At 71.4% G+C, this 57,671-nt stretch carries 46 protein-coding genes and 2 pseudogenes (1 of these 48 cut by a window edge); 10 read left to right on the plus strand and 38 right to left on the minus strand.

Annotation, left to right across the window (positions count from 1 at the left end; genetic code table 11):
* The 3 genes from EES42_RS01165 to EES42_RS01175 form a co-directional block, all read right to left on the minus strand.
* On the minus strand, window positions 1-877 hold an 877-nt coding region (locus EES42_RS01165; RefSeq protein ID WP_277426094.1), incomplete at its 3' end, for a thiamine pyrophosphate-binding protein.
* 217 nt (window positions 878-1,094) lie between these two features.
* Window positions 1,095-3,929 carry a putative bifunctional diguanylate cyclase/phosphodiesterase gene (locus EES42_RS01170; protein ID WP_241196276.1) on the minus strand — a complete coding sequence of 945 codons (2,835 nt, stop codon included), beginning with the start codon at window positions 3,927-3,929 and terminating at the stop codon, window positions 1,095-1,097.
* 275 nt (window positions 3,930-4,204) lie between these two features.
* Window positions 4,205-5,173 (minus strand): 2-hydroxyacid dehydrogenase, encoded by a 969-nt coding sequence (locus EES42_RS01175; RefSeq protein WP_124716226.1) that lies wholly within the window; start codon window positions 5,171-5,173, stop codon window positions 4,205-4,207.
* Between the two features lie 131 nt (window positions 5,174-5,304).
* Here EES42_RS01175 and EES42_RS01180 point away from each other — a divergent pair, with 131 nt between their 5' ends.
* The 3 genes from EES42_RS01180 (at window position 5,305) to EES42_RS01190 (ending at window position 8,001) form a co-directional block, all read left to right on the plus strand.
* Window positions 5,305-6,297 (plus strand): aldo/keto reductase, encoded by a 993-nt coding sequence (locus EES42_RS01180; protein ID WP_124716227.1) that lies wholly within the window; start codon window positions 5,305-5,307, stop codon window positions 6,295-6,297.
* Between the two features lie 215 nt (window positions 6,298-6,512).
* On the plus strand, window positions 6,513-7,685 hold the full coding sequence (locus EES42_RS01185) for a PQQ-dependent sugar dehydrogenase (protein WP_124717335.1): 1,173 nt from the start codon (window positions 6,513-6,515) through the stop codon (window positions 7,683-7,685).
* Window positions 7,686-7,716: 31 nt separating this feature from the next.
* The gene (locus EES42_RS01190) at window positions 7,717-8,001 is read left to right on the plus strand and encodes a DUF6191 domain-containing protein (RefSeq protein WP_124717337.1); all 285 of its coding nucleotides are present in this window, start codon (window positions 7,717-7,719) and stop codon (window positions 7,999-8,001) included.
* 28 nt (window positions 8,002-8,029) lie between these two features.
* On the opposite strand, the gene EES42_RS01195 is transcribed toward EES42_RS01190, so the two are convergent.
* From EES42_RS01195 to EES42_RS01220, 6 genes are all read right to left on the minus strand, one after another.
* Complete coding sequence (locus tag EES42_RS01195; protein ID WP_206433393.1) at window positions 8,030-11,182, minus strand: helix-turn-helix transcriptional regulator; 3,153 nt, start codon at window positions 11,180-11,182, stop codon at window positions 8,030-8,032.
* Window positions 11,183-11,438: 256 nt separating this feature from the next.
* On the minus strand, window positions 11,439-11,612 hold the full coding sequence (locus EES42_RS44530; RefSeq protein WP_164495142.1) for a hypothetical protein: 174 nt from the start codon (window positions 11,610-11,612) through the stop codon (window positions 11,439-11,441).
* A gap of 181 nt (window positions 11,613-11,793) precedes the next feature.
* Window positions 11,794-12,453 carry a hypothetical protein gene (locus EES42_RS01205; RefSeq protein ID WP_124716228.1) on the minus strand — a complete coding sequence of 220 codons (660 nt, stop codon included), beginning with the start codon at window positions 12,451-12,453 and terminating at the stop codon, window positions 11,794-11,796.
* Between the two features lie 135 nt (window positions 12,454-12,588).
* On the minus strand, window positions 12,589-13,680 hold the full coding sequence (locus EES42_RS01210; protein WP_124716229.1) for an alpha/beta hydrolase: 1,092 nt from the start codon (window positions 13,678-13,680) through the stop codon (window positions 12,589-12,591).
* Window positions 13,677-14,939 carry a serine hydrolase domain-containing protein gene (locus EES42_RS01215; RefSeq protein ID WP_241196191.1) on the minus strand — a complete coding sequence of 421 codons (1,263 nt, stop codon included), beginning with the start codon at window positions 14,937-14,939 and terminating at the stop codon, window positions 13,677-13,679. The genes EES42_RS01210 and EES42_RS01215 overlap by 4 nt, the downstream gene beginning before the upstream one ends.
* A 65-nt stretch (window positions 14,940-15,004) precedes the next feature.
* Window positions 15,005-15,232, minus strand: a complete 228-nt coding sequence (locus EES42_RS01220) for a hypothetical protein (protein WP_124716230.1) — start codon at window positions 15,230-15,232, stop codon at window positions 15,005-15,007.
* A 276-nt stretch (window positions 15,233-15,508) separates the two neighbouring features.
* Between EES42_RS01220 and EES42_RS01225 the strand changes: the two genes are divergently transcribed.
* A complete protein-coding gene (locus EES42_RS01225) occupies window positions 15,509-17,992 on the plus strand; it encodes a helix-turn-helix domain-containing protein (protein WP_124716231.1) in 2,484 nt (827 codons plus the stop codon).
* Window positions 17,993-18,001: 9 nt separating this feature from the next.
* On the opposite strand, the gene EES42_RS01230 is transcribed toward EES42_RS01225, so the two are convergent.
* The 10 genes and pseudogenes from EES42_RS01230 to EES42_RS01275 all read right to left on the minus strand — a co-directional run bounded on the left by EES42_RS01230 (window position 18,002) and on the right by EES42_RS01275 (window position 29,394).
* Window positions 18,002-18,556, minus strand: coding sequence for a GNAT family N-acetyltransferase (locus EES42_RS01230; protein ID WP_124717339.1), 555 nt, complete (start codon window positions 18,554-18,556; stop codon window positions 18,002-18,004).
* Window positions 18,556-20,775, minus strand: coding sequence for an MMPL family transporter (locus EES42_RS01235; RefSeq protein WP_124716232.1), 2,220 nt, complete (start codon window positions 20,773-20,775; stop codon window positions 18,556-18,558). Before EES42_RS01235 ends, EES42_RS01230 begins: the two co-directional genes overlap by 1 nt.
* 184 nt (window positions 20,776-20,959) lie before the next feature.
* On the minus strand, window positions 20,960-22,438 hold the full coding sequence (locus EES42_RS01240) for a hypothetical protein (RefSeq protein WP_124716233.1): 1,479 nt from the start codon (window positions 22,436-22,438) through the stop codon (window positions 20,960-20,962).
* A 78-nt stretch (window positions 22,439-22,516) separates the two neighbouring features.
* Entirely contained in the window at window positions 22,517-24,643 is a 2,127-nt protein-coding gene (locus tag EES42_RS01245) for a phosphocholine-specific phospholipase C (RefSeq protein ID WP_124716234.1), read from the minus strand.
* Between the two features lie 176 nt (window positions 24,644-24,819).
* A complete protein-coding gene (gene gatB / locus EES42_RS01250) occupies window positions 24,820-26,328 on the minus strand; it encodes an Asp-tRNA(Asn)/Glu-tRNA(Gln) amidotransferase subunit GatB (protein WP_124716235.1) in 1,509 nt (502 codons plus the stop codon).
* Between the two features lie 15 nt (window positions 26,329-26,343).
* Window positions 26,344-26,583 carry a hypothetical protein gene (locus EES42_RS01255; protein WP_124716236.1) on the minus strand — a complete coding sequence of 80 codons (240 nt, stop codon included), beginning with the start codon at window positions 26,581-26,583 and terminating at the stop codon, window positions 26,344-26,346.
* Window positions 26,580-28,082, minus strand: coding sequence for an Asp-tRNA(Asn)/Glu-tRNA(Gln) amidotransferase subunit GatA (gene gatA / locus EES42_RS01260; protein WP_124716237.1), 1,503 nt, complete (start codon window positions 28,080-28,082; stop codon window positions 26,580-26,582). The genes EES42_RS01255 and gatA overlap by 4 nt, the downstream gene beginning before the upstream one ends.
* Before the next feature lie 5 nt (window positions 28,083-28,087).
* The gene (gatC, locus tag EES42_RS01265) at window positions 28,088-28,384 is read right to left on the minus strand and encodes an Asp-tRNA(Asn)/Glu-tRNA(Gln) amidotransferase subunit GatC (RefSeq protein WP_015036350.1); all 297 of its coding nucleotides are present in this window, start codon (window positions 28,382-28,384) and stop codon (window positions 28,088-28,090) included.
* Between the two features lie 129 nt (window positions 28,385-28,513).
* Window positions 28,514-29,009 (minus strand): annotated as a pseudogene (locus EES42_RS01270) (cupin domain-containing protein).
* Between the two features lie 16 nt (window positions 29,010-29,025).
* The gene (locus EES42_RS01275; RefSeq protein ID WP_124716238.1) at window positions 29,026-29,394 is read right to left on the minus strand and encodes a DUF4267 domain-containing protein; all 369 of its coding nucleotides are present in this window, start codon (window positions 29,392-29,394) and stop codon (window positions 29,026-29,028) included.
* A 144-nt stretch (window positions 29,395-29,538) separates the two neighbouring features.
* On the opposite strand from EES42_RS01275, the pseudogene EES42_RS01280 reads away from it, so the two are divergent.
* Window positions 29,539-30,133: pseudogene (locus EES42_RS01280) on the plus strand (TetR-like C-terminal domain-containing protein).
* Between the two features lie 248 nt (window positions 30,134-30,381).
* Here the strand turns inward: EES42_RS01280 and EES42_RS01285 are convergent.
* The 5 genes from EES42_RS01285 to EES42_RS01305 form a co-directional block, all read right to left on the minus strand.
* Window positions 30,382-32,460: a putative bifunctional diguanylate cyclase/phosphodiesterase gene (locus tag EES42_RS01285; protein WP_241196192.1), complete on the minus strand. Its 2,079-nt coding sequence runs from the start codon at window positions 32,458-32,460 to the stop codon at window positions 30,382-30,384.
* A gap of 444 nt (window positions 32,461-32,904) precedes the next feature.
* On the minus strand, window positions 32,905-35,097 hold the full coding sequence (ligA, locus tag EES42_RS01290) for an NAD-dependent DNA ligase LigA (RefSeq protein ID WP_124716240.1): 2,193 nt from the start codon (window positions 35,095-35,097) through the stop codon (window positions 32,905-32,907).
* A gap of 30 nt (window positions 35,098-35,127) precedes the next feature.
* Window positions 35,128-36,153, minus strand: coding sequence for a methionine synthase (locus tag EES42_RS01295; RefSeq protein WP_124716241.1), 1,026 nt, complete (start codon window positions 36,151-36,153; stop codon window positions 35,128-35,130).
* A gap of 47 nt (window positions 36,154-36,200) precedes the next feature.
* Window positions 36,201-36,890 (minus strand): SDR family oxidoreductase, encoded by a 690-nt coding sequence (locus EES42_RS01300; RefSeq protein ID WP_124716242.1) that lies wholly within the window; start codon window positions 36,888-36,890, stop codon window positions 36,201-36,203.
* Window positions 36,891-36,918: 28 nt separating this feature from the next.
* The gene (locus tag EES42_RS01305) at window positions 36,919-37,458 is read right to left on the minus strand and encodes an LOG family protein (protein WP_124716243.1); all 540 of its coding nucleotides are present in this window, start codon (window positions 37,456-37,458) and stop codon (window positions 36,919-36,921) included.
* A 195-nt stretch (window positions 37,459-37,653) separates the two neighbouring features.
* On the opposite strand from EES42_RS01305, the gene EES42_RS01310 reads away from it, so the two are divergent.
* Window positions 37,654-37,989 (plus strand): DUF427 domain-containing protein, encoded by a 336-nt coding sequence (locus EES42_RS01310; RefSeq protein WP_124716244.1) that lies wholly within the window; start codon window positions 37,654-37,656, stop codon window positions 37,987-37,989.
* Between the two features lie 95 nt (window positions 37,990-38,084).
* The gene (locus EES42_RS01315; RefSeq protein ID WP_124716245.1) at window positions 38,085-38,885 is read left to right on the plus strand and encodes an alpha/beta fold hydrolase; all 801 of its coding nucleotides are present in this window, start codon (window positions 38,085-38,087) and stop codon (window positions 38,883-38,885) included.
* A gap of 111 nt (window positions 38,886-38,996) precedes the next feature.
* Here EES42_RS01315 and mnmA read toward each other — a convergent pair whose 3' ends face one another.
* On the minus strand, window positions 38,997-40,136 hold the full coding sequence (mnmA, locus tag EES42_RS01320; protein ID WP_124716246.1) for a tRNA 2-thiouridine(34) synthase MnmA: 1,140 nt from the start codon (window positions 40,134-40,136) through the stop codon (window positions 38,997-38,999).
* 61 nt (window positions 40,137-40,197) lie between these two features.
* Here mnmA and EES42_RS01325 point away from each other — a divergent pair, with 61 nt between their 5' ends.
* Complete coding sequence (locus tag EES42_RS01325) at window positions 40,198-40,878, plus strand: N-acetylmuramoyl-L-alanine amidase (RefSeq protein WP_124717340.1); 681 nt, start codon at window positions 40,198-40,200, stop codon at window positions 40,876-40,878.
* Between the two features lie 48 nt (window positions 40,879-40,926).
* On the opposite strand, the gene EES42_RS01330 is transcribed toward EES42_RS01325, so the two are convergent.
* Both EES42_RS01330 and EES42_RS01335 read right to left on the minus strand, forming a co-directional pair.
* Window positions 40,927-42,096 (minus strand): cysteine desulfurase family protein, encoded by a 1,170-nt coding sequence (locus EES42_RS01330; protein WP_124716247.1) that lies wholly within the window; start codon window positions 42,094-42,096, stop codon window positions 40,927-40,929.
* 129 nt (window positions 42,097-42,225) lie between these two features.
* Complete coding sequence (locus EES42_RS01335) at window positions 42,226-42,405, minus strand: hypothetical protein (RefSeq protein WP_124716248.1); 180 nt, start codon at window positions 42,403-42,405, stop codon at window positions 42,226-42,228.
* 36 nt (window positions 42,406-42,441) lie between these two features.
* On the opposite strand from EES42_RS01335, the gene EES42_RS01340 reads away from it, so the two are divergent.
* Complete coding sequence (locus EES42_RS01340) at window positions 42,442-46,266, plus strand: S8 family serine peptidase (protein WP_124716249.1); 3,825 nt, start codon at window positions 42,442-42,444, stop codon at window positions 46,264-46,266.
* Window positions 46,267-46,317: 51 nt separating this feature from the next.
* On the opposite strand, the gene EES42_RS01345 is transcribed toward EES42_RS01340, so the two are convergent.
* The 3 genes from EES42_RS01345 to EES42_RS44535 all read right to left on the minus strand — a co-directional run bounded on the left by EES42_RS01345 (window position 46,318) and on the right by EES42_RS44535 (window position 48,127).
* Window positions 46,318-47,328, minus strand: a complete 1,011-nt coding sequence (locus EES42_RS01345; RefSeq protein WP_124716250.1) for a helix-turn-helix transcriptional regulator — start codon at window positions 47,326-47,328, stop codon at window positions 46,318-46,320.
* A gap of 192 nt (window positions 47,329-47,520) precedes the next feature.
* Complete coding sequence (locus tag EES42_RS45925; RefSeq protein WP_241196193.1) at window positions 47,521-47,865, minus strand: DUF4190 domain-containing protein; 345 nt, start codon at window positions 47,863-47,865, stop codon at window positions 47,521-47,523.
* A 100-nt stretch (window positions 47,866-47,965) separates the two neighbouring features.
* On the minus strand, window positions 47,966-48,127 hold the full coding sequence (locus EES42_RS44535) for a hypothetical protein (protein ID WP_164495143.1): 162 nt from the start codon (window positions 48,125-48,127) through the stop codon (window positions 47,966-47,968).
* A gap of 117 nt (window positions 48,128-48,244) precedes the next feature.
* Between EES42_RS44535 and EES42_RS01355 the strand changes: the two genes are divergently transcribed.
* Window positions 48,245-48,886, plus strand: coding sequence for a TetR family transcriptional regulator (locus tag EES42_RS01355; RefSeq protein WP_124716251.1), 642 nt, complete (start codon window positions 48,245-48,247; stop codon window positions 48,884-48,886).
* Window positions 48,887-48,901: 15 nt separating this feature from the next.
* Here the strand turns inward: EES42_RS01355 and EES42_RS01360 are convergent, their stop codons facing one another.
* The 8 genes from EES42_RS01360 to EES42_RS01395 form a co-directional block, all read right to left on the minus strand.
* Window positions 48,902-49,873, minus strand: a complete 972-nt coding sequence (locus tag EES42_RS01360; protein ID WP_124716252.1) for a helix-turn-helix transcriptional regulator — start codon at window positions 49,871-49,873, stop codon at window positions 48,902-48,904.
* Window positions 49,874-49,952: 79 nt separating this feature from the next.
* Window positions 49,953-50,819, minus strand: a complete 867-nt coding sequence (locus EES42_RS01365; protein WP_124716253.1) for a thioesterase family protein — start codon at window positions 50,817-50,819, stop codon at window positions 49,953-49,955.
* 101 nt (window positions 50,820-50,920) lie between these two features.
* Complete coding sequence (locus EES42_RS01370; RefSeq protein ID WP_124716254.1) at window positions 50,921-51,592, minus strand: trimeric intracellular cation channel family protein; 672 nt, start codon at window positions 51,590-51,592, stop codon at window positions 50,921-50,923.
* A gap of 18 nt (window positions 51,593-51,610) precedes the next feature.
* Window positions 51,611-52,813, minus strand: a complete 1,203-nt coding sequence (locus EES42_RS01375; RefSeq protein ID WP_164495144.1) for an ABC transporter ATP-binding protein — start codon at window positions 52,811-52,813, stop codon at window positions 51,611-51,613.
* 14 nt (window positions 52,814-52,827) lie between these two features.
* Window positions 52,828-53,928, minus strand: coding sequence for an ABC transporter ATP-binding protein (locus EES42_RS01380; RefSeq protein ID WP_124716256.1), 1,101 nt, complete (start codon window positions 53,926-53,928; stop codon window positions 52,828-52,830).
* A complete protein-coding gene (locus EES42_RS01385) occupies window positions 53,925-54,926 on the minus strand; it encodes an ABC transporter permease (protein ID WP_124717342.1) in 1,002 nt (333 codons plus the stop codon). The genes EES42_RS01380 and EES42_RS01385 overlap by 4 nt, the downstream gene beginning before the upstream one ends.
* A gap of 144 nt (window positions 54,927-55,070) precedes the next feature.
* Window positions 55,071-56,843: an ABC transporter substrate-binding protein gene (locus tag EES42_RS01390; protein WP_124716257.1), complete on the minus strand. Its 1,773-nt coding sequence runs from the start codon at window positions 56,841-56,843 to the stop codon at window positions 55,071-55,073.
* A gap of 95 nt (window positions 56,844-56,938) precedes the next feature.
* Window positions 56,939-57,671, minus strand: partial view of an ABC transporter permease gene (locus EES42_RS01395; RefSeq protein WP_124716258.1) — the 3' portion only. Its footprint extends 272 nt past the window's final position; 733 of the gene's 1,005 nt are visible here — the last part of the coding sequence; its start codon lies off the right edge, out of view — the gene reads right to left on this strand; its stop codon occupies window positions 56,939-56,941.

Below are 57,671 nucleotides of genomic sequence, written 5' to 3' on the forward strand. Positions count from 1 at the left end.
CGGTGACGGCGGTGACCGCACCGTGCATGCCCGGCATTCCGACGTGCAGCGGGTGGCTGTCGGGGAATGCGCCGAGCGCCATCAGTGTGGTGGTGACGGGCGCTCCGGTGAGCTCTGCGAGGGCCTTCAGTTCGGCGGTGGCCCCCGCCTTGATGACGCCGCCGCCGACGTACAGCACCGGGCGCTTGGCCTGGGTGATCAGCTTGGCGGCCTCGCGGATCTGCTTGGCGTGCGGCTTGGTGACCGGGCGGTAGCCGGGCAGGTCCTGGGTCGGCGGCCAGCTGAACGTGGTCCGCGCCTGGAGTGCGTCCTTGGCGATGTCGACGAGGACGGGGCCCGGACGGCCGGTGGAGGCGATGTGGAAGGCCTCGGCGATCGTGTGCGGGATGTCCTCGGCCTTGGTGACCAGGAAGTTGTGCTTGGTGACCGGCATGGTGATGCCGCAGATGTCGGCTTCCTGGAAGGCGTCCGTACCGATCGCCTTGGAGGCCACCTGGCCGGTGATCGCGACCAGCGGGACGGAGTCCATGTGGGCGTCGGCGATCGGGGTGACCAGATTGGTGGCGCCGGGGCCGGAGGTCGCCATGCAGACGCCGACCTTGCCGGTGGCCTGCGCGTAGCCGGTCGCCGCGTGTCCGGCACCCTGCTCGTGGCGGACCAGGACGTGGCGGACCCGGGTGGAGTCCATCATCGGGTCGTACGCCGGAAGGATGGCGCCGCCGGGAATGCCGAATACCGTGTCGGCCCCCACCTCCTCAAGGGAGCGGATGAGGGACTGCGCGCCCGTGACGTGCTCAACGGTGGCGGGGGACGATCCGCCGTTACGGGCCCGCGGCTGGGGATGGTGGGCCCCGGTGGCCTGCTCGGTCATCGGCATTCTCTTCTCGAAGCTGAGGGTTTCTGCGGGTGTTTTGCAACAGTTTGCGTGGTGCCGGTGCAACAAAAAACCCCTCGTGCCGTGAGGCAAGCGAGGGGAGCGCGTCGGTGCGGTCTGCAGAGTGCCATCGTGGGACTCTGCTTCAGCCGACGCGCTTTCCAAGTACGAGAATTCGGGTGCGCATGGCAATGACCCTCTCTCCGACGCACTCGACGTGTCAAGTGGGTGGGATGGGCGTCTCAGCATGTGAGCCGCTGAGGAGCGGGATCTGGCCGCCTGTCAGGACGGGCTGGGCCATGGCGCTGCCGGGCACCGGGAACTCGCCGCGGGCCAGGGCGCGGCGCAGCCGGTACTCGTCGAGCGGCCCGGAGAAGGCCATCCCCTGGCCGTGCGTACAGCCCATGGCGCGCAGCGCCAGGACCTGCTCGGGTACGTCGACCCCGTCGGCCACGGACTGCATGCCGAGGTCGCACGCGATGCGCAGCAGGCCGCTGGTGATCTTGTGCAGCCGGGCGGACTCCACCACGCCCTCGACGAGACCGCGGTCCAGTTTCAGTACGTCGATGGGGAGGCGGCGCAGGGCGTTGATCGCGGCGTAGCCGCTGCCGAAGCCGTCGAGCGCGATGCGGACACCGATGCGGCGCAGGGCCACGAGACGCTGCTCCAGTTCGTCGAAGGAGATCCGGGGGTCGCTGTCGGCGACCTCGATCATCAGGGCGCCGGAGGGCAGGCCGTGCCGGGTCAGCAGTGCCTCCACGGAGCCGAACGGCATGCCCTTGTCGAGGAGCCGGCGGGCGGGGAGGCGCACGGCGACGGAGACCGGGTGCCCGGCCCTGGCCCGGTCGGCGGCCTGCTCGACGGCCTCTTCGAGGAGCCAGCGGCCCAGCTCGGCGGTGCGGTCGCTGTCCTCGGCGACGCGCAGGAACTCGGCCGGGGTGAACAGGATGCCCTGGGCGGAGCGCCAGCGGGCCTGGGCGGCGACGGCGGCGACCCGGCCGCTGGCGAGGTGCACGACCGGCTGGTGGAGCAGGGCGAACTCGCCGTCGCGCAGGGCGGTGCGCAGCCGGGTGGCCAGCTCGGAGCGGCGCACCACATCGGCCTGCATCTGCGGGGCGTACAGCTCGACGCGGTCCTTGCCGCCCGCCTTGGCGCGGTACATGGCGAGGTCCGCGTTGCGCATGAGGTCGCTGGGGGTGATGCCCGGCTCGGCGAAGGCGACCCCGATGGACGCGGCCACCCGGACGTCGCCGGTGCCGATCCGGTACGGCTGGGAGAGGGTGAGGCGCAGCCGGTCGGCGATCTCGTGGACCTGGCATTCCCGGGCGGGCTGGTCGCGGGGGCCGTCGCCGAGGATGATCGCCGCGAATTCGTCGCCGCCCAGGCGCGCGGCGGTGTCGCCGGCCCGGACGGATTCGTGGAGGCGGCGGGCGGCCTGGATGAGGAGTTCGTCGCCCGCCTGGTGGCCGAGGCGGTCGTTGACCGCCTTGAAGCCGTCGAGGTCGATGAAGAGCACGGCGGTGCCGGAGTCGCCGGAGCGGCGGCCGCCGAGGGCCTGGCGGACCCGTTTGGTGAACAGGGCGCGGTTGGGCAGGTCGGTGAGCGGGTCGTGCTCGGCGTTGTGCTGCAACTGGGCCTGGAGCCGGACCCGTTCGGTCACGTCGCGGCTGTTGAGGATCAGCCCGCCCTGGTGGCGGTTGACCGTGGATTCGACGTTGAGCCAGTCCCCCGTGCCGGATCTGAAGCGGCACTCGATCCGGGTGGTGGGCTCCTCGCCCGGCGGGGCGGCGAGGAACCGGCGCACTTCATGGACCACCCGCCCCAGGTCGTCGGGGTGGATGATCGAGGACAGCTCGGCGCCGACCAGCTCGTCGGCCTCGCGCCCGTACACCCCGGCGGCGGCGGGGCTGACGTAGCGCAGCACACCGTTGGGTGCGGCGATCATGATGACGTCGCTGGAGCCCTGCACCAGGGAGCGGAAGTGGTTCTCCTTCTGCGCCAGTTCCTGGGTGAGGGCGATGTTGTCGACGAGCATGATGCCCTGCCGTACGACCAGGGCGAGCACCACCGTGCAGCCGGTGAGGATCACCACGCGGTCCACCCGGCGGCCCTCGACGGCGTTGTAGAGGATGCCGAGGGTGCAGACGGCGGCGGCGAGATAGGGCGTCAGCGCGGCCAGCGATCCGGCGATGGGTCGGCTGGTGGGCTGTGCGCTCAGGGGCGGGAAAGCGTTGTCCGCGGCCCTGTTGGCGCCCCAGGGGGCGTACGCGAGGAGCAGCGAGCCGGCGAACCAGCCCGCGTCCAGCATCTGGCCGGAGTGGTAGGTCTGGCGCAGCAGCGGCGAGGTGAACAGGGCGTCGGACAGGACCGTCAGGGCGAGTGCGGCGACAGCGGTGTTCACCGCGGAGCGGTTGACGCTGGAACGCCTGAAGTGCAGCGCCAGCACCATGGAGACCAGCACGATGTCGAGCAGCGGATAGGCCAGCGCCAGCGCCGCGCGGGCCACGCTCGTGCCCTCGGCGCCCACCAGATGCGCGGTGTGGGCGAGGGCGAGGCTCCAGGAGAGCGTGAGCAGCGAGCCGCCGATCAGCCAGGAGTCCAGCGCGAGACAGAGCCAGCCGGCCCGGGTGACCGGGCGCTTGGCGAGGACCAGCAGCCCGACGATGGCGGGCGGCGCGAAGCAGAGGAAGAAGACGTCGGCGAGCGAGGGCGTGGGCACCGGGAGCCCGAGCACCACCTCGTACCAGCCCCAGACGGCGTTGCCGGCGGAGGCCATGAACGAGGAGAGCGCGAACAGCAGCCAGGCGGGCCGGAACCCGCCGGAGCCGGCCCGTGCGTACCGGAAGCAGGAGACGGCCGCGATCAGTGCCGCCGCACTGAGCCCGAAGTCCCCCATGAAGAGGGCCAGTTGCGGAGAACCCCAGCCGAGGGCCGCTCCCACGGCGTATCCGGCCCAGACGACGCCGAGAAGGATCTGCCAGACCAGCGCGGACGCGCCGCCCACGGCCGGCCTCCGGGAGAGGAGGGCCCCGAGGGCGTCGGCCGGCGCGCTCACCGGGGCGCCCCCGGTGTCGTCGGGTGCGCGCGCACCCGGCGTCCCGCCGGTCCCCGTCGGCTGCCCGGCGGTGTCGGATCGTGCACCCATCGGCCGTACATCGCCCGTCGCCCCCTCGCGTGTCGCGTCCTCCCCGGCGCCGTCCCTTCCACGGCGCAGCGCCCCTTTCGGGACGATACACCAGACTCGTCACGCAGGGACATAGGTCCTCTACTCTCCGTGACGACCTGCGGAGTTGTCGGAACGGTGCGCGACCGGAGGCCTCCGCAGCGTGGTCAGCCGATGGTGCGTACCACGTTCTCCACCGGCTCCCCCGCGGCGAACCGGCTCAGCTGCCCGGCCAGCAGGCGCTTGGCGCGCGGCAGGAAGGCCGATGTGCTGCCGCCCACATGAGGAGTGATCAGGACGTTCGGAGCATGCCAGAGAGGGTGGCCGGCGGGCAGCGGTTCCGGGTCGGTCACGTCGAGGGCGGCCCGCAGCCGTCCGGACTGGAGTTCGATCAGCAGCGCCTCGGTGTCGACGACGCCGCCCCGGGCGACGTTCACGAGCAGCGCCCCGTCCGCCATCGCGGCCAGGAACTTCGCGTCGACCAGCCCCTGCGTGGACGGGTTCAGCGGGGTGGACAGCACCACGACATCGGCCTCGGGCAGCAGTGCGGACAGGTCTTCGAGCGGGTGCACGCGGCCGCGTGCGGTTGCCCGTGCGGAGCGCGCGACGCGCACCACCCGCGCGCACTCGAAGGGTGCGAGCCGGTCCTCGATGGCGGACCCGATCGAGCCGTACCCCAAGATCAGCACGGACTTGTCGGCGAGCGCGGGGTAGAAGCCGGACCGCCACTCCTCCTTGTCCTGGCCGTGGACGAAGCCGGGAACACCGCGCAGGGAGGCGAGGATCAGAGTCAGGGTGAGCTCCGCGGTGGACGCCTCATGGACCCCCTTGGCGTTGCAGACCAGCGCCCCGGCCGGCAACAGGCCGAGTGCGGGCTCGACGTGGTCGATGCCCGCGGAGAGTGTCTGCACGACCCGGACGGCCGGCATGCCTGCCAGCGGACGGACCGCGACCTCGGCGCCCTTCATGTACGGCACGACGTAGTAGGCGCAGTCGGCGGGGTCGGCGGGGTAGTCCGGTTCGCCGTCCCAGAGCCGGTAGTTGAGCCCCTCGGGGAGCCCCGGCACCTCGTCGGCCGGGAACGGCAGCCATACGTCGGGCGTCTTCGTCACGTCGGGAGTGTTCGTCGAAGTCATGGTCAGGAGGCTAATCGCCGGAGGCCGTGCGAGGACGGGCGGGCGGCAGAGGTTACTTTGGGGTGCGGTGCGGTCCCGCGACGGCGGGGCATGGGCCCGGTTCGGCGGCGGGCCTGGGGAGGGTCGGGGAGTTGGAGCGCAGGAGTCTCGGTGCGGCGGCGCTCGCCGTGGGGGCGGTCGGTCTCGGCTGCATGCCGATGAGCTGGGCGTACAGCGCCTCGCAGCAGCGCGGTGACCGTGCGTTGCGTACGGTGCACGCCGCGCTCGACGCGGGTGTCCAACTGCTCGACACGGCCGACATGTACGGCCCGTTCACCAATGAACTGCTGGTGGGGCGGGCGTTGAAGGGCCGCAGGTCGGACGCGTTCGTCTCCACCAAGTGCGGACTGCTGGTGGGCGACCAGCACATCGTGGCCAACGGCCGTCCCGGCTATGTGCGGCGGGCCTGCGACGCCTCGCTGCGCCGGCTCCAGACCGATGTGATCGATCTGTACCAGCTGCACCGGGCCGATCCCGAGGTGCCGGTCGAGGAGACCTGGGGCGCGATGGCGGAGCTGGTGACCGCCGGGAAGGTGCGGGCGCTCGGGCTCTGCGCGATCGGGGCACGGGCCTCACGCCGGCCGGGGTCGCGGATGTACGACGAAACGATCCGTCAGCTGGACCGGGTGCAGCAGGTCTTCCCGGTGAGCGCGGTGCAGGCGGAGCTCTCGGTCTGGTCGCCGCAGGCGCTGGAGTCGTTGCTTCCGTGGTGTTCGGCGCGGGGTGTGGGGCTGCTGGCGGCGATGCCGCTGGGGAGCGGCTATCTGACCGGCACGCTGACGCCGGGGCAGGGCTTCGAGCCGGAGGATCTGCGGGCCCGGCATCCCCGGTTCACCGCGGAGATGATGGCGGCGAACCAGCCGGTGGTGGTCGGTCTGCGGCGGATCGCCGAGCGGCACGGGGCGAGTACCGCGCAGGTGGCGCTGGCCTGGGTGCTGCGGCAGGGGCCGCACGTGGTGCCGGTGCCGGGGACCAAGCGGGAGCGGTGGGCGGTGGAGAACGCGGGGGCGGCCGGGCTGACCCTGACCGCGCGGGACCTGGCGGAGATCGCCGCCCTGCCCGGTGCGCAGGGGTCGTGGGACTGAGATCCGCCCTCGTACATGCGCGCCGGACGGCAGAATCGACGGGCATCGGGAACCCCGGGGCGGGGCCGCGGTGTAAGAACAGTAGTCAGGTGGCCGTCGAAGGGATCGGTGCTGTGCGCGGTGTTCTGTTCGGATCTGTGCTGAGTCGTGCGCGCGGACACGACTCGGGCCCCGCCGGGCCGCGGGACCCGGGCCGGGGCCTGCGCCGCGGGACGGTGGCCGCGCTGGCGGCCGGCTCGCTGGTGCTGACCGCGGGGTGTTCCCCGGGCGGCGGCTCCGGCAGCGCCGCGGGCGTCGGGGGCACGCCGTCGGCCCCCGGCTCCTCCTCCGCCGCCGCACGACCGTCGGCCTCCCCGTCCGCCTCGCCCTCCCTGCCGCCCGCCAAGGGCTCGGTGAAGGTGGTGTCGACGCTCACCGAGGGCCTGGAGTCGCCCTGGGGACTGGCGGAGCTGCCGGGCGGCGATCTGCTGGTCTCCTCCCGTGACAAGGGCACGATCACCCGGATCGACGCGAAGACCGGCAGGAAGACCCTGCTGGGGGCGGTGCCCGGGGTGTCGCCCGCCGGTGAGGGCGGGCTGCTGGGGATCGCGGTCTCCCCCACGTACGGCGCGGACCACATGGTGTACGCGTATTTCACGACCGAGTCCGACAACCGCATCGCCCGTATGCAGTACGACGAGAACGGCACGACGCCCGGCCGGCTGCTGGGCGCGCCCGACACGATCCTGCGCGGCATCCCCAAGGGGTCGATCCACAACGGCGGGCGGATCGCCTTCGGCCCGGACCACATGCTGTACGCGGGCACCGGGGAGACGGGCGACGACGACCTTGCGCAGGACAGGAAGTCGCTGGCCGGCAAGATCCTGCGGATGACCCCGGACGGGCAGCCGCTGCACGGCAACCCGGAGGCCGACTCCGTGGTGTATTCGTACGGGCACCGCAATGTGCAGGGGCTGGCCTGGGACGGGCAGAAGCAGCTGTGGGCGTCCGAGTTCGGCCAGGACACCCGGGACGAGCTGAACCGGATCGTGCCGGGTGGGAACTACGGCTGGCCGGAGGCCGAGGGCAAGGCGGGGAAGAAGGGGTTCATCGACCCCGTGGCACAGTGGAAGACGTCCGAGGCGTCCCCGAGCGGGATCGCCTTCGTCAGGGGTTCGATCTGGATGGCGGGCCTGCGCGGTGAGCGGCTCTGGCGGATCCCGCTGTCCGGCAAGGCCGACGGGGAACCTCTGGCGGCCCCCCAGCCGTTCCTGGAAGGGAAGTACGGCCGTCTGCGCACCGTGCTCGCCGCGGGCGGCGACAAGCTCTGGCTCGTCACGAGCAATACGGACACCCGTGGCACCCCGAAGCCGGGAGACGACAGGATCCTGGTGCTGGCGGTGCGGTAGCGGCTACAGCAGGTGAAAGGGCGTGCGGCCGGTGTTCAACTTCTTCGAGGAACTCTTCGCACCCGGCCGCAAGCACGCCTCCGACGAACAGAAGCGGCTGGAGCTGACCCGGGTGGATCTCGGTGTCGGTGACCCGGGGCGCGGGCCGATAGACCTGGCCTCCGGGAAGGTGGTCGTCCGGGCCTCCGGCGCAGGTGGCAGCGCGAGCCCGAATGCCGCTGCCGCTGCCGCTGCCGATCAGGCGGACCAGGGGGCCGCTCAGGACGCGGAAGCGGACGGGGACGGGGACGGGGAAGCGGACGGCGCGCGGTCCTGAGCGAGAGGCCCTGGCGGCCCGGTCCCCGTCAGGCGTCGCTGCGGGCGGGGTACAGGCGGAGCCGGTGGGCGAGGGCGGCCGCCTCGCCGCGGCTGGAGACGCCGAGCTTGGCGAGGATGCTGGAGACGTGCACGCTCGCCGTCTTGGGCGAGATGTAGAGCTGCTCGGCGATCCTGCGGTTGGTGTGGCCCTCGGCGACCAGCCGGTGCACGTCCTGTTCGCGCCGGGTCAGTCCGAAGGACTCCACCGCGGCGGCGGCCGCCTCGCGCAGCCGGTCCTCGACGCGCTCCGGGTCCGCCGCGTCGTCGCCGGCGCCGTCGTGGTCCGGGACGGTGACGGCGGGCGGGAGTTCGGGGGTGGCACCGCGGTCCGGGGCGGCAAGGGGGATGCGGGCGCGGCCGGCCAGCAGCTCGATGGCCGTGGTCAGCGGGCGGGCGCCGAGCTGCCCGGCGGTGCGGTGGGCCTCGCGCAGCAGCGTGGCGGCGGCCGTCCGGTCGCCCGAGGCGACGAGGAGGGCCTCGGCCCAGCGGTGCCGGATCCGGGCCAGCTCGTACGGGCGGTGCAGCGGCGCGAAGGCGGCGGCCGCGCTGGACCAGTGGGCGGGGGTGTCGATGCCCTCCGCCCTGGCCAGCTCGGCGTCGACGAGGAGACCGTGGGCGGCCCAGACCGGGACCAGCATCGGCAGCCGCTTCAGGTGGGCGCGGACGGCGGCCAGGATCGCCGGCCGGCCGGGGTCGGCGGCGGGCAGGCCCCTGGCGTCGGCCTCGGCCGCGGCGACGACGTGGAGCAGCGGCAGCGCGTACCGCTGGGTGCCGGGCGGGAAGCCCTGCTCGGACCGGGCCTCGAACTCGGCCCGTGCCTCGGCGAGCCTGCCCTGCTGCGCGGCGAGGGCGATGGCGTGGCGTGCGGGGTCGATGACGTGCTGGGGCTGCGGGTCCCGGGAGCCGAAGCAGCGCCGGGTCAGGGCGAGTTGGATCTCGGCCTCGGCCAGGTCGCCCTGTGCGAGGGCGAGTTCGGTGCGGCGGGAGGCCACCAGCCCCTGGGCCTTGCCGTACCGGGCGGCGCGGGCCGCCGCGTCGGTGGTGGCCCGGCTCTCGTCCCAGTGACCCAGGGAGAACAGCGAGGTCGCCCGGTTGCAGCGGACCCATGCCTCCATGTCGGCGATGCCGTGGCTGAGGCTGATCGCGATGCCGTGGTCCGCGGCGGTCACGGCCTCCAGGGAGCGGCCCATGGATTCGAGGGTGGAGGGGAGGTTGATCCCGGCCCGGCTCATGATGCCGACCAGGTGCAGTTCGCCGGCGCGGTCGCGGACGGCGTACATCTCCGCGATGCCCTCGTCGACTCCGCCCGCCTCGGCGGTGAGCCAGCCGCGGGTGAGCCGGGCGTGCAGCTCGATGTACTCGTCGCCGACGAGCCTGGCATACTCCACCGCCCGGTCGGTGGCGAGCAGGGTCTCGGCGCCCGGGCGGTGCAGGGCGCCCCAGCCCGCCACGCTCATCAGGACGTCGGCGTGCACGGCGGACGGTGGCAGGCCGCGGACGAGTTCCTGGGCGGTGGCCAGTTCCTCGCGGCCGTCGCCCCGGGTGAGGTCCTGGACCAGCCGGGAGCGCTGAACCCAGAACCAGGCGGCGCGCAACGGGTCGTCCTCGCCCTCCAGTACCCGCATGGCCTTCTTGGCGACGGCCAGGGCGCGTTCGCGTTCCCCGCCGAACCGGGCGGCGACGGTGGCCTCGGCCATCAGGTCGAGATAGCGCAGCGGGGTGGTGTCGGGGTCGCAGCCGCAGGCCGGGTAGCTCTCGGCGTAGTCGATGGGCCGCAGGGTGCGGCGTACGTCGTCGGGGGCGTCGTCCCACAGCTCCATCGCCCGTTCCAGCAGGCGGAGCTGTTCGGCGAACGCGTAACGGCGGCGGGCCTCGACGGAGGCCCTGAGCACGGCGGGCAGGGCCTTGGCGGCGTCGTGTGCGCCGTACCAGTAGCTGGCGAGGCGGGTGGCGCGTTCCCCGGCGCGGACGAGGGTGGGGTCGGCCTCCAGGGCCTGGGCGTAGCGCCGGTTGAGCCGGGAGCGTTCGCCGGGCAGCAGGTCGTCGCTGACGGCCTCACGGACCAGGGAGTGCCGGAAACGGTAGCCGTTGCCCTCCGGGGTGGCGAGCAGCAGGTTGGCGCCGACGGCCGCCCGCAGTGCCTCGATGAGTTCGTCCTCGGTCAGCCGGGCGACCGCGGCCAGCAGTTCGTACTCGACGGTGGAACCGCCCTCGGCGACGATCCGGGCGATCTTCTGCGCGTCGTCGGGGAGCGCTTCGACGCGTACGAGGAGGAGGTCGCGCAGCGAGTCGGAGAGCCGGGAGCGGTCGCCGCTCTCCAGGCTGCGGGCGAGCTCCTCGACGAAGAAGGCGTTGCCGTCGGAGCGTTCGAAGATCTCGTCGACGAGGGCGGCCTCGGGGGCGGCGGCGAGGATGCCGGTGAGCTGGCGGCGGACCTCGGCACGGTTGAAGCGGGCGAGCTCGATCCGGTGGACGGTGCGCAGCCGGTCCAGTTCGGCGAGCAGGGGGCGCAGCGGGTGGCGGCGGTGGATGTCGTCGGAGCGGTAGGTACCGATCACGACGAGGCGGCCGTCGCGCACGGTGCGGAAGAGGTAGGAGAGGAGGTGGCGGGTGGAGGCGTCGGCCCAGTGCAGGTCTTCGAGTACGAGGACGACGGGGCGCCCGGCGGAGATGCGTTCCAGGAGTCTGGCGGTGAGCTCGAAGAGCCGGGCGGTGCTGTGCTCGTCGGTCGCGTCCCGGTCGGCCTCGCCGAGTTCGGGGAGCAGCCGGGCCAGCTCGCCCTCCTGCCCGGCGCAGGCGGCGGCGACCTCGGCGGGCAGGGTGCGGCGAAGGGCTCTCAGCGCGGTGGAGAACGGGGCGTAGGGCAGGCCGTCGGCGCCGATCTCGACGCAGCCGCCGACCGCGACGACCGCGTCGCGGCGTACCGCCGCCGCGAGGAACTCCTCGACCAGCCGGGTCTTGCCGACCCCCGCCTCGCCGCCGATGAGCAGCGCCTGCGGTTCGCCCGGGGCGCCCGCCCCGTCCGGGCCGCCGCTGGCCTGCGCGCAGGCGCGGCCGAGCGCATCGACGAGCGAGGCGAACTCGCCCTCGCGGCCGACGAACACGGGACTGACGGACCTGGTCTCCACGCCGCCGAGCATCGCATACGGGACCGGGCGCGCAGTTCCCGGAGCCGGGCGGCCGGCCACCGCCGCCCCGGGCACTGGTCCGGCGGGCACCGATCCGACGGGCACTGATCCGACGGGCGCTGATCCGACGGGCACTGGTCCGACGGGCGCTGATCCGACGGGCACTGGTCCGGCAGGCGCTGATCCGACGGGCACTGGTCCGGCAGGCGCTGATCCGACGGGCACCAGTTCGCCGGTCACCGGTTCATCGGGCATCGTCGCGCGGCCTTCACGCGGCGTGGACGAATCGCTTCCGGTCGGTACTCACCGGCCCCTCGGCCTCCTTGTGCCCGGAGCGCCGGGCGGCCCGGCGGGCGCGAAGGGCCTCCCGGACGAGCCGGTCCCGCTCGGCCCGGCGGCGCAGTTCGGCGGCGTGCAGTTCGTGGAGCCGGTACGCGTACATGTGCTTCTCCCTGGGGACGACGGCCCGTTCGGGCCGGGGGCGGCAGGGTTTCTCTGCCGTGCCCCGACTGTCGTCCCCCAGGGGGTGTCACCACATCGGGCAAGATCCGCATCTTCGCGGCGCGGGATGTCCTAGGGCCCCTCGTCGGATGCCCTACAGGACGGTCCTCGGGCCGTCGTGCCTACTGGGCGGCAGTCGCGGTCGGCAGGGCGACGATGAGGTCGAAGTACATGCCGACGGAGATCAGCAGGCCGAGGACGCCGAGCGCGATGCCGGCGGTCGCGACGGCGCGGACCCAGCCGGGCTGCGGTTGCGCGGAGGGTACGCCGAAGGCCGGGCGGACCAGGGCGAAGATGCCGACCAGCAGGGCCAGCAGCGCGAAGAGTCCGTTGACCAGGGCGGTGGAGTGCCAGGCGTCGCCGTAGATCTCGGAGATCTGCTGGGCCGCGGTGCCGCCGCCCGAGGTCTTGATCTGGCCGATCAGGGTCTCGCGCTCGGCGGCGACCTTGCCGGTCCAGGACCCGGTGAGTGCGACGACGCCGAGACCGGCCGCGACCACGGCAGCGGCGGCCGCCCCCAGCCCGGAGGGCTCCTTGGCCGAGTCGTCGTCGAGGCCGTCCAGGTCCTCGTCCTCTGCCCCGTCCTCGTCCTCGTTCTCCGTGACCGCGTCCCCGGTGACCTTGTCCAGGTCGTACGAGGCGTCCTCGGCCGCGGCCTTCTTGGTCACGGTCTCCTCGGCACCGGACACATCGGATACGTCAGACGCATCGGCTGCTGCGGATACTTCGGATGCTTCGGGGTCGGCGGGAGCGGTGGGGTTCGTGGTGGTCCTGGGGTTCATGTTGCGCACGCTAGGCGGCCCGTATGAGAACCCTCTTAACGAATGCCCCACGCGACGGCGTCATGGGCGGGCCCCGGCCCCGGCGAGCGTCCGCCCGCCGGGGCCGGGGTCATTGCCGAGCCGTCGTCCGCCGCGTCAGCTCTTCGCCCCGAAGGAGTCCTGGAGCCGGGGTACGTAGTCGGCGAGGGCGGCCGCCCAGCAGCCGTAGTTGTGGCCGCCGTCGCAGCCGGGAGCCAGTGCCGACCCGTCGCCGTAGTCGACCAGGCGGCTGGGCAGACCGAGCGTGTCCATGCGGGACTTGACGTTCCTGGCGGCGATCGCGGTGAAGTGGTCGATCACGTCGTTGTCGCCGGTGTAGAGCGTGACCTCGGCCCCGGCGAGCCTGGCCAGGTTGGCCGGGGCGGCGGGGTCGACCGCCTTCCAGATCCGGTCCGCGTTCAGGACCGGATAAGGGGAGCCGAAGATCGCGTCGCTGTCGACGGTGGGACCGTAACCGGTGCACTGTCCGGTCCCGGACGGGGTGGAGGTGCTCACGGCGCACCAGGCGCCCGTGACGTTGAGTTCCGTGGCCAGGACCGCCGCGCGGACCTCCGCCATGCCGAAGTCGATGCCGCCGGACAGCGAGGCGACATGGCCGAAGAGATCGGGCCGGGCCTCGCCGTAGTGCAGGGCACCGAACCCGCCCATCGACAGGCCGACGACGGCTCGGTGGTCCTTGTCGGCGATGGTGCGCAGGTTCGCGTCGATGAAGGGGACGACCTGCTTCAGGTGGAAGGTCTCCCAGTTCGCCGCGCCCTCCGCGGTGTTCTGCATGAGCCAGTCGGCGTACCAGCCCTTGCGGCCGCCGTCCGGCACGACGGTGATCATCGAGTCCGAGCGCAGCGCCGGGGCGGCTGCGGCGTCGTCCGGGTTTCCGGGTCCGCCGTGCAGGAAGTACGCCACCGGCCATCGCTTGCCGGGGTCGGTGCGGTAGCCGCTGGGCAGGAAGATGCGGATCCGGTGCGGTCCCGCCACCTGCGGGGTGGTCACGGTGATGGTGAAGTCGTTGTCCGAGTGCACCTCGGTGCCCCCGGCGACCTGGGTCAGGCCGAATCCGTCGGACAGCACCGGAGGGGCGGCGCCCTCGGCGTGCGCGAGCGGGGTCGCGAGGGTCGCCGTCATGGTCAGCGCGGCGGCGGCGAGAGCTGTCCTCGTCCGCGCACGCCACGTGGTCAACGGTGTTCTCATCGGGTGTCCTCTCCGAGAGCGGGCTGCTCTCGCCGTGGGGGAAGGTCCCGCCCCGGCGTACCGGCAAGCAGGTGGTACTCGTTGTTCGTGTGCAGTACCTGCTCGGTGCCGTCCTCGCTGCTCAGCCACTCGCTGAAGTAGCCGAGCACCGCGCCGTTGTGTCCCCAGGCCCACTTCCCGCAGGACAGCTTTATACGCTCGATGCCCAGCCCGTAGCCGACGTCGCCGGTCACAGGAACGGTGGTCTTGAGCTCGGCCATCTGCGCGGGCTCAAGGAGCTTTCCGGTCATCAGCGCCCGGGAGAACGCGGCCAGGTCGTCCATGGTCGACACCATGGCGCCGGCGCTCCCGAAGACCTGCACGTTGGAGGCCGTCGCGTCGTTGATGAAGATCGTCCGGATCGCGTAGCCGTGAAGGTAGTTGCCATAGAGCGCGGGGTCGGCGGTGGGGAAGCTGGTGTCGCGCAGACCGAGCGGTTCGATGATGCGCCGTTGGATCTCCGCGGCCGGTTCCGAGCCGGTGACGGCCTTGATCACCATGCCCGCGAGCACGTAGTTGGTGTTGGAGTAGTCGAACTTCTCGCCCGGCTCGGTCGTCGGCGCACGCATGGCGAGTGCGACGTTGACCAGGTTCTGCGGCGGGAAGACCTCCCTCGGGTTGGTGTTGAGGAAGTACGGTCCGTTGATCTGCACGGATTTGAAGTAGTCGGGCAGGCCCGAGGTGTGGTTGAGCAGCTGACGGATCGTGATCTTCGAGCCGTCGTAGCCGTTGGCGGCGACCGCCTTCGGCAGCCACTTGGCGACGGTGTCGTCCAGCGAGAGCTTCTTCTCGCCCTCCAACTGGAGGAGCACGGTGGAGGCGAACGCCTTGGTGTTGCTGCCGATCCGGAACTTGGCCTTCGGGTCCGCGGGCACCTTGTTCACGAGGTCACCGACGCCCGCGTGCACGTACTGGGTGGCGTCGCCCTTCCGGACCATGCCGATCACGCCCGGGTATCCGTCGGCGATCCCCTGCTGGGCACCGGCCTGGAGGATGTCCGCCGGGGTCTGGGCGGCGGTCGAGGACTCGGTGGTCGAGGTGCCGGTGGCCGGGGCGGCGGCGGTCGCCGTGCCGACACCGGTCATCAGCAGGCAGGCCGCGGTGGCCACCGGCAGCAGCCAGCGCCGGTGCCCGCGCACCCGCGAGGGGCGTCGGGCCGTGCCGCCGTCGGACCGGTTCGCCGTGCCGGCCTCGATGTCTGCTCCGGAATCGTCGCGCATGCTCATTTTCTTTCCTGTCCCTTTCGGTCGGTCATTCCGGCTGTCTGGAGGTATTCGGCCGCGCCTCAGCGTCGGCACGCGGCCGCGACGATCAGCAGAAGGACGAGAATTCCCGTCACCTGGAGGCAGCCGAGGCCGCCCTGCGGGTTTTTCCGGTTGGTCTCCACATGGCCACCGGCGGGAATTCCCGGGTGTTGCTTGGTGTAGTGCGCCAGTTGGCGTTGCGCGCCCTCGGACTCGGCGAGCCACGGCGTCTTGAATCCGCATTCGCCGCACCAGAATCGGTAGGCCATGTCAACTCCTCATGAGTCGTAGCAGGAGAAAGCCATGAGAGGCGATCAGGTCCGATACCGGTGCCGGTCCGATACCGGTGCCGGTCCGGCTCCGTGGACGTCATCCGCTTCCCGGATGCCCGGCGGGGTGCGCCGCCCCGTGTCGGCGCACCTGCCGGACACCACTGATCGTGCTGTTCGCGCCATTCCGCGAACAGGACAGCCGACCGGCCATATATGACCGGTCGTCACCGGTAGGGTCGTCGCGACCGCGCTCGGTGGTGGAGGGATGTCGAAGTGGCGGATCAGCTCGGCACTTTGCTGCGTCGGCTGCGTAATCGGTCGGGGCTGACGCAGGAGCAGCTGGAGGCACGTTCCGGAGTGAGTGTGCGTACGATCCGCAGACTGGAGAACGGCAGATCCAGCGATCACCGGCTGGGTACGGTGAACCTGCTGGCGGACGCGCTGGAGGCCGGGCCCGAGGACCGTCAACGGCTCGCCGCCACGCTCGCGAAGTCGAAGGCCGAACCGGCCGGCGAACCCGTGCCCGCGCCCGAATCCGCACCCGCGCCCGTACCCGTACCGGAATCCGCGCACGCCCCCTTAGCCACGCCCGTGCCCGTACCCGTGCAGAATTCCGGGCCGGATGCTGCGCAGAATGCCGGGACAAAAGTCCGCCCCACCCTCACCGCTTCACCCGTTCACGGCGAACTCATCGCCGCCGCCACCGAATTGGCCCGGGAAATCAGGCGCCGCTGGCAGCGTGAGGAGGAACACCGCCGGGTGCACGACCCTTTTCCGCTTCCGGTGCGCTGGCAGGACGCCCCCGAATCGCTGACCGACCATTCGGAGAACATTCAGCGTCTGCCGCCGGGAGCGACGCCGGACCGAATGGACCTGAGCGGCGATCTGGGCAGCGTGGCCGAGGTCTACCGGCGCATCGGGTCCGGGCGGCTCGTGGTCCTGGGCCGGGCCGGATCCGGCAAGTCGATCCTGACGATCAGGTTCGTCCTGGACCAGTTGGAGGCCCGGGAACCGCACGACCGGGTTCCGGTGATCTTCAGCATCGGCTCCTGGGACCCCACGGCCGTCGCGCTGCGGGACTGGCTGATCGACCGGCTGCTGCGCGACCACCCGCATCTCACCCGCCGGGCCCCCGACGGGGCGACGCTGGCCACCGCGCTGGTCGACGCGGATCTCGTGCTTCCGGTCCTGGACGGGTTCGACGAGATCGCGGAAGGTCTGCGGCGTACGGCCCTGGAGGTGCTCAACGCCACCTCGCTCCCGCTCGTCCTGACCAGCCGACGCGGCGAGTTCGCCGAGGCCGTCCAGGAGGCCGGTGCCCCGCTGATCTGGGCCGCCGGTCTCGAACTGACCGATCTCACCTTCGACGACCTCGCCGACTACCTGCCCCGGACCGCCCGGCCGGTCCCCCGCGGCGACGGCGGCAGCGCGGCGGTCTGGGCCCCCGTACTGGACCGGCTGCGCGCCCGGGAGAGCGGGGCGGCCACCCCCCTGGCCAGGGTCCTGAGCACCCCGCTCATGATCGTCCTGGCGCGGACGATGTACAGCGAGGCACCCGACAGGAGTCCGGCGGAGCTGCTGGACGCCGAGCGCTTCCCCGACGAGAACTCCCTCGAAGAACATCTGCTGGCCGGCTTCGTGCCGACGGTCTACCGGCACCGCGTCGCCGAGCGGAGCGCCACCCGTCGCCTGGAGCGGCACCGCGACCCGGAGCGCGCCGAGTGCTGGCTCGGCCATCTCGCCCACCATCTGGCCCGGCTCGACGGCGACCAGCAGGACCTCGCGTGGTGGCGGATCGGTGATTCGCTGCGGCTGTCCACGAGGCTGCTGTCGGTGGCGGTCTCCTCGGCGCTCTGCGTCGCGCTCGCCGTGTGGATCGTCAACCTGATCAACGTGCCGTTCCCGGTCGGCGAGGCCCTCATGTCGGGCTGTTCGATGGGGGCGGTCGCCGGTCTCGCCTTCGGGTGTGTCCACGCGATCCTGGTCAGGGTCGGCACCACGGCCTTCGAACCCGCCCATGTGCGGCTGCGGCTGCCCGGCGGCGGCACCGGCGTCGGCCGCAGACCGGTGCGCACGTTCGTCGCCCGGTTCGGTGCCGTGCTGCCGGGCGGTTTCGTGATGGGCGTCGGATGCGCCTCCGCCCTGGCCTTCCAGCGCTGGCTGTACTACGGGATCCCGCTCGCGGACGAGCTGGTGATCAAGGGCACCCTCATCAACATGCTGGTCCTCGGCCTGATCTTCGGGACGGGTGCCGGACTGGTCTTCGGGGCCGTGGCCGTGCTCGAAGCACCGCTGGACGTCACCTCCGCGGCGACCCCGGCCGGCCTGCTGGCCTCGAACCGCGCGACGGTGCTCCGGCAGGTTCTCGTACTGGTGCCGATGCTCACCCTGGCCATCGCGGTCGGCGGGCACCTGATCACCGGCCTGCTCGACGGCATCCTCGGAACGCTGGTCTGGGACGTGGCGGGCGGGCTCGCCATCGGCGCCATCGGCGGGCTCGGCGGCACGTGCGCTTACGCGCTCTCGTTCACCGCCTGGGGGCGGTGGCTGGTCCTGTCGCGCATCTGGCTGCCGCTGACCGGCAGGCTGCCCTGGGACACCGTGGCCTTCCTGGACGACGCCTACCGCCGGGGCGTGCTGCGCCAGACCGGTGCGGTGTACCAGTTCCGCCACATCCGGCTCCAGCACCACCTCGCCCGCTCGTACCGCGAGCACCAGAGCAAGTACGCACCGGCCAGATTCGGTCCCGGGGCGTAGGGGCCGGTCTCAGGCCTCCCGCGCCGGCCACTCCCGGGCCAGCACCGACCAGATCTCCGAGTCGTGCCGCTCGCCGCGGTACAGGTAGTTCTCGCGCAGCACCCCGTCGCGCGTCATGCCCAGCCGCTTGGCCACGGCGATGCTGGCGGTGTTCGCGGCGGAGGCGTCCCACTCCACGCGGTGCATGCCGCGCTCCAGGAACGCCCAGTCGATCAGTCTGCGGGCCGCCCGGGTGATCAGCCCGCGCCCCTCGCCGGCCGGCTCCAGCCAGCAGCCGATCTCGCAGTTCCCCGACTCCGCGTCGAAGATCCGGAACAGGACACCGCCGACGAGCGTGCCGTCCAGCCAGATGCCGTAGATCCGCCCGGTGTCCGCCGCCTGCTTCTCCGCGTACCGCCGCAGCAGCTCCCGCGCCGAGTCCAGGTCGGTGGCGAAGGAGGCGAAGGGGATCCACGGGTCGATGAGCGCGCGGGCCCGGTCCATGTGGTCGAGGAACTCCTGCGCCTGCCAGATCTCCAGCGGACGCAGTTCCGCTCCGTCGTCACCCAGGGATATCGCGAACATCATGCTCCTTCTCGGACCGCTTCCACCATCTGCGCGGGCTGTGCCGCCTGCGGGATTTTCGCATGCCGCAGGTCCTGCTCGGGCGGCTCGATGCTGATCCGCGGCAGCAGCCGGTCCAGCCGGCGCGGCAGCCACCAGTTCGCCCCGCCCAGCAGATGCATCAGCGCGGGGACCAGCAGCGTACGCAGGACGAAGGCGTCCAGCAGGACGGCCGCGGCGAGCGCGATGCCGAACATCGCGATGACCCGGTCCCCGCTGAGGACGAACGCCAGGAAGACCGAAATCATGATCACGGCCGCGGAGTTGATCACCCGACCGGTCTCGGCGAGGCCCACCCGGACGGCCCGCCGGTTGTCACCGGTCTCCAGCCACTCCTCGTACATCCGCCCCACCAGGAACACCTGGTAGTCCATGGACAGCCCGAAGAGCACCGACACCATGATCACCGGCAGGAACGGTTCGATGGGCCCCGCGCTGCCCAGGCCCAGCAGCTCGCTCCCCCAGCCCCACTGGAAGATCGCGACGACGACCCCGAACGAGGAGGCGACGGCGGCCACGTTCATCACCGCGGCCTTCAGCGGAATGCCGATCGACCGGAAGGCCAGCAGCAGGAGCAGGCAGCCGAGCCCTATGACCACGCCGACGAAGAGCGGGAGCTTGCCGATGATGATCCGGGCGAAGTCGTCGTAACTGGCGGTCACTCCCCCGACATGGGCCTGGAGCGAGTTGTTCTCCTCGGCCTTCGGCAGCACGTCCGTGCGCAGCCGGTCGACGAGCTCGCTGGTCTCCTGGGACTGCGGCGACGACTTCGGTACGACGGTGACGAAGGCCGTGTCGCCGCTGTTGTTGTACGTGACCGGGCCGGCCGAGGCCACGCCCTCGGTGGACCGCAGCGTGGCGGGCAGGCCGTCCATCGCGAGCCGGTCGTCCGCGCCGTCCAGCTGCGCGGCGATCGTCAGGGGGCCGTTGACGCCGGGGCCGAATCCGTCGGCCAGCAGGTCGTACGCCTGCCGGGTGGTCGACGAGGCGGGGTTGTTGCCCTGGTCGGAGCTGCCCAGGTGCAGGGAGAACGTGGGCAGCGCCAGGACCAGCATCACCACGGCGGCGCACGCCCCGAGCAGCTTGGGGTGGCGTTCGACGAAGGCTGACCAGCGGGCGGCGAAGCCCGTGGGAGATTCGGGCCGCGGGCCGTGCTCGGCGAGCTGCCCGCGCTCGCGCCGGCTCAGGGCCCGCATACCGATGAGGGACAGCAGGGCGGGGAGCAGGGTGACGGAGGCGGCCACGGTCAGCACGACGGTGAGCGAGGCGGCGATCGCCACGCCGTTGAGGAACCCGAGGCGCAGGATCAGCATGCCGAGCAGCGCGATGCAGACGGTGGCCCCGGCGAAGACCACGGCGCGGCCGGTCGTCGCGACGGCGTTCTGCGCGGCCTCGGTGACCGACAGGCCTCTGCGCAGTCCTCTGCGGTGTCTGGTGACGATGAACAGCGCGTAGTCGATGCCGACGCCGAGCCCGATCAGCATGCCCAGCATGGGGGCGAAGTCGGCGACGGTCATCACATGGCCGAGCAGCACGGTGCCCGCGTACGCGGTGCCGACGGAGACCAGTGCGGTGGCGATGGGCAGCATGCTGGCGGCGAGCGAGCCGAAGGCGAGGAAGAGGACGACCGCCGCGACGACGACCCCGATGGCCTCGCTGAGGTGGGCGGAGGGTGCCTCGGTGAGCGCGACGGCCGGGCCGCCCAGCTCCACCTGGAGATGGTCGGCGGCGGCCGTCTTCGCGGTGTCGACGACGGCCCTGGCCTGTTGGACCGGGATCTCCTCGACCTGCCGGTCGAAGGTGATCGTGGCATAGGCGGTGTGTCCGTCGGCGCTGATCTGCGCGGTGCCGGAGGCCCCGTACGGGCCGGTGACCGCGCCGACCCCGGGGAGTTCCTCGACCGCGTGCAGGGTCCGGGTCATCGTCTGCCGGACGTCGGCGGCCCGCACGGTGGAGTCGGTGGTGTGCCAGACGATGGTGTCGGTGTCACCGCCGAGATCCGTGAAACCGGCCCTGAGCAGCTCGGTGGCCCGGCCGGACTCCGTGCCGTGGACCTCGTAGTCGTTGGAGTACGCGGAACCCGCGAAGCCCGCCGCGGTGGCCGCGCCGCCGAGGGCGAGCAGCCAGACGAGGACGGCGATGAGACGGTGCCTGATGCACCAGCGGGCGATGGCAGCCAACGGACGTGCTCCCTGCTGGTTCGTGATCTTTTGCCGGTATAAAACGCGAATTACCCGCAAAGAGCGCATGACCTGAGAACCGTCACTCTGGCAGCCGTAGGTGATCCTTTGTCTCTTTCGTGGCCTTACTCACAATGGCGGCAGGAATGGCCGTGGCCCCGCGTCGCCATGCCCTCCGGCCGTCTCACTCGGCCAGTCGTTCCTCCTCCGCCTCCAGCTCGTCCTCGAACTGCTCCTCGATCTCCGCGATGCCCTTCGTCACGACCTCCGCCAGATGGACGGGGCAGGTCAGCGCCTCGTTCCCGAAGCCCTGGCCGGAGTCCGGGCCAGGGGCGGGGCAGGCGTCGGGGGCATAGAGGTGCGCTATGTGTGCCAAGCGGTCGGACGTGCGCCCACGGGCGGGCGCATGGCCGTCCGCGTGGGCGCACCCGCCGCCGGGCAGGTCGGCGGCAGCGGTGCGGAGGATGCCGAGGATCTCACGGGCGATTCCGTACGACAGCTCCAGAGAATCGGCCGCCGTGCCCATCAGGAGCAGCAGGACGGTCCGGTCGAGTGCGGGTCCGTCCGGACCGAGTTGCTCGTACCGCCGGGCCGCCCAGAGCGCCGCCTCCTCGGAAGCCGTCTCGTCCTTGAACGGGACATGACGCTCGGTCAGCGGATCGATGTCGAGCCGGCCGTCGGAGCGCAGATACACCGGGTCCAGATGCGCCGTCTCCCGGGTGCCGAAGAGTCTGTCGACCGCTTCGCGCAGATGGTCGCGGGCCTCGACGGCGAGGGCGCGCAGGAAGGTGGTGCAGGTCCATGCCTCCAGCGAGGCCCCGTATCCGTCCTCGTGTTCCTCGCGCAGGACGGTCCGGCCGCCGGGGCTCTGCAGGTGGATGCCCTCGGAGGCCTGCTCGTCGCTGCCGGAGCGCAGTGCCGGGTGCTCGCCGTCCTCGTGCGCGCAGGCCTCGTCCGGCAGCAGCGGCAGTACGGACTCCAGGCCCTCGATCATGTCGTCGAGCAGCGACCGCTGTCTGATCCGGCCCGACCCCGCGTACCAGCAGTTCGCATGGGCGACGACGACATAGCCGGCGAGAGCGGCCCGGGAGAGGTCGCCGGGCGGTCCGGCGTGGATGTCCAGGTCCCAGAACGGATCGCCGTTCGGATAGTCGTTGAGCACACTGCCCAGGCTGCGGATGTATCTCTGGTGGTCCTCGGGGACGATCTCGGGGATGCCGTCCGTGCTGCCCGGCAGGATCACATCGGCGGCCGTCCGCGCCCATCCGGCGGCATTGCGGGGACAGACCTCGGCCTCGTCCCAGTCATCGAGCGGAACCTCGACGTCCGGCGCGTGGAGCAGCCCGTCCGCGTCGGTGTCCCACTCCTCCAGGCTGTCGGTGTACGGATGGGACGCGTGCCCGCACCCGCCGGCCTGAAGACACTGCTCGTCCATGGCCTCGGCGGCGGCGCCGAGCGCGTCCACCACGGCCCGCTCGACATCGGCGCCGCGTCGCCCGAGGACGTACCGCGCCATGTTCACCAGCCCGAAGGTCAGCAGGACCGCCTGCTCGCCGTCCGGTTCGGCGGCGAGCAGGCGGGCGCACTCCAGGACGACGGGGTCCGCCTCCTCGGGGGCGGCGCCCGCCGTGACTCCGTCCCATTTCTCGATCAGTTCGTTCATGATCAAGGACACGCGGGCCGTGCCGCGGTGGTTCCGGTGGGCGCCGAACCCCGTGCGGAGAGCCTGCCGGGCGGCCCGTCAGCCCGAGACGCTCGCCCGGCCGTTCTCGATGTGCCCCATCAGCCGGCGCCGGAACGCGTCGTCCCCGTCGACGGTGACGTCCAGGTCGTACCAGCCGTGCGCGTCGGCCGCCGAGTGGACCACCGTGCGGCTGCGTCCCGGCTTGACCTTGATGGTCCGGGTCCAGTCCCGCAGGTCCGCCTCGTCGACGTAGCCGCGCGGCCGCACCGTGAAGGTGAGCGTGGTCCGGCCGGTGTTGCGGAGCGTGAGGTGCAGGTCGCGCTCATGGGCGTCGACCCGCGAGGCGACCTCGGCACCGGCCGAGGCGCCGCCCTTCGCGGGCCCGGCGAACTCCCGGCGGAAACCGTTCGGCCCCGTCACCGTGAACCGGTAGGCCTCGCCGGTCACGGGCACCGTCCACTGCGCGGTGCGCTTGACGTCCCGGTGCTGCGGTACGGGGAACTCGCCCGCGTACGGGTACAGCGCGAAGTGCGCCGACGAGCGCCCCGTGTTGCTGAGGGCCACCTGCACCGTGCCGTTCACCACCTTCGCCTGCGCGTCCGGCTGGTAGGGCAGCGCGCGGGCCGGGCGGGTGCCGGGCTCCTGCACGGGCATGTGCTGGACGGCCGGCGGCTTCGGCGACCAGCGGCCGCTGAACGGCGGGATGGCGCCCGGCTGTTCCACCTCGGGCCGACGCCGCCCGCGGGAGAAGTCGAAGGCCGAGGTCAGGTCGCCGGCGACGGTGCGCCGCCAGTCGCTGATGTTCGGTTCCTTCACTCCGGTCCAGCGCTCCAGGAAGCGGACCACGGAGGTGTGGTCGAAGACCTCGGAGCAGACGTAGCCGCCGATGGTCCACGGCGACACCACGAGCATCGGCACCCGCATGCCGAGACCGGTGGGCTTGCCCTCCCACTGCTCCTCGGTCACCTCGGACGGGGCGACCGGCGGCGGCACGTGGTCGAAGAAGCCGTCGTTCTCGTCGTAGTTGATGAAGACCGCGGTGTGCCGCCACACGTCGGGGTGCTTGCCCAGTGCGTCCAGGACTTTGTAGACGATCGTCGCGCTGTGGATCGGCGAGGAGACGCTCGGGTGCTCGGAGTCGACGGCGGAGGGCACCAGGTAGGAGACCTCCGGCAGGGTGCCCGCCGCGACGTCCTTGGCGAACTCGTCGGCCAGCGTCCCGGTCTCCACTCGGCGCAACGCCCGCTCGAACAGGCTGCGTTCGGTCTTGTCGAGGCTGGCGACACCCTCCTCCAGCAGGCCGAACAGCCGCTCCCGCTCCGTGGCGTCGGCGTCCCGCACCGCGGCGTAGAACGACTCCATGAAGGTGTGGCCGCCGGTCTTCGCCAACGCCTTGCGGGCCACCGCCTTGAAGGTGGCGAAGAACTCGATCTGGTTGTCGGTGAAGTTCTCCCACTCGGTGTACGTGCGCCAGCTGCGCCCGGCCTTCTCCAGCCGCTCCGCGTACGTGCCCCAGTCGTAGCCGGGGTGGGTGCCCTCGTCGTACGCGTCGTTGCCGACGGCCCGCTTGCCGTTCGGCTCGTTGCCTGTCCTGCCGCTCCACAGGTGGTTGCGGTTGGGGCTGGTCGAGGAGTGGATGGAGGAGTGGTAGGCGTCGCAGACCGTGAAGGTGTCGGCCAGTTCGTAGTGCAGCGGGATGTCGCGGCGGTCGTAGTACGCCATGGTGGCGGCCGTCTTCGCGCTCACCCAGCCGTTCATCCAACCGCCGGCCCACGCCTTGCCGCCACCGCTCCAGGAGTGGTCGAGCGCGCCGATGTACTGGAGGTCCTTCTTCTGCGTCTCGGCGGCGTCGCGCACCGGGAACGGCAGTACGGAGCTGCCCGCCGCGGCGGGCTGCTCGAAGACCGTCCGGCCCGAGGGCAGCTCGACGGCGTTGCGGTCACCGAAGCCGCGTACGCCCCGGAGCGTCCCGAAGTAATGGTCGAAGGAACGATTCTCCTGCATCAGGATCACCACGTGCTTGATGGCTCCGAGCCCGTCACGGCCGCCGGACCCAGCCGAGTGTGCCGGCTGCGCGGCGATCGCGGCCTGCAGCGAAGGCGGCAGCAGCGACCCCGCCGCCGCGGCGCCGAGTGCACCGCCGCCCAGCGCGAAGAGCCGTCGCCGTGAAATGTCCGTGGTCAAGTGAGCCTCCCGAGTCCTGTCGTACAGCCGGGAAGCTAATCAAGCCAAGTGGCGCGCGGAAGGATTCCGTACGGCTCGGTGGTGAACGTCCAACAGGTCGTGCGGGAAAGTCCAAGGGGCGGCGCACCCGGCTCACGGGTGTGCCGCCCCTCGGGGGACGTGCCTGCGCAGAGGGGTCAGCCCTCGACGCCGAGCTTCTCCAGGATCAGCTCACGCACCCGGGCCGCGTCCGCCTGGCCGCGGGTGGCCTTCATGACCGCGCCGACGAGCGCGCCCGCCGCCGCGACCTTGCCGCCGCGGATCTTGTCCGCGATGGCCGCGTTGGCCGCGATGGCCTCGTCGACCGCGGTGGACAGCGCGCCCTCGTCGGAGACGACCTTCAGGCCGCGCTTCTCGACGACGGTGTCCGGGTCGCCCTCGCCCGCGAGGACGCCCTCGATGACCTGGCGGGCCAGCTTGTCGTTGAGGTCGCCCGAGGTGACGAGCTCGGCCACCCTGGCGACCTGCACCGGGGTGATCGGCAGCTCGTCGAGGCCGCGGCCGGTCTCGTTGGCGTTACGGGCCAGCTCGCCCATCCACCACTTGCGGGCCTGGTCCGAGGGGGCGCCCGCGTCGGTCGTGGCGACGATCAGGTCGACCGCGCCCGCGTTGAGGATGGACTGCATGTCGTGCTCGGAGACACCCCACTCCTCCTTGAGCCGCGCCCGGCGCAGCCGGGGCAGCTCGGGAAGACCCTTGCGCAGCTCCTCGACCCACTCGCGGGCCGGGGCGACCGGCACCAGGTCCGGCTCGGGGAAGTAGCGGTAGTCCTCGGCGTTGTCCTTGATGCGGCCGGCCGTGGTGGAGCCGTCCTCCTCGTGGAAGTGCCGGGTCTCCTGCACGATCGTGCCGCCGGAGGACAGCACGGCCGCATGCCGCTGGATCTCGAACCGGGCGGCCCGCTCGACGGAACGCAGCGAGTTCACGTTCTTCGTCTCGGAGCGGGTACCGAAGGTCTCGGTGCCGTTGGGGCGCAGCGACAGGTTGACGTCGCAGCGCATCTGGCCCATCTCCATGCGGGCCTCCGAGACGCCGAGCGCCTTGATGAGCTCGCGGAGCTCGGCGACGTACGCCTTGGCGACCTCGGGGGCGCGGGCGCCCGCGCCCTCGATCGGCTTGGTGACGATCTCGATGAGCGGGATGCCGGCCCGGTTGTAGTCGAGCAGGGAGTGGGACGCGCCGTGGATACGGCCGGTGGCTCCGCCGACGTGGGTCGACTTGCCGGTGTCCTCCTCCATGTGGGCGCGCTCGATCTGCACCCGGAAGATCTCCCCGTCCTCCAGCTGGACGTCCAGATAGCCGTTGTAGGCGATCGGCTCGTCGTACTGGGAGGTCTGGAAGTTCTTCGGCATGTCCGGATAGAAGTAGTTCTTCCGGGCGAAGCGGCACCACTCGGCGATCTCGCAGTTCAGCGCGAGGCCGATCTTGATGGCGGACTCGACGCCGATCTCGTTGACGACCGGCAGGGCGCCGGGCAGGCCGAGACAGACCGGGCAGGTCTGGGAGTTGGCGTCCTGCTTGAGCTCGGTGGAGCAGCCGCAGAACATCTTGGTCTTGGTGCCGAGCTCGACATGGACCTCCAGGCCCATGACGGGGTCGTAGGACGCGAGCGCGTCCTCGTACGACACCAGGTCGGTGACAGTCACGGTGAAACTTCCCTCTCAGCCCAGCAGTACGTCGTCGTCGCCGAGGCGCTTGAGTTCGCGCAGCAGCAGGGCGACACCCGTGGCGATGGCGGCGGCGGAGACAACGGCGTCGATCAGTCGGAGCGTGTCGTGCTCGTAGCGGGCCTTCTTGGCCTGCTTGAGCACGCTGACGGCCCCGAAGGCGGTGGTGCCGATGGACAGGTACGTGCCGGTCTTGGACTTCTTGAAGCCCTTGGCCTTGGTCAGTGCACTCACAACGACGGAGCCTCCTCCAGCAGCGGGTGACCCCACTTTTCCACGAAGGCGGCCTCGACGGCGGCTCCGACCTTGTAGAGACGGTCGTCCTTCATGGCGGGGGCGATGATCTGCAGCCCGACCGGCAGGCCGTCCTCGGGGGCCAGGCCGCAGGGCAGCGACATGGCGGAGTTGCCCGCGAGATTGGTCGGGATGGTGCACAGGTCCGCGAGGTACATCGCCATCGGGTCGTCGGCGCGCTCGCCGATCGGGAAGGCGGTGGTGGGCGTCGTCGGGGAGACGATGACGTCGACCTGCTCGAAGGCCTTCTCGAAGTCCTGGGTGATGAGGGTGCGGACCTTCTGCGCCGAGCCGTAGTACGCGTCGTAGTAGCCGGAGCTGAGGGCGTACGTGCCGAGGATGACGCGGCGCTTGACCTCGTCGCCGAAGCCGGCCTCGCGGGTGAGCGCGGTGACGTCCTCGGCGGAGCGCGTGCCGTCGTCGCCGACGCGCAGCCCGTAACGCATGGCGTCGAAGCGGGCCAGGTTGGAGGAGCACTCGGACGGCGCGATCAGGTAGTACGCGGAGAGCGCCAGGTCGAAGGACGGGCAGTCCAGCTCGACGACCGTGGCGCCGAGCGACTTGAGCAGCTCGACCGACTCGTTGAAGCGCTGGACCACACCGGCCTGGTAGCCCTCACCGGCGAACTGCTTGACGACGCCGACGCGCATGCCCTCGACGCTGCCGTTGCGGGCGGCCTCGACGACCGGCGGGACCGGGGCGTCGATGGACGTGGAGTCCATCGGGTCGTGCCCGCCGATGACCTCGTGCAGCAGGGCCGCGTCCAGGACGGTACGGGCGCAGGGCCCGCCCTGGTCCAGGGAGCTGGAGAAGGCCACCATGCCGTAGCGGGAGACGCCGCCGTAGGTGGGCTTGACGCCGACGGTGCCGGTGACGGCGGCGGGCTGGCGGATGGAGCCGCCGGTGTCCGTGCCGATGGCGAGCGGGGCCTCGTACGAGGCGAGCGCGGCGGACGAGCCGCCGCCGGAGCCGCCGGGGATGCGGGTGAGGTCCCACGGGTTGCCGGTCGGGCCGTAGGCGCTGTTCTCGGTGGAGGACCCCATGGCGAACTCGTCCATGTTGGTCTTGCCGAGGATGACGACGTCGGCGGCCTTCAGCTTCTTGGTGAGGGTCGCGTCGTACGGCGGGATCCAGCCTTCGAGGATCTTGGAGCCGACGGTGGTCGGCATGTCCTCGGTGGTGAAGATGTCCTTGAGCGCGAGCGGGACGCCGGCCAGCGGGCCGAGCTTCTCGCCGGCCGCCTTCTTGGCGTCGACGGCGCGGGCCTGCGCGAGCGCGCCCTCGCGGTCGATGTGCAGGAAGGCGTGGACCTTCTCGTCGACCGCGTCGATCCTGGCCAGGTGGGCCTCGGTCACCTCGACGGCCGTGAGCTCGCCGGAGGCGATCCTCGCGGCGATCTCGGCAGCGGTGAGCTTGATGATGGTGCTGTGGTCCGTCATGGCTGTTAGTCCTCCCCCAGGATCTGCGGCACCTTGAAACGCTGCTGCTCCTGGGCCGGGGCGCCGGAGAGCGCCTGCTCGGGGGTGAGCGACGGACGGACCTCGTCCGCGCGCATGACATTGGTCAGCGGCAGCGGGTGGGAGGTCGGCGGTACGTCTTGGTCGGCGACCTCGGAGACGCGGGCGACCGCGCCGATGATGTCGTCGAGCTGACCGGCGAAGTGATCGAGCTCTTCGCCCTTCAGCTCCAGACGCGCCAGCCGGGCGAGGTGGGCGACCTCCTCGCGCGTGATGCCAGGCATGCAGCGATCCTCAGGGGTTGGTGTGTGGTTTTGGCCGGGGGCCGGCGGCAGGTGGAAATGTGCCGCCGACCCCCAATCCTATGGGGCCCGGAGGCATGGCCCCTAAACGGTTTCCCCCGGAGGGGCTCCTCAGTGCCTTTTCTCCCGCACCGCGCTGTTCAGGAAGTGGTTGTCGTAGCGCTCCTGCACCTCCAGGAGCGACTCGGGGCTCGGCTCGCCCAGCGCGATGCGCTGCAGATGCCGGAAGTACTCGAAGCGTTCGACGCCGGGCGTGATGACGACGAGCAGATCGGTGTCGCAGCCGGGGGGCGGCGGCGAACGCGTGCGGCCTGCGCGGCGGTACCACGACGAGGTCGCCCTGCCCGGCCGTGACGACCTCCTCCCCCGCCAGGAACTCGGCGGCGCCGTCGAGCACGCAGAACATCTCGGCGCTGCGCTCATGGTGGTGCGGGGTGGCGCCGTTGGCGCCGCCGGCGAGCGTGACGCGCTGTGCGGACAGGGCGCCGCCGGTCGCGCTGCTGTCGGCGAGCAGCCGCACGGTGGTGGGCGCGCGGCCGATCACTTCGGCGCCGGCGGAACGGACGACGACGACGGCCTCGTCGGACCCGGGAACGATCAGCGACACCACGGCACCTCGGGGCTCAGACGGCGAACAGCAGGCCGGCGCTGACGAGCACCGCGACGGCGGTGGCGAAGTGGATGCCGTACGCGACCGCCTTCGTCCCGCCGTGGCGCAGCACTATGAGCGTGTCGCCGAGCGGTGCCAATGCCACGAGCAGCATGAACCATGCCTCGGCCCGCGCACCGACGAACGCGAGAAGCGCCAGGCCGAGCAGGCCGAAGGTGAGGTCCCTGAGCCCCTTGATCGTGAGGTACGCACGGTCCCCGTCCTCCTTGGCGGGGACTCCGTATCCGGCGGCGGAGGGCAGGGGCTGGAGCAGGAAGCGGGCTCCGATGAACACGACGAACAGGTCGAGCACCACGGCGAGCGTGTACGCGGCGACGGTCATGGCAGGACTCCTGGCATCTGCCGGCTTCACACCGGACGAGTTCACGGGACGGCTTCACGGGCCGCCGTCGCTAGCGCCGCTAGCAACATGAGCGAAGCTAGCAGAAGCGTCGGCACATTTTCTAGCGCTGCTAGAATTCCTGGCATGACTGTTCGGACGCGCCGGGAGCGGGAGCAGGCGGAGCGGGAGCAGGCGGAGCGGGAGCAGCTGATCGTGACGGCCGCGCGGAAGCCGGCGGAGTCGGAGGGCTGGAGCGCGGTGACCACGCCGCCGCTCGCTTCAGAGGTCGAGTACAGCCAGCCGGTCCTCCACAGCCACTTCAAGGGCAGGGGCGCGATCATGGCGGCGGTCGCGGTGGAGGGCTGCGGCGTGCTGGCCGCAGCGCTACGGACGGCCCGCACCTCGGCGACGGACGAGCGGGGCGCGCCGGCCGCGCTCAGCCGGGCGTACACGGACTTCGCGCGCGAACGGCCGGCGCTGTACGACGCGATGTTCACGCACGCGGTGGATCTGCCGTTCGCCACGCCCGAGGCACCGGCAGCACTGCACGAGGCCTTCGACGAGCTGCGCCTGGCCGTCGAGCCGATGGCCGTGGACGGCGACGATCGGTCCTGCTCACGGAGACGTACTGGGCGAGCCTGCACGGCCTGGCCACACTGCCCCGCAGCGGCCACCTCCCCTGGAGGCCCACGACCACCGCCTGGCACTACTGATCGGCCACTTCGCACGCGCCCACTGAGAGCCCCCGCACCGGGCGGGGTCGGGGGCGGGGGCGGGGGCGTCCCTGTTTGCTGGGGCTGCCCCCGTGGCCAGGGGAAATCCGGGGCGGCGTCGGGGCGTCGGGGCGTCGGGGTCGGGCTCGTCGGGGTCGGGCTCGGCTCGTCGGCGTCGGGTCGTCGTCGGGCTCGGCTCGTCGGCCGGGTCGGGTGGTCAGGTTTCAGGTCGTCGCGGGCCCGGAGCTGACCGGTCGTACAGGCGGGCACGGTCTCAGGTCGTCGCGGGCCCGGAGCTGACCGGTCGTACAGGCGGGCGCTGTTCCAGTTCCGGCTGTGTGCCGGCTGCCGCCGCGGCGGCGGCCGCCGCTGCCGCCAGCTCGGCCGGGCGCCGCCAGCCGTGCTCGCCGCGTGCCCGCAGCCAGGCCGTGGTCTCCTGCGGCGGCATCGCCGCGGCGACCAGCCAGCCCTGCACCGCGTCGCAGCGCAGATCCCGCAGCCGCTCCCAGGTCTCGTCGTCCTCTACCCCTTCCGCGACGACCAGCAGACCCAGCGAGTGGGCCAGGTCGATCGTGCAGCGGACGATCTCCGCGTCCTCGTTGTCCACGGCCAGCCGGGCCACGAACGAGCGGTCGATCTTCAGCTCGCTGACCGGCAGCCGGCGCAGATGGACGAGCGAGGAGTACCCCGTGCCGAAGTCGTCGAGGGACATCTTCACTCCGTGCCCGGTCAGCCCGGCGAGCGTGTCGGCGGCCCGCTGCGGGTCCTCCAGCAGCACGTGCTCCGTTATCTCCAGCTGCAGCGCCCCGGCCGGGACGCCGTGCCGGGCGAGCCGGGCCGCGACGCCGCCCGCGAACCCGGGGGTGTGGACATCGCGCGGGGAGACGTTGACCGCGACCGGGACGAACAGCCCCTGCGCCCGCCACCGGGCGACCTGGGCCAGCGCGGTCTCCAGGACGTACTCCGTGAGGTGCGGCATGAGACCGGACGACTCGGCGATGGCGATGAACTCGTCCGGAGGAACCCTGCCGCGTTCCGGATGCACCCAGCGCACCAGGGCTTCGAGGCCGGCCACCTGGCCGTCGAAGCGGACCTTCGGCTGGTAGTGGAGCTCGACCTCACCGGCGTCCAGGGCGCGGCGCAGATCGCCCAGCAGCCCCAGCCGGTCCGGGGTGTTGCTGTCCCGCTTGGACTCGTAGACCTCGACGCCCGTACGGTCCCGCTTGGCCTGGTACATCGCCACGTCCGCGCGCCTGAGCAGCCCCTCGGCGTCCAGCGCGTGGTCCGGGTAGACGGCGACTCCGGCGCTGGCCTCCAGCACCAGGGTCAGTCCGTCGAGGTCCAGCGGGGAGGACAGCTCGGCGACCAGATGGCGGGCGACCCGCTGGGCGCTGGTGGTGGAGTCCGCGGTCGGCAGGAGCACCGCGAACTCGTCGCCGCCCAACCGCGCGGCCTCCGCGCCCCGGGGCAGGGCGAGTCTGAGACGTTCCGCTATCTGCAACAGCAGCCGGTCCCCCGCCAGATGACCGAGGGTGTCGTTGACCGCGCGGAAACGGTCGAGGTCGATCAGGACGAGAGCGGATCTGGCACCGACGGACTCGGCGTCCTCCAGGGCCGTCCAGGTGCGCTCCAGCAGCCACTGCCGGTTGGGCAGCCCGGTCAGCGGGTCGCGCAGCTGCTCCTCGGCCCGGGCCCTGGCGATCCAGAGGGCGGAGTCGAGGGCGATCAGCGGGACGGCGAAGAGCGGCAGGAGCAGGGGGGTGACCATCGCGACGACGCAGATCAGCGGTGCGATGGCGACGAGGGCCAGGGCGACGAGGCCCTGGCGCAGCAGGGCGGTGCGGGCGATGGTCGGCAGTCCGCCGCCCTGCGGCGTCCTCGCGTACCACAGCAGGACCCTGGTGACCACGAGGTAGGTGGAGGCGGCGAGGAGGACCTCCGGGACGGAGTCGATGCCCCAGTCGAGTGGCTGCCAGGGCGACTCCACGGTCTGCACCTCGCCGAAGGCGGCGAGCACCAGGGCCGCAGCGCCGATCCCCAGGATGTCCACCGCGCCGTGCAGCAGCCCCTGCCACCAGCGGTGCCTGCGGGCGACTCCGACGAGGACGACGACGACCAGGGAGACCAGCCCGGCGGGCACCCAGCCGTAGAGCAGCAGCACCGCCAGGGTGAGGGAGGCACCGGAACCGGTCCCTCCCCACCAGCGGTCGCGGCCGAGCGCGACGAGATGGCCGACGATGATTCCGGTCAGGACGGCGAGGGACCACCCGGCCCTGCCGTCGGGGAAGAGCGCGTGTCCCTCGCTCACGGTCCGGTAGAAACCGGTCGCGATCTGGACAACGGCGATCGCCATGGCAACGGCGCCCACTTTGGGCGTGAGGCCGACGAAACCTTGCAGCCGCGACACCGGTGCGGCGCTCTCGGTCGGTTTCATTCCGTCCCTCTCACAGCCGGCGGTGCCGATGTCACCCGATGGTTCCGTTCCACGCCGCCACGACCCGGTTTCCCACCCCGCGGCCGGGCACGGCAGGTGCACTTCTCAACAGTAGGCCGCGGAAGGCTTCTACGGGCAGCGCTCTGACGCTCTTGCCCGAATGCGGACCGACCATCCGTCAGCATCTGCTATGCGCCGATCGGGTGAACCGGCCGAAATGGCGAAACCCTTGCCCCGGCCTGCCCCTCTACATCCTTTATCGCCCCCTTGCTCACCGTTCGCCCACCTCCTGTCGTACGGCCACCGATCCGTTCCGACGGCCACCGTTCTGTTCCGATACCCCGTCCGGGGGCGGTGATCCGCCTACCGCGCCGGTTCCTCGGCCGGAACCGCCGCCTCGCGGGCCGCATCCGGACCCTGTTCGAGCAGTACGGCGAAGCCGTCCTCGTCCAGCACCGGCACCTTCAACTGCATGGCCTTTTCGTACTTCGAACCGGGGTTGTCACCGACGACCACGAAGGAGGTCTTCTTCGAAACGGAACCTGTCACCTTCGCGCCGCGGCTCTGGAGCGCCTCTTTCGCGCCATCCCTGGTGTGGCCGGCCAGTGTGCCGGTGACGACGACGGTGAGTCCTTCGAGCGGACGCGGCCCCGCGTCCTCCCCCGCCTCCTCGTCGGCCATCCGGACCCCGGCCTCCCGCCACTTGCGCAGGATCTCCCGGTGCCAGTCCTCGGCGAGCCACTGCTTCACCGATGCGGCGATGATCTCCCCGACCCCGTCGGCCTCGATCAGCTCCTGCTCCGTCGCCTCGTCGATCCGGTCGATGGAGCGGAACTGACGGGCCAGCTCCGCGGCGGCGATCGGTCCCACGTGCCGAATGGACAGCCCGGTGAGGATCCGGGCCAGCGGCGCCTCCTTGGCCGCGGCGATGGCGTCGAGCATGGCGAGGGCGTTCTTCCGCGGCTCGCCCTGCTGGTTGGCGAAGACCCAGGCGGTCTTCTCCTCGCCGGTCTTCGGGTCGCGCTTGGGCAGCCCGCTGTTCTGGTCCCGGACATAGGCCCGGATCGGCAGCAGCTCCTCGATGGTCAGCCCGAAGAGATCACCCTCGTCGCGCAGCGGCGGCTCGGCGGGCTCCAGCGGCCTGGTGAGGGCCGCGGCCGCGACATAGCCGAAGTGGTCGATGTCGAGGCACTTGCGGCCCGCGAGGTAGGCCACGCGTTCGCGCAACTGGGCTGGGCAGGAGCGTGCGTTGGGACAGCGGAGGTCGATGTCGGCCTCCTTCATGGGCCGCAGCTCCGTACCGCACTCCGGGCATTCGGTGGGCATGACGAACGCCCGCTCGGTGCCGTCACGGAGGTCGACGACCGGGCCGAGGATCTCCGGGATCACGTCGCCCGCCTTGCGGAGCACCACCGTGTCCCCGATGAGGACGCCCTTCGCCTTCACCACGTTCTGGTTGTGCAGGGTGGCGAACTCCACCTCGGAGCCCGCCACTTCGACCGGCTCGACCTGCGCGTACGGCGTGACCCTGCCCGTCCGGCCGACGCCGACCCGGATGTTGACCAGCTTGGTGTTGACCTCCTCCGGGGCGTACTTCCAGGCGATCGCCCAGCGCGGTGCGCGGGAGGTGGAGCCGAGGCGGCCCTGGAGCGGGATCTCGTCGAGCTTGACGACGACGCCGTCGATCTCGTGCTCCACGGAGTGCCGGTTCTCGCCGAAGTACCTGATGAACTCCCGTACTCCGTCGAGGGAATCCACCACCTTGTTGTACTTGGCGGTGGGCAGGCCCCATTCGTGCAGCAGCTCGTAGGCGTGCGAGAGGCAGTCGATGTCGAAGCCCTCACGGGCACCGATGCCGTGCACCACCATGTGCAGCGGGCGGGTGGCGGTGACCTTCGGGTCCTTCTGGCGCAGTGAACCGGCCGCCGCGTTGCGCGGGTTGGCGAACGGCTTGTCGTCGGCCTCGACGAGCCGGGCGTTGAGCTCCTCGAAGGCTTCCATCGGGAAGAAGACCTCGCCGCGGATCTCGACCAGCGCCGGGATCCGGTCGCCCTTCAGCCGGTGCGGGATCTCGGCGATCGTACGGATGTTGGGGGTGATGTCCTCGCCGGTGCGGCCGTCGCCACGGGTGGCGGCCCGGGTCAGCCGCCCGTGCTCATAGGTGAGGTTGACCGCCAGTCCGTCGACCTTCGGCTCGCACAGGAAGTGGTAGTCGGCGGTGCCGACGTCCCGGGCGATCCGCTCGCCCCAGGCGGCCAGCTCCAGATCGTCGAAGGCGTTGTCCAGCGAGAGCATCCGCTCCCGGTGCTCGACCGAGGTGAATTCCGTCCGGTAGGGGCCCGCGACCTTCTGCGTCGGCGAATCCGGGGTGCGCAGCTGGGGGTAGGTGTCCTCCAGCGCCTCCAGCTCGCGCATCAGCCGGTCGAACTCGGCGTCGCTGACGACCGGCTGGTCGCTCACGTAGTACCGGAAGCGGTGCTCCTCGATCTGCTCGGCGAGCAGCGCGTGCTGCTCCTGGGCCTGTGCGGGCACCGTCGTCTGCTGTTCGCCGGCCATCGTCTCGTCCTCCCGTTACCCGTTGCCCCGTTACTCAGGGTTGTCTGCGAGCGATCTCGCGGCCCGGACGCAGTGGGCGAGCGCGGCGCGCGCGTACGCGGGCGAGGCACCCGCGAGCCCGCACGACGGGGTGATCACCACGGACTCCGTCAGAGTCCCCGGATTCAGCCCCAGCCTGCGCCACAGCGTCCTGACACCCATGACGCTACCGCCCGGGTCCGACAATCCGCCCGAGGCCGGGTCGGTGCCCGGCACCACTCCGAGGAGGAGCTGGGTGCCGCCCTCGACGGCTTCCCCGATCGCTTCCTCCTCACGCTCGGTGAGCAGCGAGAAATCGAACGAGATGCCACCGGCGCCGGCCCGGCGCAGCAGCGCGAACGGCACCTCGGGCGCGCAGGTGTGAACGAGCGTCGTCCCGTCCCCGGCCGCCGCCAGGACATCGCGCAGGGTGCCCTCGACGACCTGGCGGTCCACGGCCCGGTAGGTGCGGTAGCCGCTGGCCGTCCTGACCCTCCCGCGCAGTACGGCGGTCAGGGACGGCTCGTCGAGCTGGAGGATCACTTCGGCGCCGGGCACCCTGCGCCGTACCTCCGCGAGGTGGGCGCGCAGCCCCTCCGTGAGTGAGCCGGCCAGGTCGCGGCAGGCACCGGGGTCGCCGAGCGCGGCCTCGCCGCCCCGGCGCTCCAGTGCGGCGGCCAGCGTCCAGGGGCCGACGGCCTGGACCTTGAGTGGTCCCTCGTACCCCTGGGTGAACTCCTCCAGGGCGTCGAGGTCCTCGCCGAGCCAGGACCTGGCCCGGCGGGTGTCGCGGCCGGGCCGGTCGCTGATCCGCCAGCCGCTGGGCTCGACGTGCCCGTACAGGTCGACGAGCAGCCCGATGGTCCGCCCGATCATGTCCGCGCCGGGCCCGCGGGCGGGCAGCTCCGGCAGATACGGCAGGCCCTCGCCGCCCGCGAAGGAGCCGGTGACGGTCTTCGCCGCCTCCCGCGAGTCTCCCCCGGGCATGGACCCGATCCCGCTGGCCGGGCAACCGCTGAACTTGCTCTTCTCGCTCACACGGGAAGCCTAAGGCCGCGCCGGACCGCCACCGGCGTCCGCGTCGCTCAGTGTCCGGGGCGCACCGTGAGGTCGTTGACCTCGGCGTCGCGCGGCAGGTCGACGGCCATCAGGATCGTGGTGGCCACCGACTCCGGGTCGATCCAGCGGGAGGGGTCGTACTCCTTGCCCTCCTGCTGGTGGACCTTGGCCTGCATGGGGCTGGCGGTGCGCCCGGGGTAGACGGAGGTGACCCGGACGCCGTTGGCGTGCTCCTCGTGGCGCAGCGAGTCGGCGAGCGCCTTCAGGCCGTGCTTGCTCGCGGCGTACGCGCTCCACTCGGCGTGCGCGGCGAGGCCGGCGCCCGAGTTCACGAAGAGCACATGGCCCTGGGCGACGCGCAGCTGCGGCAGGAGGAGCCGGGTGATCTCGGCGGGCGCGACCAGGTTGGCGTTGAGCTGGAAGTGCCAGGCCTTGGGGGTGAGGTCACCGACCCGGCCGAGCTCGACCACACCCGCGATGTGCAGCAGCGAGTCGATCCGGTCCGGCATCGCCTGCTGGGCGAACGCCCAGGAGAGCCGGTCCGGGTTGGAGAGGTCGCCGACGAGCGTACGGGCGCCGGGGTGGAGCGCGGCCAGCTCCTTGGCACGGCCCGCGTCGCGGGCCAGCAGCACGGTCTCGTCACCGCGCTCCAGCAGTCGGCGGGTGACGGCGGCTCCGATGCCGGAGCCGGCACCGGTGATGACATGAGTGGACATGCCCTCATGATCGCACCCCGCCGGCCCGTCACCGCAGGCCGGACCACTCCTCCAGGTAGGCCAGCGCGCCCACGCCGTCCTTGGCGAAGAACACCAGGTCGGCCAGCGGGACGGGCAGGAAGCCCTCGTCCTCCATGCTCTGGAACTGCTGGCGCAGCCCGTCGTAGAAGCCCGCGGTGTTGAGCAGGACCACCGGCTTGTCGTGCTTTCCGTGCTTCTTCAACTCCAGGATCTCGGTCGCCTCGTCGAGCGTCCCGGTGCCGCCCACCATGATCACGACCGCGTCGGCCTTCGCCAGGAGCAGCGCCTTGCGCTCGGCGAGATCGCGGGCGATCACCATCTCGTCCGCATTGGCCCGCGCCTTGGCCGCCAGGAAGTCCACAGACACCCCCACCAGCCGCCCGCCCGACTCCTGGACGCCGTCGGCGACGACCTTCATCAGCCCGCTCTCCGAGCCTCCCCAGACCAGGGTGTGGCCGCCCTTGCCGAGCAGTTCGGCGAATTCGCGGGCGGGCCGGGTGTAGCGCTCGTCGAGGTCGGCGGCGGAGAGAAATACGCAGATCTTCATGGACCAACCGTAAGGGCCACCGCCGGCAGGCCCCCGCGCCCTGTGGAAAACCGGCCACCGGAGGGGCCGCTGTGCCGGGGGCCGCTGTGCCGGGGGCCGCTGTGCCGGGGGCCGCTTGGCCGGGGGCCGCTTGGCCGGGGGCCGCTTGGCCGGGGGCCGGGGAAGAATCCGGTCCGCGAAACGGCTGACCTTTACATGACTACATCACCAGGACACCGCATCACGGTCGAGCCCGGCACCGAGCATGTACGTGTGGTCCGCGACGGGCAGGTGCTCGCCGAGAGCCGGCGCCCGCTCGTCCTGCGCGAGACGGGCTGTCCGGTCCGCTACTACCTGCCGCCCGAGGACGTCCGTACCGAACTCCTCACGGCCTCGGACACCCGAACCCACTGCCCGTTCAAGGGAGATGCCTCCTACTGGTCGCTCTCGGACGCCGCGGACCTCGTCTGGGCCTACCCGGATCCGAAGCCCGAAGTCGCCGCGATCAAGGACCACTTCTGCTTCTACGAAACGGATACAGTCACCGACTGATCGTCAAGAACGGCCCTGACCTGGGCAGTCGAAGAATTTCAGAAAAACTTCGGCGGGAGCGATGAGTTTTCGCGGGCCCGGCGGTCCACCCTCGCATGGACAAGATTCTCTCCCGCGACGGCACCTTGATCGCGTACCGGCGGCGTGGTGAAGGCCCGCCGGTGATCCTGGTCGGCGGCTCGCTGGGCACGGCGGCGACCGAGGCGCCGCTGGCGCGGCTGCTCGCGCCGCACTTCCACGTCGTCACGTACGACAGGCGCGGCCGCGGCTCCAGCGGCGACAGCTCCCCGTACGCGGTGGAACGCGAGATCGAGGACCTGGCCGCGCTCGTCACCGCGGTGGGCGGCCGGGCCTCGGTGTTCGGCATGGGCGCCGGCGGGGCCCTGGCCCTGGAGGCGCAGGCCTCCGGCATGTCCGTCGACCTGCTGGCCGTGTACGAACCGCCCTACACACCGGGCCCCTCCGGCCTCCGGTACAAGGCGTGCTGCACCTCCCGGCTGCACCGGCTGCTGTCCACCGGCGACCGCGCGGGCGCCGTCGAGCTGTTCCTGTCCGTGACGGGCGTGCCGGCCGACATGATCGCCCGGATGCGCCGCGCCCCGCTGTGGAGCGACCTGCTGGCGATGGCCCACACCCTCGCGTACGACGACGCGATCCTCGGCACCGGCGCGATCCCGGCCGCGCGGTTCGCGTCCGTCACGGCGCGCACGCTGGTGATCTGCGGCGGATCCAGCCCCACCCCGTCCCGCCTCGCCTCACGCGCCCTCGCGGACGCCCTCCCCCGCGCCCGCCACCGCACCCTGACGGGCCAGACCCGCGACCTGGCCCCGCAGGCGGTGGCCCCGGTCCTCACGGAGTTCTTCGCCAGGTCCGTATCCCTGCGTCAGGCTTCCTGACCCACGACCCGCCCCGCGCGGTCCCGCCCGTACGGGGGTCGGACGCGACCGCGCGGGGCGTCCGCGGCGGCTGCGAGGGCACCGGGCGGTGGCGTCAGCCGGACGGTGGCGTCAGCCGGACGTTGTTGCCGCCGCCGTCTCCCGCCGGACCGTCGTCGCGATCGTCGCCGAGCCGACCACGCGGGTGCCGTCGTACAGGACGACCGCCTGGCCGGGGGCCACGCCCCGTACCGGCTCGGCGAAGGTGACGTGGAGCGTGCCGTCGGTCAGCTCCGCCGTCACCTCGGTCTCGCCGCCGTGGGCGCGGAGCTGGGCGGTGTACGCGCCGGGGCCGGCCGGTGCGGTGCCGCACCAGCGGGGCTTGATGGCGGTGAGGGCGGTGACGTCGAGGGACTCGGCCGGGCCGACCGTCACCGTGTTGTTCACCGGGGAGATGTCCAGGACGTACCGCGGCTTGCCGTCGGGGGCGGGATGGCCGATGCGCAGGCCCTTGCGCTGGCCGATGGTGAAGCCGAAGGCGCCCTCGTGGGTGCCGACCTTCGTGCCCGACTCGTCGAGGATGTCGCCCTCCGCCTTGCCGCCGAGCCGGCTCGCCAGGAAGCCCTGGGTGTCGCCGTCGGCGATGAAGCAGATGTCGTGGCTGTCGGGCTTCTTGGCGACGGCCAGGCCCCGGCGCTCGGCCTCGGCGCGGATCTCGTCCTTGGTGGTGAGGGTGTCGCCGAGCGGGAACATCGCGTGGGCGAGCTGCTTCTCGTCCAGGACGCCGAGGACGTACGACTGGTCCTTGGCCATGTCCGAGGCGCGGTGCAGCTCGCGGCTGCCGTCCTCGTTGAGGACGACGGTGGCGTAGTGGCCGGTGCAGACCGCGTCGAAGCCGAGCGCGAGGGCCTTGTCCAGGAGCGCGGCGAACTTGATCTTCTCGTTGCAGCGCAGGCACGGGTTGGGCGTGCGGCCCGCCTCGTACTCGGCGATGAAGTCGTCCACGACGTCCTCGCGGAAGCGTTCCGCCAGGTCCCAGACGTAGAACGGGATGCCGATCACGTCCGCGGCCCGGCGGGCGTCGCGGGAGTCCTCGATCGTGCAACAGCCGCGCGCCCCGGTACGGAAGGACTGCGGGTTCGCGGAGAGGGCGAGGTGCACACCGGTCACGTCGTGGCCCGCCTCGGCGGCACGGGCCGCCGCGACGGCGGAGTCGACACCGCCCGACATGGCGGCGAGGACTCGGAGGGGGCGCTGGGAAGTCTCAGTCATAGCTCCACCAGGGTACGGGGCGCCGGGAACCGAACGCTCTCGGATATGCGTTGTGGATCACATGGGGACCAAGGGGACATCGGGCGCCAAGAGCTCTGCGGGCGCGAAGTCCGGGCGCGGCATCAGCCGGCGCGGGCTGCTGATCGGCGCTGCCGTCACGGCCGTGGGCACGGCCGCGCTGGCGCGGGAGCAGCTGGAGCACGCCTGGTGGCGGCTGCCGGGGGTGGAGAAGCCCCGGAAGCCCGGCGAGGTGGATTACGCGCGCGCCCAGTGGATATCCGCCTCCTCGGCGAACTGGCGGCGGGCCGACCGCCCCGACGACTACACGATCGACCGGGTCGTCATCCATGTCACCCAGGGCAGCTATCAGAGCGCGGTGAAGGTCTTCCAGGACCCGGGGCACGGGGCGGCGGCACATTACGTGGTGCGCAAGGACGGCCATGTGACGCAGATGATCCGTGAGCTGGACGTGGCATTCCACGCGGGGAACAGGTCGTACAACGAGCGCAGTGTGGGGATAGAGCACGAGGGCTTCGTGGACCGGCCGCAGGACTTCACGGCCGCGATGTACGGGGCCTCGGCGCGGCTCACGGCGGCGATCTGCGGGCGGTACGGGATGCCGGTGGACCGGGAGCACATCGTCGGGCACGTGGAGGTACCGGGCACGGACCACACCGATCCGGGCGAGCACTGGGACTGGGACCGGTATCTGAAGCTGGTCCGGGCAGCGGGCAAAAAGTGACCGCGGGGCCCGTCCGGTCGCCGCCGGGCAGGCCAGGTCCCGCAGGGCTCAGCTGAGTCCCGCCGTCCGTGCCCGTTCCACCGCCGGGCCGATCGCGCGGGCCACCTCGTCGATGTCCTGCTTGGTGGACGTGTGGCCGAGCGAGAAGCGCAGGGTGCCGCGGGCCAGGTCCGGATCGGTGCCGGTGGCCAGCAGTACGTGGCTGGGCTGGGCGATCCCGGCGGTGCACGCGGAGCCGGTGGAGCACTCGATGCCCTGGGCGTCCAGCAGCAGGAGCAGGGAGTCGCCCTCGCAGCCGGGGAAGGTGAAGTGGGCGTTGGCGGGGAGCCGGCCGCCGGGGGCGGGGTCGCCGCCGAGGACGGCGTCGGGCACGGCCGCCCGCACGGCCGCGACCAGATCGTCGCGGAGCCCGCCGATCTCACGGGTGAACTCCTCGCGCCCGTCGGCGGCCAGCCGCCCGGCCAGGGCGAAGGCGGCGACGGCCGGCACATCGAGGGTGCCCGAGCGGACGTGCCGCTCCTGGCCACCGCCGTGGAGCACGGGCACGGGGGTGTATTCGCGGCCGAGCAGGAGCGCGCCGATGCCGAAGGGGCCGCCGATCTTGTGCCCGCTGACCGTCATCGCGGCCAGCCCGGACCGGGCGAAGTCGACCTCCAGCTGCCCGAACGCCTGGACCGCGTCCGCGTGCATCGGTACGTCGAACTCACGGGCCACTGCGGCCAGTTCACGTACCGGCATGATGGTGCCGATCTCGTTGTTGGCCCACATCACGGTGACCATCGCGATGTCGTCGGGGTCACGGAGGATCGCCTCGCGCAGTACGTCCGGGTGGACGCGTCCGTGCCGGTCGACGGGGAGGTATTCGACGTTCGCGCCCTCGTGTTCGGCGAGCCAGTCGACGGCGTCCAGCACCGCGTGGTGCTCGACGGGGCTGGCCAGCACCCGGGTGCGGCGGGGGTCGGCGTCGCGGCGGGCCCAGTAGAGGCCCTTCACGGCGAGGTTGTCGGCCTCGGTGCCGCCGGAGGTGAAGACCACCTCGCTGGGGCGTGCGCCGAGGGCATCGGCGAGGGTCTCTCTCGACTCCTCGACGGTACGGCGGGCCCGGCGCCCGGCGGCGTGCAGTGAGGACGCGTTGCCGGTGACGGCGAGCTGGGCGGTCATCGCCTCGATCGCTTCCGGAAGCATCGGCGTGGTCGCGGCGTGGTCGAGGTAAGCCATGGTGGGCTCGATTCTACGAGCCCCCGGCGGGGCGTACGGCGGGCGCACCCGCGCACGGCCCGGTGCGGTCTGCCTCGCCCCGTTCCCGGGCCCGTCCGGGCGGGGAGGGCGTCGGGCTCCGCGCCCGGTTCAGCCGGCGAAGTCCCGGGCGCCGAGGCCGTCGCCGGTGACGAGGAGGGGCTGCCCGGCCCCGCTGACTCTGCCGGTACGCGCGGTGGAGCGCGCCGTGTCGTGCTTGCGACATGTCGCAAGCACGGCAGGGAAAAGGCTGGTGCGGCCGATCAGTGGGGCCCCAGTCTTGAGCCGCACCGCGTGTCCATCTCCTTGCCACCTGGAAAGGTTCCGATGCACAGACGGTATCGCTCTGCCGCCGTACTGGCGGCAGGAGTCCTCATCGCCACCTTGGCCCCCACCTCCTCCGGCGCGAGCGCCGCCCCGGCGCCCGCCTCCGTCGCCGCGAACTCCGCCGGCCGTCCCCAGGTCAGCTCCGTCACGCTCGTGACCGGTGACCGGGTGCGGCTGGAGACCTTCCCCGGCGGCCGGAAGGCCGTCTCCGTCGAGCCGGCCTCGGGCGCTTCGCAGGCCGACTTCACCCAACTGGAGATCGACAAGCAGCTGTACGTGCTGCCGCGCGCCGCGCTCCCGTACATCGCCTCCGGCAAACTGGACCGGCAGCTGTTCAACATCACCTCCCTGGTCAAGCAGGGGTACGACGACGCCCACACCTCCGCCATCCCGCTGATCGCCCGCTACACCGGCGGCACGAACCCCACGTCCAAAGGGGCGCCCACCGGTTCGCGCAAGGGCCTGGTCATCAAGAGCCTGCGCGGCTCGGCACTGAAGGCGGACAAGAAGCAGGCCGGGCGCTTCTGGAAGGCCATCGACGACGACGCGCTCGCCAGGAGCGGCGCCGAGGGCGGTGCGAAGAACGCTGCCAAGAACTCTGCTTTCAAGAACGCGGCCTTCGAGGGCGGCGTCGAGAAGCTGTGGCTGGACGCGAAGGTCCACGCCTCCCTCGATCGCAGCACCGCGCAGATCGGTGCGCCCGAGGCGTGGAAGGCCGGCTACGACGGAAACGGCGCGACCGTCGCCGTCCTGGACACCGGCGTCGACGCCACCCACCCCGACCTGGCCGGGAAACTCGGCGAAGTACGCAACTTCACCGACGAGCCCACCGCGAACGACGGCCACGGCCACGGCACCCACGTCGCCTCCACCGTCGCCGGCAGCGGCGCCGCCTCGGGCGGCTCGCGCAAGGGCGTGGCACCGGGGGCACGGCTGCTCATAGGCAAGGTGCTCGACGACGGCGGCTCCGGCTCGTACTCCGCCATCATGGGCGGCATGGACTGGGCCGCCCACTCGGGCGCCGACATCGTCAGCATGAGCCTGGGCGGCCAGCCCACCGACGGCACGGACGTGCTCAGCCTCGTCCTCAACGGCCTCAGCGAGGAGACCGGCACCCTCTTCGTCGTCGCGGCGGGCAACACGGGCTCCGACTACTCAGTGGGCTCCCCGGGCGCCGCGGCGAGCGCACTGACCGTGGGCGCCGTCGACCGCGACGACAAGCTGGCCCCCTTCTCCAGCCGCGGCCCGCGCGTCGGGGACAACGGCGTCAAGCCCGACCTCACCGCCCCCGGCGTCGACATCGTCGCCGCCCGCGCGGCCGGCACGTCCATGGGCCACCCGGTGGACGCGGCCTACACCGCCGCGTCGGGTACGTCCATGGCGACCCCGCACGTGGCGGGCGCGGCGGCGATCCTGGCCGGGCGCCACCCCGACTGGAGCGGCCAGCAGCTCAAGGACGCGTTGATGAGCACGACGCGTACCGCCCCCGACCAGACGGTCTACGAGCAGGGCACCGGCCGGGTGGACGTGGCCCGTTCGGTGCGCCAGCAGGTGCGCGCCACCGGCACCACCACCTTCGGCGCCCTGGCACCGGACGCGGGCCGGCGTCAGGTGAGCGTCACCTACACCAACGACGGCGACGCGCCCGTCTCGCTCACCCTGGACACCACCTTCGACAAGCTCTACGGCTCCCCGGCCCCGGCAGGCACCATAGGCGCCCCCGCGCAGGTCACCGTGGGCGCCCACGGCACCACCGACGTGACCGTGACCCTCGACGCGGCCGCGCTGCCGGAGGGCGTCTACAGCGGCCGCCTCACCGCCACCTCGGCCGACGGGCAGGCCGTCACGCACACCGTTCTCTCCGCGGTGAAGGACCCGGTCACGCACAAGGTCACCGTGCGCGGCATCGACCGCGCCGGGCAGCCGGCGACCGTCTTCCCGCTGATCCTGCTGGGTCCCACGGGCCGCTTCGATGTCGTCCAGGAGGTGCCGGCGGGGCAGAGCCTGACACTGGACATGCCCGAGGGCATGTACTACCTGCACGGCGTCATCACGCAGATGACGGAGGACAACGTCACCAACAGCCTGGTGGTCAACCCCCACCTGCGGGTGAGCGGCGCCACGGAGCTGGTGCTCGACGCACGCAAGGCGGTCCCCGTGGAGATCCGGACCCCCAAGCCGGCCGAGCAGCGGGGCCCGCTGGTCTTCTCCACCCACTGGAAAGACGGCGACCGGGAGTTCGCCAGCTTCTTCACCAGCGGACACAGCGGCGGACAGCTCCTCTACGTCACGCCCACCGAGGAGTTCACCGAGGGAACCTTCGAGTTCTCCTCCCGCTGGCAGCTGACCGCACCGATGCTCCGCGGACGCGCAGTCTCCGCCACCGCCGCGGCCGGTGTCCCCGTCCGTCTGCTCCACAACTCCCCCGCTGTGGAAGGCGTGCGGCGCCTGCGGGTGGTGGACGCCGGTCACGGACGCCCCGAGGACTACGCGGCACTGCGCGCACGGGGCGTGGACGTCCGCGGAGCGGCGGTGCTCGTGGAACTGGAAGGGGTGGAGTACGACGAGGCGGTGACCTCGGCCGCCCGAGCCGGAGCCGCGGCCGCCGTCACCACCGCCGGCGGCAACAGGTACGCGGCCGCGACCTGGCAGCCGGTGGGCCAGCGACTGCCCGCGATCGGGCTGTACGCCTCCCACGCCACCGCGCAGCGGCTGCGCGTGCCGGGCACCGTGCTGGAGTTGAAGGGGACCCCGGAGAGCCCCTACCTCTACGACGTCGTGCAGGTCGCCCGACAGCGCGTCCCCGAGCACGTGGTCCACAAGGTCGGGCCGAAGAACACGGCCACCGTGGTCTCGCGCTACCCGGACACGGGCGGGGCGCGCTACGTCGCGGAGGACCGGCTGTCCTGGCGTCCGTGGGAGGGCGAGGACGTGCAACTCTCCATTCGGTCCCGGTACGTCCGCACCGGGCAGGCGCGGACGGAGTACCTGAGCGGTCCCGCCGACGCCCGGTGGCTGCACTGGGTCAACCCCCGCAACACCTGGGCCATCCAGGCAGTGGGGACCGGCATGTTCGGCCCCCTGCGCACCTACCGGCCCGGTGAGCACGCCACGGAGAGCTGGTACGCCCCCGTGGTGCGCCCGGCGATCCCCCGAGGTGTCGAAGGGCTCGCCCACCGCAAGGGCGACCAGCTGACCATAGGGATCCCCGAGTTCGCCGACACCGCCTCCGGCCACTACGGCTACGCCCTGCCCCGCAAGGACGCCAACACCCCCTACCCCGACGAGACCCGGGCCGTACTGCGTCGCGACGGCGAGATCCTCGCCGAAGGCTCCCGGGCGTGGGGCGTCTTCCCCGCGGGCGGGGACGACGGCCGCTACCGGTTGGACCTGGACGTGAAGCGCACCAGCCCCGAGGGCACCCTCTCGCGGGCGACCAGCACCCGCTGGTCGTTCACGGCCCCTCGCCCGGCCGAGGGAAAGGAGTCCCTGCTTCCCCTGCTCCAGCTCGACTACGACGTGGCCACCGACCTCCAGGGCTCCGCCCCTGACTCCGGGTCCTTCGCCTTCGGAGTGAGCGCCCGTCACCAGGACGGTCTGACGGGCCGTTCCGTGAAGGGCATGGAGGTGTCCGTCTCGTACGACGACGGCGGGCACTGGCGGGCGGCGAAGGCTTCCGCCCGGGGCGACGGCGCCTACCGTGTCCGGGTCACCCACCCCTCGACTGCCCGCACCAGCGGGTACGTCACGCTGCGGGTCCGCGCCTGGGACGACGCGGGCAACGAGGTGACGCAGGAGATCGAGCGGGCGTACGCGCTGAGGTAGTACGCGAGATCCGGAAGCCGCGACCGGCCCCGGTCGCGGCTTCCGTGCGTCCTAGGACAGCCAGTCGCGCCGCGCCGCCTGCCACACCAGTTGCGTACGCGTCGTCGCGCCCGCCCGCTGCATCAGCGCGGTGATCCGGCGCTGCACCGTGCGGTGGCTGACACGCAGCTGGGTGGCGATCGCCTTGTCCGTCACACCCGCGACGACCAGGGAGAGCAGATAGCGCTCGTCGTCGGCGAGACTGCCGCCCGGTCCCATGCCGTCGGCGAAGTCGGCCAGCTCGCCCGCCTCCGTGACGTGCAGCGGGGTCCCCGCCGCCCACTGGATGTCGAACAGGGCTACGAGGGCGTCCAGGAGAGTGCTGCTGCGGATGATCGCGGCGGTCGGCTCGCCTCGGGCGCCGGTCGTGCTGCCCGGCATCAGCGGGCAGACGGCGACAGAGCCGTCGACGATGACCATGCGCACGGGGAGTGCGCTGGTGGCACGGGCCACTTCACCGGCGCGGATGCCCTGGGCGACGTTGTCGACCATGCCGGCCTGCTCCAGGCAGGCCCGTTCGTAGATCGCCTCGTAGCGGATGCCCCGGGCGAGCAGCTCGAACTCCTCGTCGTTGTCCTGGGCGCGCAGCGCCACGGGATCGGCCTTGCAGAACCACCGCAGGTCGCTGCGGGCCCCGTAGGCGAGTTGGCGCAGCTGCTGACGGATGGCGCCGGCCCCGGTGATCACCTCGACCAGTTGCCCGGCGTCATGGCGCCGGCCGCCCGCCCGGTACTCCTCGGCCAGCTGCTCCACTCCGCGCCGCGCCCACTCCAGCGCTTCCTGGCCGCGCGACAGCAGAGGCTGCAGCGCCACGTCCGGCGGGACGGGTACGTACCGCATGCCGCCGTCGCCCGGCAGCCGCCCGACCAGGCCTTTGTCGTGCAGGGAGGACAGAAGCGAAGCCGCCTCGCGTTCCCGGATGTGGAGCCGTTGGACGATCTCGTCCACGCCCGCACCTCGTACCTCCACCAGGTGGCGGTAGACCCGCTCCTCCGCTGCCCCGATCCCCGCTATCTCCAGCACGCACCCTCTCCCTCGCCGCAGCCCACCCCAGACGGACGCCCGCTGTGCCATCCATGATCGAACAGGATGCGGGCGGCCCTGTCGAGCGATCAGAGGACACCACGGTTTCCGCGAGCCCGGGGCGGGGCGTACGGCGGGCACATGGTGTCCCGGGACCCGAGCACCGCGGCGGCGAGGTCCGCTCCGCCCGGTTCAGCCGCCGAAGTTCCAGGCGACGAAGCCGTTCCCGGCGACGAGGAAGGCGAGGACCACGAGGTCGGCGATGCCGAGCGCGAGCCCGAGCAGGGCGCGGCCGCGGCGGGAGGTGGACCGGACGAGGGCGAGGGTCGCCATCACGATGGCGGCCGGGCCGAGCAGGATGTTCATCACCAGCAGGCCGACGAGGCCGAGCACGAACGAGGCCACGGCCAGTCCGTCGGCGTCCCGGGTGCTGCGCGACGGCCCCTTCGGGGCGGTGGCGACGTCGGCTCCTGGAGCGGTTCCGGCGGGAGTCGCCCCGTCCGCCCCGGACCGGCGGATCGGTGTGGTGAGTGTCATGGCATGGGCTCCTTCGTATCGATGGCCGGAAGGGGAATCGGACCGGCGGCCGGAGCAACGGCCGCGACGGCGGGGGCAGCCGGGACAGCCCGGGCGGCGGTCACTGCGAACGGCGCCGCGCACCCGCCCGCTCCCGCACGGCGAAGACCAGCAGCCAGCAGCCGATCGCGGCGGCGCATACGAGGCTCAGCGGCAGCGGGATCTGGGCCACCGCTCCGAGCACGACCCCGAGCAGGAGCAGGGCGACGACGAGAACGATCATGTTCAGCCTTTCCGCGGGCTCTCCACGAGCACTTGAGAGTACGACTGTTCACTGACTTGTCAGTCTAGACCCGCTCGCCACTTCCCCGCCCCGGAGAACAGTTGTTTACTGAATGGCATGAGTCACACCGTCGGCGTCCGCCAGACCCAGAAGCTGAGAACCCGTCAGGCACTGCTGGATGCCGCACTCGGACTCCTGGAGCACCAGAGCCTCAGCAGCCTCGGGCTGCGCGAGGTGACCCGGGCCGCGGGCGTCACGCCCACCGCCTTCTACCGGCACTTCGAGGACACCGCCGCACTCGGTGTGGCGCTCGTCGAGGAGGCGCTGGGCAGCCTGCACGGAATGATCGGCGCGGTCCTCGCCGAGACCGGCGACAGCGAGGAGCGCCTGGACCGCAGCGTCGAGCTGATCATGCGTCATGTCGGCGAACAGCCCGCTCACTTCCGCTTCATCGCCCGTGAACAGCACGGCGGCGTCGGCCCGGTCCGCGAGGCCATAGCGGCCCAACTGCGGCGGTTCGCCGAGGAGGTGGCGGCGGCGCTCGCCGAGGAGCCGGAGTCCCGGGGCTGGAGCGAGGAGGACCTGCTGATGCTCGGCGGCCTCTATGTCGACCACATGGTGATCACCGCGTCGGCGCTGCTGGACGCGGGACCGGACGGCGAGCGGGAGGTGGCCGGGGTGGCCCGCCGCCGGCTGAGACTGGTCACCCTCGGCAGGCTGCACTGGCTGGACGACGCCGACAGGGCCGATGCCCCTTAGGGCCTCCCGTACGGATCAGGGCGCGTCCGCCTGCCCGTACAGCGCCACGACCGCCGCCGCGTGGCGGGCGAGAACGTCCCGCGCCCCGGGCGGCGAGAGCACTTCCACGTTCGGGCCGAAGGAGAGCAGGGAGCGGGCCCACTCGACCGAGTCGACGGCCAGCTCGGCCCGCAGCCACTCCCCGCTCCCCTCCGGGTACGGCTCCCCCGTCAGTGCCCCGGTGTGCAGGCGTACGAACAGATCGAGCCGGGACCGGTGCACGCGCAGCGACAGCCGCACCCGCCCCGGCCGTTCCTCGACCTGCCTGCGCAGGGTGTCCCACAGGTCCGCCAGCTCCACCCCGGGCCGGCGCACGACCGCTTCGTCCGCGAGGGTGGCGCGCCGCACCCGGTCGGCCCGGAAGAGCCGGGGCACCCCGTCCCGGTCCGCCACCAGGTACCAGACGCCCGCCTTCACGACGAGGCCGTACGGATCGACGGTGTAGGTGCGCGGGGTGCCCGTGCCGCTGTGGCGGTAGTCCAGCCGCAACCGCCGGTCGGCGAAGACCGCGTCGTGGAGTTCCGCCACATCGACGGCCGGCCGCGGACCGCTCATCCAGCGCACCGGGTCGACCAGGATCCGCCTGCTGGTCAGTTCGGCGGCGGGCCGGTGCGGTTCAGGCAGGGCGGCCATCACCTTGCGCAGCGCGGAGCCGAGCGCCTCGTCGAGGCCGAGCGCGGTATGGGCGCCCTCGGCGGCGAGGACGAAGAGCGCACGGGCCTCGTCGGCGGTCAGCCCGGTGACATCGGTGCGGAACCCGGGCAGCAGCGCGATGCCGCCGTGCCGCCCGCGCTCGGCGTAGACCGGGACACCGGAGGCGGACAGCGCCTCGATGTCGCGGTAGATGGTGCGTACGGAGACTTCGAGGCGCTCGGCCAGCTCGGTGGCGGGCACCAGGCCGCGGGTCTGGAGCAGTAGGAGGATCGAGAGCAGCCGGTCGGATTTCACCTCACCAGCTTCTCCCGTCCGCAGCCTTCTCCTGTCCGCCGCCTTCGCCCGTGCCGGCGCGCCCGGCCGCCGCCGGCCGTCAGGAGCGCGGTGCGCGGGCCAGCTGGCGGGACTGGGCCACCAGCCGGTCCGCGCTGTCCCAGACCTCCGCGTCCTCCTCCAGGAAGCCGCCCGCGAGGTTGCGGGTGGTGATGGAGACGCGCAGCGGGCCGGGGGCCGGGCGGCAGCGGATGTGGGTGGTGAGCTCGATGGTGGGCGTCCAGCCCTTGAGACCCAGCTCGAACGAGGTGGGCGGCAGCGCGTCGACGGTGAGCAGCAGCGACAGCGGGTCGGCGTCGCGGCCGTCCGAGAGGCCGAACCAGCCGCGCATCTCGCCCTTGCCGGAGGGTGCGCCGACGGCCCAGCCGACCGTCGCCGGGTCGAGCTTGATGTCGATCCGTCCGGTGATGGCGGAGCTGCCGGGGATCGGGGCGGGACCGTCGCCCGGGCCGAGGCAGTAATCCATCGGCGGGATGGCCGGCGGCTTCGCCGACGTACGGACCTCGTCGGACAGGCCGTCCAGGTCGCCGTAGGTGGCGATGACCCGGATGCGTTCGACCTCCGTGCCGTCCTCCGCGAACTGGAAGAGGGAGGCCTGGCCGGTGGAGAGGGTGCGGCCGGTACGGACGGTCTGGGTCCGGATCACCGCGGGGCCGGGGACGGAAGCGGTGAGGTAGTGCGCCGAGACGGAGAAGGGGTCCGGGTGCGGCAGGGCCTGGCCGAGCGCGCGGCCCAGCATGGCCAGCAGATATCCGCCGTTGACGGCGTGGATGATCGTCCATCCGGCGGAGAGTTCGGCGTCGTAGACGCCGTCTTCGCGAAGGGTGACGGCGGTGTCGCGGTCGAACTCGCTGTCCCCGATGGTCGCCTGTACGGTCCGCGCCGCCTGCTCTGCTGCCTGTGCCATGCGATGCACCGTACACCGATTGTATTACTGAGCGGTAGCTTTTTGGCCGGAAACATGTCTCGCGAAATATGTCTCGCGGAACGTGTCTCGCGCCATGTGTCTCAGGTGGTCGCCGAGCTCTCCTCGGCCGATGCGGACTTCCGGTTGTAGGCGCGCGGTGCCCGCCAGTGGTAGCGCATCGCCAGCAGCCGCAGCACGAATGCGACGATCACGGCCGTACCGCTGGTGAACGCGTTGAGTGTGTCGAAGCGGATGCAGAGGACGATCATCGTGGCGCCGACGATGGCGGGCACCGCGTACAGGTCGCGGTCCCAGCGCAGCAGCGAGGGCACCTCGTTGGCCAGTACGTCACGCAGCACACCGCCGCCGACCGCGGTGGCGAGACCGAGGGCCGCCGACGCGGTGAGCCCCAGGCCGTAGTCGTACGCCTTGACCGTGCCCGTGACGCAGAACAGCCCGAGGCCCGCCGCGTCGAAGACATTGACGCCGACCTGGATCCGCTCGACGTGCGGGTGCATGAAGAACACCAGGACGGCGGCGAGCAGCGGGGTGGTGAAGTAGCCGAGATCCGTGAACGCCGCGGGCGGGACCGCCCCGATGACGATGTCACGGAACAGCCCTCCGCCCAGCGCGGTCACCTCGGCGAGCACCGCGATGCCGAAGACATCGAAGTTCTTGCGTACGGCGAGCAGAGCGCCGGAGATCGCGAAGACGAAGATTCCGACGATGTCGAGCGCATGCTGGACGGAGGGCGTGAACAGTTCGTTGAGCACCGGGCAATTGTGCCGGTACTACTCCTTCGTGCTGTCCTCCGGCGTATCGGGCGAGGCGGCGCCACCGTCCGCGGCGGTCTCGCCGGCCTCGGGATCGTCCGCCTCGGGCTTGCTCACGTCGACGATCTGGATCGCCTCGCGCGCCGCCGCGGTCACCGTCTCGCCGGGTACCTGGTCGGGCGCGTTCTCCGGGTGGTGGCAGGCCACCTGGTGCCCGGTCTTCAGTGCGGCCAGCGGCGGTTCCTGCGTCTTGCAGACCTCGGTCGCCTTCCAGCACCGGGTGTGGAAGCGGCAGCCGCTGGGCGGCGAGATCGGCGAGGGCACGTCGCCCTTGAGCAGGATCCGCTCGCTCTTGACCGACCGGCGCTTGGGGTCCGGGATCGGGACCGCCGAGAGCAGCGCCTTCGTGTACGGGTGCATCGGCGCCCTGTAGAGCGACTCGCGGTCGGCCAGCTCCACGATCTTGCCGAGGTACATCACCGCGATCCGGTCCGAGACGTGCCGGACCACCGACAGGTCATGGGCGATGATCACGTACGTGAGGCCCAGCTCGCTCTGGAGGTCGTCGAGCAGGTTCACCACCTGCGCCTGGATCGACACGTCCAGCGCCGACACCGGCTCGTCCGCCACGACCATCTTGGGGTTGAGCGCCAGTGCGCGGGCGATCCCGATGCGCTGGCGCTGACCACCGGAGAACTCGTGCGGATAGCGGTTGTAGTGCTCGGGGTTCAGGCCCACGACCTCCAGCAGCCGCTGCACCTCCTTGCGTACGCCGCCGTCGGGCGTGACGCCCTGCAGCTTGAAGGGGGCGCCCACGATCGTGCCGATCGTGTGCCGCGGGTTCAGCGAGGAGTACGGGTCCTGGAAGATCATCTGCATGTCCCGGCGCATCGGGCGCATGGCGCCCACGCCGAGGTGCGTGATGTCCCTCCCCTCGAACTCGATCTTCCCCGCGGTGGGTTCGAGCAGCCGGGTGATCAGCCGGCCCATCGTCGACTTGCCGCAGCCGGACTCGCCGACGACGCCCAGGGTCTCGCCCGAGCGCACCTCGAAGTCGATCCCGTCGACGGCCTTCACGGCACCGGCGTTGCGCTGCAGCATCCCCTTCTTGATGGGGAAGTGCTTCTGCAGCCCGGTCACCTTGAGCAGCACCTCACGGGAGGCGGCGTCACCGGCCGACCTCTGCGCCGGAACGTCGACGCCCTTGTCCTCGCTCGTCACGGCCTTGTCCTCGCTCACAGCTTGGGCGCAATCTCTTCGGTCCAGATACGCTCCCGCTGCTCCGGCGACATGTGGCAGGCCGCCCAGTGCCGGCCGCCGACCTCCTGGAGCTCGGGCCGTACGGTGCGGGTGACGTCGTCCTTGGGCACGTCCGCGTACGGGCAGCGCGGGTTGAAGGCGCAGCCCGACGGGATGTTGATGAGCGACGGCGGGGAACCCTTGACCGGGATGAGCCGGTCGGTCTGGTCGCGGTCCAGGCGCGGCATCGAGCCCAGCAGGCCCCAGGTGTAGGGGTGCCGGGGCTCGTAGAACACCTTCTCGGCCGGTCCGCGCTCCACGCAGCGCCCGCCGTACATCACCAGGATGTCGTCGGCGAGCTCGGCCACGACGCCCAGGTCGTGGGTGATGATGATGACCGCGGAGCCGAACTCCTTCTGCAGGTCCCGGATCAGGTCGAGGATCTGCGCCTGGACGGTGACGTCCAGCGCGGTCGTCGGCTCGTCGGCGATCAGCAGCTCGGGGTTGTTGACCAGCGACATGGCGATCATCGCGCGCTGGCGCATGCCGCCGGAGAACTCGTGCGGGTAGCTGTCGACCCGCTTGTCGGGCTGCGGGATGCCGACCCGGTCGAGCATCTCGACCGCCCGCTTGCGGGCGGTCTTCTTGTCGACGCTGTGATGGACCCGGTACGCCTCCACGATCTGCTTGCCGATCGTGTAGTACGGGTGCAGCGCGGACAGCGGGTCCTGGAAGATCATGGCCATGTCGCGGCCGCGCAGCTTGCGCACCTCGTCGGGGTCGGCGGACAGCAGCTCCTTGCCGTCCAGCCAGATCTCGCCGGAGACCTGCGCCTTGCGCTTGCCGTACTGGCCCGTGGTGTGCAGGCCCATGATGCCCAGCGAGGTGACGGACTTGCCGGAGCCGGACTCGCCGACGATACCGAGGGTCTTGCCCTTCTCCAGCTGGAAGTTGAGCCCGTCGACGGACTTGACCAGGCCGTCGTCGGTCGGGAAGTGCACCTTGAGGTCGCGCACTTCGAGGAAGGCGGTGGGAGCGGGCGAGCCGGCCGGGGAGGGTTCGCCCAGCGCGGCACCGCTCTTGTGCAGTTCGGTCATCCCAGCCTCACTCGCGGGTCGATGACGGCGTACATGATGTCGACGACGAGGTTGGCGACGGCGATCGCGAGAGCCGCGAACAGGGTGACGCCGAGAATCACCGGCAGGTCCTTGTTGCTGATCGCCTGGACCGCGGCGAGCCCGAGCCCGGGCAGGTTGAACGTGGACTCGGTGAGGACGGCGCCACCGAGGAGCACGCCGATGTCGAGGCCGAAGACGGTGAGGATCGGAGTCATCGCGGACCGCAGGGCGTGCCGGGTGATGACGGTCCCCTCGCCCAGGCCCTTGGCGCGGGCGGTGCGGATGTAGTCCTCGCCGAGCACTTCGAGCATGGTGGCTCTGGTGAGGCGGGCGTACATCGCGGCGTTCAGGAAGGCGAGCACGATCCACGGCAGGATCAGGCTCTGGAACCAGGTGCCGATGCCGTCGTCCGTGGAGAGGTTGTCGGCGATGTGGACCCAGCCGAAGTTGTGCACGAACAGGCCCATGGCGACCATGCCGGTGAAGAAGATCGGCAGCGAGACGCCGGCGAGCGCCGTGGTCATCGCGGCGCGGTCCCAGATCGTGCCGCGCCGCAGCGCGGACACCACGCCGGTGGCGACACCGCCGAGGAGCCACAGCACGCAGGCACCGGCGGCGAGCGCGCCGGTCACGGGCAGCGCGTCCTTGAGGGTGGTCCAGACGGGGACCTCCGTGCGGAAGGAGTAGCCGAAGCAGGGCGCGGCGCAGTGGGTGACATCGGCACCGTTCGCGTAGTCGCGTCCCATCGGGATGCCCTTGACGAAGTCCCAGAACTGGACGAGGAGGGGGTCGTCGAGACCCAGTTTGATCCGGATGCCCTGGAGCTGCTCGACACCCGTGGCCTTGCCGGCGAAGAGGACTGCGACGTCCTGACCCGCCCACTTGGGCAGCATGAAGAAGATGGTGAACGTCGCGAGCAGTACGACGAGCACCATGATGACTACGGCGAACAGGCGCCGGATGAGATAAGCAAGCACTGTGTGCGGCCCGGCGGTGGCCGGGAACCCCTTGTGGGGGCTCCCGGCCACCGCCCCGGCCCTCACCTGCCCTTCGGACTGGCGGGTTTCGGCGGCGGTGGAACAGTCAACCGGGTTGACTGCGAAAGCTGTTGACTACAGCGGCTACTTGACGACGCCGAGCGAGACGTAGTCGTAACGGCCGTTGTACGCGTCGGACATGTAGGCGTTCGTCAGACGGTCGCCGCGCCAGGTGATGTTCTTCTCGTAGATGAAGGGCATCCAGTCGGCCTGGTCGAGGATCCGCTTGTCGACCTGCTTGTAGATCTCGCCGGCCTTGACCGGGTCGGTCTCCGCGATCGCGTTGTCGAAGAGCTTGTCGATCTGCGGGTCCTTGATCTGGGACTCGTTGTAGTTACCGGTGTCCGAGAGGAACCGGCTGTCCCACAGCGGCTGGCCGAAGCCCTGGCCGGACGGGAAGTCCGGGCCCCAGCCGCTCATCGTCATGCCGTAGCCGCGCTTCTTCACGACGGACGGCGAGCCGGTGATGCTGGACGCCTCGGCGCCGTCGAGCGGGTCGACCTCGATCTTGATGCCGACCTTGCCGAGCTGCTCCTGGAGCGCCTCGGCGGCGTCGACCTCGCCCGGGTTGTTGTTGCGGGCGGTGAGCTTGGTGGAGAAGCCGGTCGGGTTACCGCACTGCTTCAGCTCGTCCTTGGCCTTGGCCAGGTCCGGCTTGCCCTTGCGGGCGAGGACGCCGTACGGGTCGTAGTCGCTGTGACCCTTGATGGAGACCGGCAGGGTGCTGTTGGCGATCGCACCACCGGCGATCTCACCACCGCGGGTCTGCTGGAGACCGGCGAAGTCGGTGGCGTAGAAGACGGCCTTGCGGCAGTGGACGTCGTCCAGCGGCTTCGCCGTGTGGACGAGCGCGACGTAGCGGACGAAGGACGTCTGCATGTTGTCGACGCTGGCCTTGTGGTCCTGGACGGCGGTGACGCGGCCGGACTGGGTCATGCCGGTGCCGTTGAGGTCGACGTCGTAGTCGCCCTCCATCAGCTTCTTGTCGTTCTCCTCCAGGTTGGCGGAGATCGTCACGGTGACCTTGTCCGGGAGCGCGGCGCGCAGCGGGTCGGAGGCCTTCTGCCACTTGTCGTTGCGGACGAGCACGATGCTCTTGCCCGGCTTGTACGACTCGAACTTGTACGGGCCGGAGGAGAACGGGCGCTGGGTGTACTTGGCGCCGGTGTCCTTGTCCGCCTTCACGGGCGTACCGGACGGCATGGCGAGGAACTGCTCGAAGTCACCGTTGGGCTTGGGCAGCTTGAAGACGATGGTGTTGTCGTCGGGCGTCTCGATCGCCTTGAGACCGAGCTTGTCCGCGGACTTGTCCTTGTAGGGGCCCTTGTACTCGCCCTTGGGGTCCAGCGTCTGCTTCAGGTACTGCGGGCCACCGGTGATGGTGTCCGTCGCCCAGATGCGCTCGATGCCGTACTTGACGTCCTTGGAGGTCAGCTTGGAGCCGTCCTCCCAGGTGATGCCGTCACGCAGCTTGTACGTGTAGGTCTTGCCGCCGTCGGTGATCTCACCGGGGCCGGTGGCCAGGTCGCCGACCAGCTTGGTGGAGGCCACACCCGGCTTGGTGTCGTAGGTGACCAGCTGGCGGGTGTAGAAGCGCATGAAGTCCCAGGCCATGCCGTAGTAGGCACGCTGGGGGTCGGCGGAGTCGAGGTCCTGCTTGCCGACCATCTTCAGCGTTCCACCCTTTTTGGTGGACGGGTTGGCGACCTTGTTGAACGCCGCGTTGAAGCCGGCGCCCTTCGACTTGCCGCCGCCATCGCTGTCGTCGCCGCCGCCGCACGCCGTGGTGGTCATCAGCGCCGCGACCACGAGGGCCGCACCAGCGGTGAGCCGTCGTTTCGAGGTAACTGTGGACATTTTCTCGTAACCTCCGAGATCGCGGTCCCAGGCCGTTGCTTGCCGGAGAACCATGGGAAAAGCCACCTGACGATGCGGCAGGGGCAAGTCGTGGGTTATCGGGTCCCCTTGGGGTCCAGGGCGTCGCGCAGCCCGTCCCCGAAGAGGTTGAAGGCCAGCACGGTGATGAAGATCGTCACGCCGGGGAAGACCATGAACATCGGGTCGTGCTCGTACGTCTCCAGCGCGTCCCGCAGCATCCCGCCCCAGGAGGCGGTCGGCGGCCGGACACCGGCGCCCAGGAAGCTGAGGGCCGCCTCGGTGAGGATGTTGGTGGGGATCATCAGCGTCGCGTAGACGGTGATCGGCGCCACCAGGTTGGGCAGCAGCTCGCGGAAGAGGATGTGCGTCCGCCCGCCGCCGAGGCTGCGCGCCGCCTCCACGTACTCGCGCTCGCGCAGCGAGAGCGTCTGCCCGCGGACGATGCGTCCGACGTAGGGCCAGCCGAAGAAGCCGATGACGGCGACGAGTACGGCGATGCGCACGCCGCTGCCGGTGAGCCCGAGCAGGTCGTCGGGGAGGACCGAGACCAGGGAGATGATGAAGAGGAGCTGCGGGAAGGAGAGCAGCACGTCCATGACCCGGCTGATCACCGCGTCCACCCAGCCGCCGAAGTAGCCGGCGATGATCCCGAAGAGGGTGCCGAGGGCGACAGCGACCAGGGCCGCCAGGAACGCCACGAGCAGCGAGATCCGGGCGCCGTAGACGATCCGGCTGAAGATGTCGCGGCCCTTGTTGGGCTCGACGCCGAACAGGTAGTCGCCGCTCACGCCGCCGAGGCTGCCCGTG

Origin of the sequence: Streptomyces sp. ADI95-17 (assembly GCF_003846175.1) — a bacterium.
Lineage (GTDB): Bacteria > Actinomycetota > Actinomycetes > Streptomycetales > Streptomycetaceae > Streptomyces > Streptomyces sanglieri.

Excerpts from the sequence above, each read along its gene's own strand:
- EES42_RS01175 (WP_124716226.1), bottom strand. The coding sequence starts at position 5,173 with ATGACTTCGACGAACACTCCCGACGTGACGAAGACGCCCGACGTATGG.
- EES42_RS01315 (WP_124716245.1), top strand. The coding sequence starts at position 38,085 with ATGGACAAGATTCTCTCCCGCGACGGCACCTTGATCGCGTACCGGCGG.
- EES42_RS01325 (WP_124717340.1), top strand. The coding sequence starts at position 40,198 with ATGGGGACCAAGGGGACATCGGGCGCCAAGAGCTCTGCGGGCGCGAAG.
- EES42_RS01380 (WP_124716256.1), bottom strand. The coding sequence starts at position 53,928 with ATGACCGAACTGCACAAGAGCGGTGCCGCGCTGGGCGAACCCTCCCCG.
- EES42_RS01220 (WP_124716230.1), bottom strand. The coding sequence starts at position 15,232 with ATGGCCTACCGATTCTGGTGCGGCGAATGCGGATTCAAGACGCCGTGG.
- EES42_RS01365 (WP_124716253.1), bottom strand. The coding sequence starts at position 50,819 with ATGGCACAGGCAGCAGAGCAGGCGGCGCGGACCGTACAGGCGACCATC.
- EES42_RS01305 (WP_124716243.1), bottom strand. The coding sequence starts at position 37,458 with ATGAAGATCTGCGTATTTCTCTCCGCCGCCGACCTCGACGAGCGCTAC.
- EES42_RS01390 (WP_124716257.1), bottom strand. The coding sequence starts at position 56,843 with ATGTCCACAGTTACCTCGAAACGACGGCTCACCGCTGGTGCGGCCCTC.
- EES42_RS01340 (WP_124716249.1), top strand. The coding sequence starts at position 42,442 with ATGCACAGACGGTATCGCTCTGCCGCCGTACTGGCGGCAGGAGTCCTC.
- EES42_RS01355 (WP_124716251.1), top strand. The coding sequence starts at position 48,245 with ATGAGTCACACCGTCGGCGTCCGCCAGACCCAGAAGCTGAGAACCCGT.
- EES42_RS01230 (WP_124717339.1), bottom strand. The coding sequence starts at position 18,556 with ATGTTCGCGATATCCCTGGGTGACGACGGAGCGGAACTGCGTCCGCTG.
- gatC (WP_015036350.1), bottom strand. The coding sequence starts at position 28,384 with ATGCCTGGCATCACGCGCGAGGAGGTCGCCCACCTCGCCCGGCTGGCG.
- mnmA (WP_124716246.1), bottom strand. The coding sequence starts at position 40,136 with ATGACTGAGACTTCCCAGCGCCCCCTCCGAGTCCTCGCCGCCATGTCG.
- EES42_RS01215 (WP_241196191.1), bottom strand. The coding sequence starts at position 14,939 with ATGCGCGACGATTCCGGAGCAGACATCGAGGCCGGCACGGCGAACCGG.
- gatA (WP_124716237.1), bottom strand. The coding sequence starts at position 28,082 with ATGACGGACCACAGCACCATCATCAAGCTCACCGCTGCCGAGATCGCC.
- EES42_RS01195 (WP_206433393.1), bottom strand. The coding sequence starts at position 11,182 with ATGCTCGGCGGCGTGGAGACCAGGTCCGTCAGTCCCGTGTTCGTCGGC.
- EES42_RS01205 (WP_124716228.1), bottom strand. The coding sequence starts at position 12,453 with ATGAACCCCAGGACCACCACGAACCCCACCGCTCCCGCCGACCCCGAA.
- EES42_RS45925 (WP_241196193.1), bottom strand. The coding sequence starts at position 47,865 with ATGACACTCACCACACCGATCCGCCGGTCCGGGGCGGACGGGGCGACT.
- EES42_RS01275 (WP_124716238.1), bottom strand. The coding sequence starts at position 29,394 with ATGACCGTCGCCGCGTACACGCTCGCCGTGGTGCTCGACCTGTTCGTC.
- EES42_RS01285 (WP_241196192.1), bottom strand. The coding sequence starts at position 32,460 with ATGGCGATCGCCGTTGTCCAGATCGCGACCGGTTTCTACCGGACCGTG.
- ligA (WP_124716240.1), bottom strand. The coding sequence starts at position 35,097 with ATGGCCGGCGAACAGCAGACGACGGTGCCCGCACAGGCCCAGGAGCAG.
- EES42_RS44535 (WP_164495143.1), bottom strand. The coding sequence starts at position 48,127 with ATGATCGTTCTCGTCGTCGCCCTGCTCCTGCTCGGGGTCGTGCTCGGA.
- EES42_RS01210 (WP_124716229.1), bottom strand. The coding sequence starts at position 13,680 with ATGAGAACACCGTTGACCACGTGGCGTGCGCGGACGAGGACAGCTCTC.
- EES42_RS01330 (WP_124716247.1), bottom strand. The coding sequence starts at position 42,096 with ATGGCTTACCTCGACCACGCCGCGACCACGCCGATGCTTCCGGAAGCG.
- EES42_RS01300 (WP_124716242.1), bottom strand. The coding sequence starts at position 36,890 with ATGTCCACTCATGTCATCACCGGTGCCGGCTCCGGCATCGGAGCCGCC.
- EES42_RS01240 (WP_124716233.1), bottom strand. The coding sequence starts at position 22,438 with ATGAACGAACTGATCGAGAAATGGGACGGAGTCACGGCGGGCGCCGCC.
- EES42_RS01310 (WP_124716244.1), top strand. The coding sequence starts at position 37,654 with ATGACTACATCACCAGGACACCGCATCACGGTCGAGCCCGGCACCGAG.
- EES42_RS44530 (WP_164495142.1), bottom strand. The coding sequence starts at position 11,612 with ATGTACGCGTACCGGCTCCACGAACTGCACGCCGCCGAACTGCGCCGC.